At 72.4% G+C, this 56,356-nt stretch carries 51 protein-coding genes (1 of these 51 cut by a window edge); 18 read left to right on the top strand and 33 right to left on the bottom strand.

Annotation, left to right across the window (positions count from 1 at the left end):
- Positions 1–541, top strand: partial view of an NADP-dependent oxidoreductase gene (locus RBH18_RS13410; RefSeq protein ID WP_306207448.1) — the 3' portion only. Its footprint begins 347 nt before the window's first position; only the last 541 of its 888 coding nucleotides appear in the window; the start codon falls outside the window, past its left edge; it ends in the stop codon at positions 539–541.
- 15 nt (positions 542–556) lie between these two features.
- Here RBH18_RS13410 and RBH18_RS13405 read toward each other — a convergent pair whose 3' ends face one another.
- Complete coding sequence (locus RBH18_RS13405) at positions 557–2,332, bottom strand: sensor histidine kinase (RefSeq protein ID WP_306207446.1); 1,776 nt, start codon at positions 2,330–2,332, stop codon at positions 557–559.
- Positions 2,319–3,011 (bottom strand): response regulator transcription factor, encoded by a 693-nt coding sequence (locus tag RBH18_RS13400; protein WP_306207444.1) that lies wholly within the window; start codon positions 3,009–3,011, stop codon positions 2,319–2,321. The genes RBH18_RS13405 and RBH18_RS13400 overlap by 14 nt, the downstream gene beginning before the upstream one ends.
- A gap of 110 nt (positions 3,012–3,121) precedes the next feature.
- Between RBH18_RS13400 and RBH18_RS13395 the strand changes: the two genes are divergently transcribed.
- Positions 3,122–3,691 (top strand): hypothetical protein, encoded by a 570-nt coding sequence (locus RBH18_RS13395; RefSeq protein ID WP_306207442.1) that lies wholly within the window; start codon positions 3,122–3,124, stop codon positions 3,689–3,691.
- On the opposite strand, the gene RBH18_RS13390 is transcribed toward RBH18_RS13395, so the two are convergent.
- Positions 3,663–5,279 (bottom strand): sulfatase-like hydrolase/transferase, encoded by a 1,617-nt coding sequence (locus RBH18_RS13390; RefSeq protein WP_306207440.1) that lies wholly within the window; start codon positions 5,277–5,279, stop codon positions 3,663–3,665. The two genes, RBH18_RS13395 and RBH18_RS13390, sit on opposite strands and share 29 nt — an antisense overlap.
- A 347-nt stretch (positions 5,280–5,626) precedes the next feature.
- Here RBH18_RS13390 and RBH18_RS13385 point away from each other — a divergent pair, with 347 nt between their 5' ends.
- Positions 5,627–8,488 (top strand): GH92 family glycosyl hydrolase, encoded by a 2,862-nt coding sequence (locus RBH18_RS13385; protein ID WP_306207438.1) that lies wholly within the window; start codon positions 5,627–5,629, stop codon positions 8,486–8,488.
- A 144-nt stretch (positions 8,489–8,632) separates the two neighbouring features.
- Positions 8,633–9,301, top strand: a complete 669-nt coding sequence (locus RBH18_RS13380) for a DedA family protein (RefSeq protein ID WP_306207436.1) — start codon at positions 8,633–8,635, stop codon at positions 9,299–9,301.
- Between the two features lie 96 nt (positions 9,302–9,397).
- Here RBH18_RS13380 and RBH18_RS13375 read toward each other — a convergent pair whose 3' ends face one another.
- Together RBH18_RS13375 and RBH18_RS13370 are read right to left on the bottom strand one after the other, a co-directional pair.
- A complete protein-coding gene (locus RBH18_RS13375) occupies positions 9,398–10,129 on the bottom strand; it encodes a hypothetical protein (protein ID WP_306207434.1) in 732 nt (243 codons plus the stop codon).
- Between the two features lie 74 nt (positions 10,130–10,203).
- A complete protein-coding gene (locus RBH18_RS13370; RefSeq protein WP_306207432.1) occupies positions 10,204–11,166 on the bottom strand; it encodes a Dyp-type peroxidase in 963 nt (320 codons plus the stop codon).
- 67 nt (positions 11,167–11,233) lie between these two features.
- Here RBH18_RS13370 and RBH18_RS13365 point away from each other — a divergent pair, with 67 nt between their 5' ends.
- Positions 11,234–12,190: an ATP-binding cassette domain-containing protein gene (locus RBH18_RS13365; protein WP_306207431.1), complete on the top strand. Its 957-nt coding sequence runs from the start codon at positions 11,234–11,236 to the stop codon at positions 12,188–12,190.
- A gap of 104 nt (positions 12,191–12,294) precedes the next feature.
- Complete coding sequence (locus RBH18_RS13360) at positions 12,295–13,020, top strand: ABC transporter permease (protein ID WP_306207428.1); 726 nt, start codon at positions 12,295–12,297, stop codon at positions 13,018–13,020.
- On the opposite strand, the gene RBH18_RS13355 is transcribed toward RBH18_RS13360, so the two are convergent.
- Genes RBH18_RS13355 through RBH18_RS13345 form a run of 3 tightly spaced genes read right to left on the bottom strand, consistent with a single transcriptional unit; the run spans position 12,971 to position 19,461 of the window.
- A complete protein-coding gene (locus RBH18_RS13355; protein ID WP_306207426.1) occupies positions 12,971–16,135 on the bottom strand; it encodes an AAA family ATPase in 3,165 nt (1,054 codons plus the stop codon). The two genes, RBH18_RS13360 and RBH18_RS13355, sit on opposite strands and share 50 nt — an antisense overlap.
- Positions 16,136–16,178: 43 nt before the next feature.
- Positions 16,179–17,306 (bottom strand): PQQ-binding-like beta-propeller repeat protein, encoded by a 1,128-nt coding sequence (locus RBH18_RS13350; RefSeq protein WP_306207424.1) that lies wholly within the window; start codon positions 17,304–17,306, stop codon positions 16,179–16,181.
- 16 nt (positions 17,307–17,322) lie between these two features.
- Entirely contained in the window at positions 17,323–19,461 is a 2,139-nt protein-coding gene (locus RBH18_RS13345) for an alkaline phosphatase family protein (RefSeq protein WP_306207422.1), read from the bottom strand.
- A gap of 147 nt (positions 19,462–19,608) precedes the next feature.
- On the opposite strand from RBH18_RS13345, the gene RBH18_RS13340 reads away from it, so the two are divergent.
- Entirely contained in the window at positions 19,609–20,805 is a 1,197-nt protein-coding gene (locus tag RBH18_RS13340; RefSeq protein ID WP_306207420.1) for a glycoside hydrolase family 18 protein, read from the top strand.
- Positions 20,806–20,809: 4 nt separating this feature from the next.
- Here the strand turns inward: RBH18_RS13340 and RBH18_RS13335 are convergent, their stop codons facing one another.
- The 3 genes from RBH18_RS13335 to RBH18_RS13325 all read right to left on the bottom strand — a co-directional run bounded on the left by RBH18_RS13335 (position 20,810) and on the right by RBH18_RS13325 (position 24,777).
- Entirely contained in the window at positions 20,810–21,682 is an 873-nt protein-coding gene (locus tag RBH18_RS13335) for a LamG-like jellyroll fold domain-containing protein (RefSeq protein ID WP_306207418.1), read from the bottom strand.
- 56 nt (positions 21,683–21,738) lie between these two features.
- The gene (locus RBH18_RS13330) at positions 21,739–23,241 is read right to left on the bottom strand and encodes an MFS transporter (protein ID WP_306207416.1); all 1,503 of its coding nucleotides are present in this window, start codon (positions 23,239–23,241) and stop codon (positions 21,739–21,741) included.
- A gap of 207 nt (positions 23,242–23,448) precedes the next feature.
- Positions 23,449–24,777 carry an NAD(P)/FAD-dependent oxidoreductase gene (locus RBH18_RS13325; RefSeq protein WP_306207414.1) on the bottom strand — a complete coding sequence of 443 codons (1,329 nt, stop codon included), beginning with the start codon at positions 24,775–24,777 and terminating at the stop codon, positions 23,449–23,451.
- 172 nt (positions 24,778–24,949) lie between these two features.
- Here RBH18_RS13325 and RBH18_RS13320 point away from each other — a divergent pair, with 172 nt between their 5' ends.
- Positions 24,950–25,840, top strand: a complete 891-nt coding sequence (locus RBH18_RS13320) for a CPBP family intramembrane glutamic endopeptidase (RefSeq protein WP_306207412.1) — start codon at positions 24,950–24,952, stop codon at positions 25,838–25,840.
- Between the two features lie 403 nt (positions 25,841–26,243).
- On the opposite strand, the gene RBH18_RS13315 is transcribed toward RBH18_RS13320, so the two are convergent.
- The 3 genes from RBH18_RS13315 to RBH18_RS13305 are packed head-to-tail and all read right to left on the bottom strand — an operon-like array spanning position 26,244 to position 29,403.
- Complete coding sequence (locus RBH18_RS13315; RefSeq protein WP_306207409.1) at positions 26,244–27,362, bottom strand: sporulation protein; 1,119 nt, start codon at positions 27,360–27,362, stop codon at positions 26,244–26,246.
- A 10-nt stretch (positions 27,363–27,372) separates the two neighbouring features.
- On the bottom strand, positions 27,373–28,686 hold the full coding sequence (locus RBH18_RS13310) for a hemolysin family protein (protein ID WP_306207407.1): 1,314 nt from the start codon (positions 28,684–28,686) through the stop codon (positions 27,373–27,375).
- Between the two features lie 9 nt (positions 28,687–28,695).
- Positions 28,696–29,403, bottom strand: coding sequence for a TetR/AcrR family transcriptional regulator (locus RBH18_RS13305; RefSeq protein WP_306207406.1), 708 nt, complete (start codon positions 29,401–29,403; stop codon positions 28,696–28,698).
- Positions 29,404–29,535: 132 nt separating this feature from the next.
- On the opposite strand from RBH18_RS13305, the gene RBH18_RS13300 reads away from it, so the two are divergent.
- The 3 genes from RBH18_RS13300 to RBH18_RS13290 are packed head-to-tail and all read left to right on the top strand — an operon-like array spanning position 29,536 to position 31,382.
- Positions 29,536–30,261 carry an SDR family oxidoreductase gene (locus tag RBH18_RS13300; protein WP_306207405.1) on the top strand — a complete coding sequence of 242 codons (726 nt, stop codon included), beginning with the start codon at positions 29,536–29,538 and terminating at the stop codon, positions 30,259–30,261.
- On the top strand, positions 30,261–31,157 hold the full coding sequence (locus RBH18_RS13295; protein WP_306207404.1) for an SDR family oxidoreductase: 897 nt from the start codon (positions 30,261–30,263) through the stop codon (positions 31,155–31,157). The genes RBH18_RS13300 and RBH18_RS13295 overlap by 1 nt, the downstream gene beginning before the upstream one ends.
- 18 nt (positions 31,158–31,175) lie before the next feature.
- On the top strand, positions 31,176–31,382 hold the full coding sequence (locus tag RBH18_RS13290) for a tautomerase family protein (RefSeq protein WP_306207402.1): 207 nt from the start codon (positions 31,176–31,178) through the stop codon (positions 31,380–31,382).
- A 185-nt stretch (positions 31,383–31,567) separates the two neighbouring features.
- Here the strand turns inward: RBH18_RS13290 and RBH18_RS13285 are convergent, their stop codons facing one another.
- The 6 genes from RBH18_RS13285 to RBH18_RS13260 form a co-directional block, all read right to left on the bottom strand.
- Entirely contained in the window at positions 31,568–33,184 is a 1,617-nt protein-coding gene (locus tag RBH18_RS13285) for a putative PEP-binding protein (RefSeq protein ID WP_306207400.1), read from the bottom strand.
- Between the two features lie 225 nt (positions 33,185–33,409).
- Complete coding sequence (locus RBH18_RS13280; RefSeq protein WP_306207398.1) at positions 33,410–33,682, bottom strand: HPr family phosphocarrier protein; 273 nt, start codon at positions 33,680–33,682, stop codon at positions 33,410–33,412.
- On the bottom strand, positions 33,679–34,128 hold the full coding sequence (locus RBH18_RS13275) for a PTS sugar transporter subunit IIA (protein WP_306207396.1): 450 nt from the start codon (positions 34,126–34,128) through the stop codon (positions 33,679–33,681). The genes RBH18_RS13280 and RBH18_RS13275 overlap by 4 nt, the downstream gene beginning before the upstream one ends.
- Positions 34,125–34,871 carry a magnesium transporter MgtE N-terminal domain-containing protein gene (locus RBH18_RS13270; RefSeq protein WP_306207394.1) on the bottom strand — a complete coding sequence of 249 codons (747 nt, stop codon included), beginning with the start codon at positions 34,869–34,871 and terminating at the stop codon, positions 34,125–34,127. Before RBH18_RS13270 ends, RBH18_RS13275 begins: the two co-directional genes overlap by 4 nt.
- Before the next feature lie 2 nt (positions 34,872–34,873).
- Positions 34,874–35,209 (bottom strand): PTS lactose transporter subunit IIB, encoded by a 336-nt coding sequence (locus RBH18_RS13265; protein ID WP_306207392.1) that lies wholly within the window; start codon positions 35,207–35,209, stop codon positions 34,874–34,876.
- A gap of 1 nt (position 35,210) precedes the next feature.
- Positions 35,211–36,278: a PTS mannitol transporter subunit IICB gene (locus RBH18_RS13260; RefSeq protein ID WP_306207390.1), complete on the bottom strand. Its 1,068-nt coding sequence runs from the start codon at positions 36,276–36,278 to the stop codon at positions 35,211–35,213.
- 106 nt (positions 36,279–36,384) lie between these two features.
- Between RBH18_RS13260 and RBH18_RS13255 the strand changes: the two genes are divergently transcribed.
- Entirely contained in the window at positions 36,385–37,458 is a 1,074-nt protein-coding gene (locus RBH18_RS13255; protein ID WP_306207388.1) for a lysylphosphatidylglycerol synthase transmembrane domain-containing protein, read from the top strand.
- On the opposite strand, the gene RBH18_RS13250 is transcribed toward RBH18_RS13255, so the two are convergent.
- The 5 genes from RBH18_RS13250 to RBH18_RS13230 all read right to left on the bottom strand — a co-directional run bounded on the left by RBH18_RS13250 (position 37,355) and on the right by RBH18_RS13230 (position 42,847).
- Positions 37,355–38,068, bottom strand: coding sequence for a tetratricopeptide repeat protein (locus RBH18_RS13250; RefSeq protein ID WP_306207386.1), 714 nt, complete (start codon positions 38,066–38,068; stop codon positions 37,355–37,357). The genes RBH18_RS13255 and RBH18_RS13250 overlap by 104 nt on opposite strands.
- 86 nt (positions 38,069–38,154) lie before the next feature.
- Positions 38,155–39,120: a cyclase family protein gene (locus RBH18_RS13245; protein WP_306207384.1), complete on the bottom strand. Its 966-nt coding sequence runs from the start codon at positions 39,118–39,120 to the stop codon at positions 38,155–38,157.
- A 20-nt stretch (positions 39,121–39,140) separates the two neighbouring features.
- Positions 39,141–39,728: a TMEM165/GDT1 family protein gene (locus tag RBH18_RS13240; RefSeq protein ID WP_306207382.1), complete on the bottom strand. Its 588-nt coding sequence runs from the start codon at positions 39,726–39,728 to the stop codon at positions 39,141–39,143.
- Positions 39,729–39,985: 257 nt separating this feature from the next.
- Positions 39,986–41,545: an alpha/beta hydrolase gene (locus RBH18_RS13235; protein ID WP_306207380.1), complete on the bottom strand. Its 1,560-nt coding sequence runs from the start codon at positions 41,543–41,545 to the stop codon at positions 39,986–39,988.
- A 99-nt stretch (positions 41,546–41,644) separates the two neighbouring features.
- Positions 41,645–42,847, bottom strand: coding sequence for an MFS transporter (locus tag RBH18_RS13230; protein ID WP_306207378.1), 1,203 nt, complete (start codon positions 42,845–42,847; stop codon positions 41,645–41,647).
- An 81-nt stretch (positions 42,848–42,928) separates the two neighbouring features.
- Between RBH18_RS13230 and RBH18_RS13225 the strand changes: the two genes are divergently transcribed.
- Positions 42,929–43,501: a TetR/AcrR family transcriptional regulator gene (locus RBH18_RS13225; RefSeq protein WP_306207376.1), complete on the top strand. Its 573-nt coding sequence runs from the start codon at positions 42,929–42,931 to the stop codon at positions 43,499–43,501.
- A gap of 71 nt (positions 43,502–43,572) precedes the next feature.
- Complete coding sequence (locus tag RBH18_RS13220; RefSeq protein ID WP_306207374.1) at positions 43,573–44,070, top strand: hypothetical protein; 498 nt, start codon at positions 43,573–43,575, stop codon at positions 44,068–44,070.
- Here the strand turns inward: RBH18_RS13220 and RBH18_RS13215 are convergent.
- Positions 44,021–45,322, bottom strand: coding sequence for a hypothetical protein (locus RBH18_RS13215; RefSeq protein ID WP_306207373.1), 1,302 nt, complete (start codon positions 45,320–45,322; stop codon positions 44,021–44,023). The genes RBH18_RS13220 and RBH18_RS13215 overlap by 50 nt on opposite strands.
- Positions 45,323–45,385: 63 nt before the next feature.
- A complete protein-coding gene (locus tag RBH18_RS13210; RefSeq protein WP_306207371.1) occupies positions 45,386–46,213 on the bottom strand; it encodes an SDR family oxidoreductase in 828 nt (275 codons plus the stop codon).
- A 59-nt stretch (positions 46,214–46,272) separates the two neighbouring features.
- On the opposite strand from RBH18_RS13210, the gene RBH18_RS13205 reads away from it, so the two are divergent.
- The 3 genes from RBH18_RS13205 (at position 46,273) to RBH18_RS13195 (ending at position 47,677) form a co-directional block, all read left to right on the top strand.
- Positions 46,273–46,695 (top strand): MerR family transcriptional regulator, encoded by a 423-nt coding sequence (locus RBH18_RS13205; RefSeq protein WP_306207369.1) that lies wholly within the window; start codon positions 46,273–46,275, stop codon positions 46,693–46,695.
- 69 nt (positions 46,696–46,764) lie between these two features.
- Positions 46,765–47,388, top strand: coding sequence for a Panacea domain-containing protein (locus tag RBH18_RS13200; RefSeq protein WP_306207367.1), 624 nt, complete (start codon positions 46,765–46,767; stop codon positions 47,386–47,388).
- Positions 47,389–47,407: 19 nt separating this feature from the next.
- Entirely contained in the window at positions 47,408–47,677 is a 270-nt protein-coding gene (locus RBH18_RS13195; protein ID WP_306207365.1) for a hypothetical protein, read from the top strand.
- A 253-nt stretch (positions 47,678–47,930) separates the two neighbouring features.
- On the opposite strand, the gene RBH18_RS13190 is transcribed toward RBH18_RS13195, so the two are convergent.
- The 5 genes from RBH18_RS13190 to RBH18_RS13170 form a co-directional block, all read right to left on the bottom strand.
- Positions 47,931–48,908: a zinc-dependent alcohol dehydrogenase family protein gene (locus RBH18_RS13190; protein WP_306207363.1), complete on the bottom strand. Its 978-nt coding sequence runs from the start codon at positions 48,906–48,908 to the stop codon at positions 47,931–47,933.
- A gap of 8 nt (positions 48,909–48,916) precedes the next feature.
- The gene (locus tag RBH18_RS13185) at positions 48,917–49,759 is read right to left on the bottom strand and encodes a carbohydrate ABC transporter permease (RefSeq protein ID WP_306207361.1); all 843 of its coding nucleotides are present in this window, start codon (positions 49,757–49,759) and stop codon (positions 48,917–48,919) included.
- Complete coding sequence (locus RBH18_RS13180; protein ID WP_306207359.1) at positions 49,756–50,685, bottom strand: carbohydrate ABC transporter permease; 930 nt, start codon at positions 50,683–50,685, stop codon at positions 49,756–49,758. Before RBH18_RS13180 ends, RBH18_RS13185 begins: the two co-directional genes overlap by 4 nt.
- 54 nt (positions 50,686–50,739) lie before the next feature.
- A complete protein-coding gene (locus tag RBH18_RS13175; protein ID WP_306207357.1) occupies positions 50,740–52,077 on the bottom strand; it encodes an ABC transporter substrate-binding protein in 1,338 nt (445 codons plus the stop codon).
- 101 nt (positions 52,078–52,178) lie between these two features.
- The gene (locus RBH18_RS13170) at positions 52,179–52,940 is read right to left on the bottom strand and encodes a DeoR/GlpR family DNA-binding transcription regulator (RefSeq protein WP_306207355.1); all 762 of its coding nucleotides are present in this window, start codon (positions 52,938–52,940) and stop codon (positions 52,179–52,181) included.
- A gap of 349 nt (positions 52,941–53,289) precedes the next feature.
- Between RBH18_RS13170 and RBH18_RS13165 the strand changes: the two genes are divergently transcribed.
- A complete protein-coding gene (locus RBH18_RS13165) occupies positions 53,290–55,536 on the top strand; it encodes a putative bifunctional diguanylate cyclase/phosphodiesterase (RefSeq protein ID WP_306207353.1) in 2,247 nt (748 codons plus the stop codon).
- On the opposite strand, the gene RBH18_RS13160 is transcribed toward RBH18_RS13165, so the two are convergent.
- The coding region (locus RBH18_RS13160; protein WP_306207351.1) for a hypothetical protein at positions 55,520–56,356 on the bottom strand (837 nt) is incomplete at its 5' end. The two genes, RBH18_RS13165 and RBH18_RS13160, sit on opposite strands and share 17 nt — an antisense overlap.

Raw genomic sequence — 56,356 nt, 5'->3', positions numbered from 1 at the left:
GCAGGCGGGCGGCGCGGCGGGCAACCTGGAGACCGCGACCCGGGTGCTGGACCGGCTCGCCGTGGGCGCCGGGACCACCCTGCTCGTCGAGGGGGCCGCCGGCGGGGTGGGCACCCTGGCCGTCCAGCTCGCGGTCGCCCGCGGCGCCCGGGTCATCGGTACGGCCTCCGAGCGCAACCACGCCTTCCTGGCCACCCTCGGAGCAGTCCCCACCACGTACGGCCCCGGCCTCGCCGACCGGGTCACCGGGGTGGACGCGGCGCTCGACTGTGCCGGCTCAGGGTCCCTTCCCGACCTGCTGGCGATCGCCGGCCGGGTGGTGACCGTGGCGGACGTCGGCGCGGGCGCCCACCTGTCCACCTCGGCCGGCCCGAACGCGGATCCGCCCGCCTGGCACGGGCTGCACACGGCCGCCGCGCTCGCGGACCGGGGGCGGCTGACCGTACCCCTGGCCGGGGTCTTCGCCCTGGAGGACGCGGCCGCCGCGCACCGGTTGAGCGAGAGCGGCCACGCCCGCGGGAAGATCGTGCTGGTGCCCTGACCAGGGGCGGGAGGCTCACTCGGCGGGGTGGATCGGGAGCCGCACCGTGAAGGTGGTGCCGGCGCCGGGACGGCTGGCGACTGTCACCGTGCCTCCGTGCGCCTCGACGAGACGCCGCACGATGGACAGGCCCAGGCCGCTGCCGCCGGTCTCCCGGCTGCGGGACGAGTCGGCCCGCCAGAACCGGTCGAAGACGCGGGGAAGGTCGTCCGGGGCGATGCCCTCGCCCGTGTCCGCCACGGTGATCTCCAGGCGCTCGTGGTCCGCGGCGGAGCGGAGCGTGACCGTGCCCGCCGGCGGCGTGTGCCGGATGGCGTTGGTGAGCAGGTTGCCGAGCAGCTGACGCAGCCGCTGCGGGTCGACCACGACCTGCGGGTCGCCTCGGGGCGCGTGCTCCAGGCGTACCTCGGCGGTCTTGGCCGCCTCCCGGTGGGCGTCGACCGCCTGCGCCAGCACGTCGTTGACGTAGGCCGGCTCGGGGTGCAGGCGCAGGCTTCCGGCGTCGGCGGCGGCCAGATCGCGCAGGTCGTCGATGATGTGCTGGAGCAGCACCGCTTCGGCGAGCAGCAGATCGAGCAGCTCCGGCTCGAGCGGCACCAGGCCGTCCTGGGCGCCCTCCAGCCAGCTGCGGATGTTGGTGAGCGGGGAGCGCAGTTCGTGGGCCACGTCGCTGACCATCGCCTGGCGCTGGCCCTCCAGCTGTTCGCGCCGATCGGCGAGGGCGTTGAAGGCGATGGCCAGCCGGCCGATCTCGTCCCGGGTCGAGACCGGGACCCGGTGCGGCCGGGCGTCCGGGTGGTAGGCGGCCTCGGCGAGAGCGCGCAACGGGCGCACCAGGCGGCTGCCGACGAGCACGGTGACCACGATGGCGGCTGCCAGCACGAGCCCGGTGACGCCGAAGATGCGCACCAGGTTCGACCGGGACAGGTTCACGGCCGGGCCCGGGCCCCCGGTGTCGAGCGAGGTGAGGTAGAGGCGGGCGGCCGGGGCCACGTACGGCTCCAGCTGGTCGCGGCGACTCTGCAGCAGGCAGCTGTCGACCGCGGTCCGGGCCGGCTTCTTCTCGCCTTCGACCAGGGCCGTGAAGGTCGTGGGCTCGATGGTCTGCACCACGCCGGGCACGCCGAGGCAGGCGCTGGTCGCCGTGGCGAGCGCTGTCAGCAACGGCTCCTCCGTCGGGGTGGGCAGGATCAGCTCCGTCCGCGTGCAGAGGACCGCCCCGCCTTTCGGGTCCGCGTTGTCGACCTGGACGCGGGGCCGGCCGCTCGGGGCGACGACGACCCGCGCCGTGAGATCCAGACCGGTGAGGCAGTCGCGGACCTGGCCGGCGAGGGCACGCAGGCGGTCGGCCTCGACGGCGGGCAGCCGATACGGGCCGGCGGCGCGCGGGTCGATGCCGGTGCCGTCCCGGCCGGTGAGCGACCCGTCGACGTGCAGCGGATCGACCGTGGCGGTGGGGGCGACGGCGAGCGGGGCGCCGGGCGCCGAGTCCGCGAGCGGCGTGCCGTCCGCCCCGGTCAGCGTGACCCGCTGCCGGAGGTCGCGACCCAGCCGGGTGACCAGCGGGCCGGCACCCGACCAGTCGGGATGGGTGGCCGCGTAGCCGAGGAGCTCGTCGTAGGTGCGGGTGGAGGCGGACAGCGCCTGGCCCTGCTCCCGCCGGATGGCCCGGTCGGTGCTGCGGAAGGTGAGCCACGCGGTGGCGGCGATCGCGCTCACCGCGATCGCCAGGGAGGTGGCGAGCAGGCGGAGCACCAGGCTCCGGCGCAGCGGGACCCTAGCGACCGGCATCGCTGAGCTTGTAGCCGATGCCGTACACGGTGACCAGGTACGCCGGGCGCCGCGGATTCGGCTCGATCTTGCGGCGCAGGTTCATGACGTGGGTGTCGATGGCCCGGGCGGTCACGTCGCGGTCGATGCCGTTGGTGTGTTCGAGCAGCTGCGTGCGGGTGAAGACCCGGCCGGGCTGGGCGGCCAGCGCGGCCAGGATGGCGAACTCGGCGGGCGTGCACTCGACCACCACGCCGTCCAGCTCGACACGGTGCCGGGCCTGGTCCACCGCCAGCGGACCGGCCCGCAGGACGGCTCCCGGCGTACGACCGGAAGGGCCGGCGCGACGCAACAGCGTGCGCACCCGTGCCGTCAGCTCGCGCGGGCTGTAGGGCTTGGTCAGATAGTCGTCGGCGCCGATGTCCAGACCCAGCAGCAGGTCGTCCTCGGTGCTGCGCGCGGTCAGCATGAGGATGAGCATCGGCGACTCGGCGCGCAGCACCCGGCAGACCGTGTGGCCGTCCAGGCGCGGCATCATCACATCGAGCACGAGCAGGTCCGGTCGCTGCGCGCGGGCCAGATCGAGCGCGGCCTGGCCGTCGTGCGCCACGCTGACCCGATGACCGCCGGCCACCAGGTAGCGGCGGAGGAGCTCGGCCTGGTTGCGGTCGTCCTCCGCGATCACGATCGAGGCGGGCACGCGACGACTATAGGTCGCCCGGAACACCGCGGCGGGAAGCCTGACAAGAACCCCACAATCCCGGCCGCGACCCGACAGGATCCCGACATTCGGTGCCTACGGTCGCTGCCGTGATGCGACGTCTTGTGCGGCTTCCCGCCCTCACCGTGCTCGTGACCGGCACCCTCCTGGGCTGCGGCTCCTCCCCGGAGGCCACCACACCGCAGGTGGCAACCCTCCAGAGCAGTCCCGTCCGGGCCAGTGCCTCCACCGATCCCGAGGACCTGCGCCCGCTGATCCGGCCGGACACCTCCCAGGCCGAGCAGGATCGGCTGGTCGCCATCTGGACCACCTGCCTGACCACCGAGGACGGGACGACGGCGAGATACACCAAGCGCTGGGCCGTGGGCCGGGAGAAGGCGAACGATGCCCGGTGGCAGGCCGCCAAGGCGGCCTGCCGGAGCAAGGAGCCGGAGGACTTCACCGACCGGGAGATGCGCAAGGACCTGCCGGCCTTCAAGGACAAGCAGCGGATCTTCCACGACTGCGCCGAGCAGAAGGGGTACGACCTCACCCCCCTGGACCCGGCCACCGGCTTGTTCGGCCTCGAACGGGTCGGGCCGAACGGCGACTGGGATTCCGCCGGCATCAAGGAGTGTCAGCGGCAGGCCTTCAGCGAGGCGGCGCGATCGCGTGACTGAGGCCGGCGTCCGGACCGTACGCCGCCAGGAACTTGTCCCGGAACTCGTTCATCGGCCAGACCGGGGCGGCCGGGGCGGGACGCGTGCCGTCGGTCCAGTTCCAGTCGGCGATCTTGTCGAGCACCGTCTTGTCCTTGGCCAGGATGGTGATCGGCACGTCGTGGCTGGCGCCGTCGCCGACGACCAGCGGGCTGGGCTGGTGGTCGCCGAGCAGGACCATCACGGTGTTGTCGTCGCCGTACTTCTCCAGCCACGAGAAGACCGTGGTCAGCGTGTACTGGATCGAGCGGGCGTACTCGTGCCGCACCTTGGCCGGGTCCGCCCACACCGACTTGGGCGACTTGCCGTCGCGCTGCAGCCGCTCGTAGATCGAGCCGTCGCCGACCTGGTCCCAGTCGATGAAGGAGGGCAGCGGGGCCCACGGCGTGTGGCTGGAGACCAGCGGCATCTCGACGAAGTACGGCTGGTGCGCCGGCGAGTGCACGTTCTTCTCGAACCACGAGAGCGTGTACTGGTCGGGCTGCGGCTGCCAGCTGAAGTTCGGGCCGGCGTACCCGGTGTTCCGCGAGTCGAAGACCCGGTTGTAGCCGTAGAAGTTGCCCTCCGGCCAGGCCCGCGTGGCGCCCGGCATGACGCTCATCGTGTCCCAGTTCGCCTTGCGGAACAGGCTGGTCAGCGTCAGCCGGTCGCTGGAGGTCAGGTTGCGGTAGCGCTGCTGGTTGTTGATCCACAGCCCCGACAGCAGCGTCGAGTGGGCCAGCCAGCTGCCGCCGCCGAAGGTGGGCGAGGTCAGCCAGCCGCTCTTCGCGGAGTATCCGGCCGCGGCGAGCTCCGCCGTGCCCTTGTCGAGCACCGGCACGACGCCGGTGTTCAGGGTCGGATCCTGCACCGCCGACCGCCCGTAGCTCTCCACGAACGTCACCATCACGTCCTTGCCCTTGAGCGACGTGAGCAGCTGGTCGGCGGGCGTGTTCGCGTACGCGTCGACCTGCACCTCACGGGCGAACGAGCGCTCGTCGGCGAGGCCCTTCTTGACCATGTGCGCCCGGTCCCACGCGTACGTGTAGCCGCTGCGCGCCGCGATCGGGAAGTTGTTGAGCCCCTGCACGCCGAGCAGCAGCAGGACCACCCACACCGCCGTGCCGCTGACGGCCGTGAGCGCCGTGGTGCGCCGGTGGCGTACGCCGACCTTGGCGACGCGCATCGCGGCGAGCGTCATCAGGGCGAGAATCGCGACGATCAGCAGCACGAGGGCGACCGCGGCAGCGATCGCGCCGGCCTGGCCGATCGAGTCCTTGAGGAACGACTCCGCGTCGTCGAGCAGCACCCAGTCGAGCACCGGGTCGAAGGGGCGCGCGAGCGTCTTGTAGAAGCCCATGTCGGTGATCTTCATGACGGTCAGTACGCCGAGGCCGGCGCCGAGGACGCCCGCGACGATGCGCTTGGCGCGGCCGCCGGGGACCAGCAGGAGCAGCCCGATCGCGACGAAGCCCTCGACCGGGAGGCGGAGGTAGGTGCCCGGGCGCTCGAGCCGGCTGACCACGTTGGGCAGGATCAGGGCGGCGAAGATCAGGACGAAGGCGCTCACGGTGAGGACGTGGCCGGCGATTTTCCGGGTACGGCTGGGAGCCGCCGGCGCGTCGGCCACATCCGACCTGTCCGATTTATCCGCCGCCTCCACCTGCGGAGTGTCCGATTTGTCGGCTGCGCCAGCTGGTTCCGACGGGCGAGACCGCCGAAAGCGGTCGAGAAGCGATGTGACAGACAAGACCGAGCCCTCCTCCAGGACACTCCAGGAGGCGTTACGGATCTCGCGCGCCCAGAGTTCAACGCCCATCGAGTCAGCGATCTTGCACGCGGGTTGACTTATCGGGAGGAGTCGATGGAAGCTGACCTTGGACATTGTGTGACATCGATGTCAGCTGAGGGGATCGCATGCTCGGACGCCGTACCGTCGCCGCCCTCGCGGGCGTTGCGCTGACCATCCCGATCGGCGCGGCCGCCCAGGCCGCCGCGCCCCTGCCGCCGCTCGTCGCCGAGCCCGCGGCCTACGTCGACCCGCTCATCGGCTCGACCAACCTGGGCAACACCTATCCCGGCGCGGTGACGCCCTTCGGCATGCTGGCGTGGAGCCCGCAGACGTCGCGCGGCAACCAGCTCTCGACGCCGGCGCCGGGCGGCTACCAGTACACCGCCACCAGGATCCGCGGGCTGAGCCTTACGCACCTCAGCGGCGTCGGCTGCTCGGGGGCGAACGGCGACATCCCGATCATGCCGCACGTCGGAGCCGTCGCGAGCTCGCCGACCGCCGACGCGACGGACGCCGTCTACGCCAGCACCTTCTCGCACGCCAACGAGGTCGCCAAGCCCGGCTACTACAAGGTCGGGCTCGACAGCGGCGCCGGGGCCGAGGTCACGGCCACGCCGCGGACCGGCTTCGGCAAGTTCACCTTCCCGGCCGGGCAGGACGCGAGCCTGCTGTTCCGGACGTCCCTGTCGGAGACCGGCAGCGAGGACGCCACCGTCCACATCGACCCGGCCACCCGTACGGTGACGGGGTCGGTCAGCGCCGGCAACTTCTGCGGGCCGCAGAGCACCGACAACTCCCACGCGTACTACACGCTGCACTTCGTCGCGCAGCTCGACCAGCCGTTCGCGGCCACGGGCACATGGCACGACACGACCCTCACGCCGGGCAGCACCGACGCGACGGGCGGCAGCGGCTACAGCAGCACCGGTCGCCCCAACGCCAACAAGGGCTCCGGCGGGTACGTGACCTTCGCCCCCGGGACGACCAGCGTGACCATGCGCGTCGCCATCTCGTACGTGAGCCTGGACGGCGCCCGGAAGAACCTGGCCACGGAGTCGCCCGACCGGCTGGGGTTCGCCGCGATCCAGGCCGGCGCCCGGTCGGCGTGGTCGGCCCGGCTCAAGAAGATCGGCATCGGCGGCGGCACCGAGGCGCAGAAGACGACCTTCTACACCGCGCTCTACCACTCGATGCTGGAGCCGACGCTGACCAGCGACGTGGACGGCCGCTACTACGGCGCCGACGACGCTGTCCACACGTTGTCCACAGGACAAAAGGCGCAGTACGGGACTTTCTCCGGCTGGGACGTCTACCGCGCCCAGGTGCAGCTGCTCGCGATGCTCGACCCGCGGGTGGGCTCGGATTATGCGCAGAGCCTGTTCAACTACGCCACGCAGCGCGACGGCGAATGGGACCGCTGGCTGCTGCAGCACGGCAAGACCGCGGTCATGTCCGGCGACCCGGCTGCCGCGGCCGTCGCCGGCATGTACGCCTTCGGCGCGCGCGACTTCGACGTCAAGGGCGCGTTCGACTCGCTGGTGCACGCGGCGACCGTCCCGACGGCCAACGACTCCAGCGACGCCGGCTGCAACGTCGAGTGCGTCGGCCAGCGCCCGTCCCTCGACAGGTACCTCGAGCTGGGCTACGTCCCCGCCGACAACTGCCACTGCTGGGGCGGCGCGGCCGAGACGCTCGAGGACGCCGCGGCCGACTACGGCATCGCCCAGCTGGCCCAGGTGCTCGGCGAGGACGACACGTACGCGGACTTCCTGGACCGCTCGCACAACTGGCGCAACGTCTTCGACACCGAGGCGCAGATCGACCCGGGGCTGGCGCACAACATCCGCGAGCGGATCACCGAGATCCAGGCGAGCGCGGAGAACGCCCCGTACGAGGGCAAGGCGCAGGCCTTCGACGGCGACAAGGGCACCAAGTGGCTCACCTTCGCGACCACCGGCTGGATCCAGGCCCGGACCGACGCGCCACTGACCGTCACCCGGTACGCCCTGACCTCCGGCAACGACGTCCCCGAGCGCGACCCGCGGGACTGGCGGCTGCAGGGCTCGGCCGACGGCACGACGTGGACCACGATCGACACCCGGTCCGGCGAGACGTTCGAGCAGCGCGGCCAGACCAAGGTGTACGAGATCAGCACTCCCCAGCCGTACGCCTACTACCGCCTCGACGTGACCGCCAACAGCGGCGCGGACATCGTGCAGCTCGGCGAGCTCGAACTGGCCGACCCGGCCGTGCCCACCCCGGTCCCCGACGGTGACCTGCACAAGGGCTGGATGCGGGACCGGTACAGCGACGGCACCTGGGCGGGCGGCTTCAGCCCCGCCACGGGCACCGGCTTCGTCGAGGGCAGCAGCGCCCAGTACACCTGGATGGTCTACTCCGACGTGGTGACGCTCGCCCGGAAGATGGGCGGCAACGACGTCGCGATCGAGCGGCTCGACTCGTTCTTCCGCAAGCCGGACGGCTCGTTCGACCTCAGCGCCACCACCGGCACCAAGTACGACGCCACCAACGAGCCGGACATCCAGACGCCTTACCTCTACAACTACTTCGGGGCTGCGTACAAGACGCAGGAGACCGTGCGGGCGGTGCTCGACCAGAAGTGGAACGCCGGCACCGGCGGCATCCCCGGCAACGACGACGCCGGCACGATGAGCGCCTGGTACGTCTTCTCGGCCCTGGGCCTCTACCCGACCGTGCCGACGCGCGCCGAGCTGGCCCTGACCAGCCCGCTCTTCCCCCGCGCGGTCGTGCACCTGGGCAGCGGCAAGGACCTGACGATCGAGGCCCCGCGTACGGCCGACAACGAGATCTACGTCCAGAAACTGACCGTGGACGGCAAGTCGACCACCAAGGGCTGGCTGACCGCCGACAAGGTCACCCAGGGCGGCAAGCTCGTCTACACACTGTCCGCAACGCCCAGCCGCACGTGGGGTAGCGGGACAGGTGACGTGCCTCCGCAAAACTAAGTTGCTTTCCGTCTGTTAGTGGGACAAGGGGTGCCCCGGCGAGGGATCGTCGGGGCACTCCCGTGTTTGCGCACAGGCACGGTGGATACGGTGTGAGGCCGGGGACGCGTTCCCCGGTCCCGACGACAGGAGCCTCCCGAGCCCATGCCGCCCACCGACGACCTGCCGAGTTTCCTGCACGGCGTCGCACCGATCCTCGACCGCTGGGGCTACCTGGCCGTGGCCGCCGTGATCGGCGTGGAGAGCTTCGGGGTGCCCGCGCCCGGCCAGACGATCATGGTCGCCGCGGCGATCTACGCCAGCTGGGGCCGGCTCGACATCTGGGCCGTCGCCGCGATCGCCTTCGTCGCGGCGGTGCTCGGCGACAACGTCGGCTACTGGATCGGGGTGCGGGGCGGCCGCAAGGCGGTGCACCGGTTCGGCAAGTACATCTTCATCACGCCCGAGCGGCTCGAGCGCGCCGAGCGGTTCTTCGCGCGGCGCGGCAACCGGATCGTCGTCGTGGCCCGGTTCATCGACGGCCTGCGCCAGCTCAACGGGGTGATCGCCGGCATCACCGCGATGCCGTGGAAGGCGTTCCTGCTCTACAACGCGATCGGGGCGGCGCTGTGGGTCGGCTGGTGGACGACCATCGCCTACCTGCTCGGTCCACGCCTCGGCGAGCTGATCGAGGAGGCGCACCACTACAAGTGGTTCGTGATCCCGCTGGTGGTGCTGGCCGTGGTGGCGTACGTGGTGCTGCACATGCGCCACATCCGCCGGCGCCGCGCCCGCGAGGCCGCCGCGGCGCTCCCAGGCGACCCACAGGCCTGATCCGCGCGGAGCAGGCGCTGCCCGGCCCGGCGCACCGCGTCGCGCAGCTGATCAGTCCGGTCGTGGGGGCGGCGCCGGCCGTCCCCACGATCTCGCTCACGCGGTGGTGCCGTCCTGCGTGCCGCTCTGCTGCGTGCCGTCCTGGGTGGTGCCGTCCTGGGTGGTGCCGTTCTGGCTGCCGTCCTGGGTGGTGCCGCCGGGGAACTGGCCGCCCTGCATCGGGCCGCCGCCGCCCGGCACGCCGCCCTGCTGCCCGAATCCGCCCTGCTGGCCGGTCCCGCCCTGCTGGCTCGTCCCGCCCTGCTGAGTGGTGCCGCCCTGCTGCGTCGTGGCGTCGGAGCTCTTGACGATCCCGGCGGTGATCGCGGCCGTGGCGACGATGGCGGCGACGAAGGCACCGGCCACGGCGATCTTCGCGCGGTGCTTGCCGATGGCCGGACGGATACCTCCGGCCGCCGGCGGCCTCCACTCCGGCGGCGCACCGGCGCCACCGCCCGACGGCGGCGCCCACTCCGCGGGCGCTGCGGCGCCATTGGTGGACCGCGGCGCCCACTCCGCGGGCGGGGGCGTTGTCGAGGGCGCCCACTCCGCCGGCACGCCGGCGGGCGGGGTCGTGGCCGGGGGGCCGGCCCACGGGACCGCGGGCGGCTGAGGCATCCCCGACCAGCCGGTTCCCGACACCAGCGGCGGCGGGACGAACGTGCCGTCCGGGGCCACGGCCGGCCGGTTGACCGCGGTGCCGAAGCGCTCGGTGGGGCGCGGGTCGATCGGGTAGGCGTCGATCACCGTACGGTCGTCGACGGGACCGGAGCGTTCGTTGACGGTCATGCGCGGGCTCTCCTCGGTTCGGCTGGCCTGCTCCGAACAGTGGACGGCCCGGCTGTGCGGGACCTGTGCTGCCGTTAGGCCATGGATGTGGGGGCGGGCGGCAGGTCGTCGAGGAAGTCGCCGGTCGGGGCGAAGAACAGCGACCCGGTGCGCGGCGTCGAGAAGTCGAGGATCCGGTCGTACGTGCCGTAGGGCTCGCCCAGGAACATCCGGCGCAGCATCAGCTCGGGGACGTCGGGCGTGGCGGCGTACGCGATGTAGTAGGTCCCGAACTCCCCCTGCGCGACCGAGCCGAACGGCATGTTGTCGCGCAGGATCTTCAGCTCGTTGCCCTCGTGGTCCTCGACGACGTTGAGCGCCAGGTGCGAATCGGGCGCCTTGTCCTCGAGCTCCATGTTGTCGGCCTTGGTGCGGCCGATGACCGCCTCCTGCTGCTCGGTGGTGAGCTTGTGCCACGCGGCCATGTCGTGCACGTACTTCTGCACCATGACGTAGCTGCCGCCGGCGAACTCCGGGTCCTCGTCGCCGACCAGCACGGCCCGCTCGGCCGCCGCGCCGGTCGGGTTCTCCGTGCCGTCGACGAAGCCGAGCAGGTCGCGCTCGTCGAAGTATTTGAAGCCGTGGGTCTCGTCGACGATGTCGGCGGCGCCGGCGAGCCGTTGGCCGATCTTGGTGGCCAGCTCGAAGCAGACGTCCTGCTGCCCGGCGCGCAGGTGGAACAGCAGGTCACCGGGGGTGGCAATCGCCGTGTGCACCGGGCCCTTCCACTGCCGGAAGCGGTGCAGCTGCGCCGGGCGGGGGCCGGCGAAGAGCCTGTCCCACAGCTCCGAGCCGATGCCGGTCACGCACGAGAGCTGCGCGGCGGGGATGCGGAAGCCGACCGAGCGCTGCAGCCCGCTGAGGTCCTCCAGCAGCCCGCGGACGACCTCCTCACCGCCCTCCCGGACCGTGGCGACCAGGAAGATCGCGGCGTCGGTGAGCGGCGCGAGCACCGCCTGCGAGGTGACGGTCGGGGCAACTGATCGAGGCGCTGTCACACGCAGACATTAGCCGTGTCGGCCGGATGTCGGCGCCGTGTCAGCGGTCACGCGCACGCTGGTCCGCATGACAGCAGATCCGATCATCGAGGCCGAGGGCCTCGTCAAGCGCTTCGGGAGCACCCAGGCGCTGCGCGGCGTCGATCTCGCCGTGCCTCGCGGCACCGTGCTCGGCGTGCTCGGGCCCAACGGCGCCGGGAAGACCACCACCGTCAACATCCTCTCCACGCTGCTCGCCCCGGACGGGGGCAGGGCCCGGATCGGCGGCTTCGACGTGGTCAAGGACGCGGCCAAGGTGCGCCGCACGATCGGCCTCACCGGCCAGTACGCGTCGGTCGACGAGGACCTCACCGGCCGGCAGAACCTCGAGCTCTTCGGCACCCTGCTCGACCTGGGCCGGCAGGGTGCCCGGAGGCGGGCGGCCGAGCTGCTCGAGTGGTTCGACCTCACGGACGCCGCGGACCGGATGGCCAAGACCTACTCCGGCGGCATGCGGCGCCGCCTCGACCTGGCCGCGAGCCTGGTCGGGTCGCCCGAGGTGATCTTCCTCGACGAGCCGACGACGGGCCTGGACCCGGCCAAGCGCGAGGAGATGTGGGACGTCGTGCGCATGCTCGTCGCGGGCGGTTCCACCGTGCTGCTCACCACGCAGTATCTCGAGGAGGCGGACGCGCTGGCCGACGCGATCACCGTGATCGACCACGGCCGCGTGATCGCGCACGACACCCCGGACGGGCTCAAGCGGGTGGTCGGCGGTCAGACCCTGGAGGTACGCCCGGCAGTCCCGGGCGATCTCCCCCGCGCCGCCGCGATCCTCGCCGAGGTCTCCGCGGGTGCCACCGCCGAGGAGATCCGCAAGGGCGTGCTGGCCGTGCCCGTGACCGGCGACTCGGCGCTGACCACGGCGGTCGCCCGGCTCGCCGCCGCGGACGTGACCGTCACCGAGCTCTCCCTGCACCTCCCCAGCCTCGACGAGGTCTTCTTCACGCTGACCGGCAAGCCCCAGGAAGAGGTAGCAGCATGACCACTCTCATCTCCCCGCAGCGCGCCGGCGGCAGGCCCGTCCCCGTGGCGGCGGCACAACCGAACCCGCGCCCGCTCCGGCTCATACGGCATTCCCTCGCGCTCATGAAACGCAGCTTGATCAAGACCTGGCGTACGCCGGAGGCGCTGATCGACGTCACGCTGCAGCCGGCGCTGTTCCTGGTGATCTTCGTCTACATCTTCGGCGGGGCGATCTCCGGCAGCACCCACGACTACCTGCAGTACCTGCTGCCGGGCATCCTCGGCCAGACCATCGCCACGGGGTGCATCGCCATCGGCGTCAACCTCAACACCGACCTGGCCAAGGGCATCTTCGACCGCTTCCGGTCGCTGCCCATCCCCCGGTCCGCCCCGCTGATCGGCGCGGTGCTCGGCGACGTCGTGCGCTACGTGATCGTCACGGTGGTCACGCTCGCCATCGGCTACCTGATGGGCTTCCGGATCACCACCGATCCGCTCAGCGCCATCGCGGGCGCGCTGCTCGCGGTGCTCTTCGCCCTGTGCCTGAGCTGGCTGTCCGTGCTCGTGGCGATGAAGGTGCGTACCCCGGGCGCCGTGCAGGGTCTGATGTTCGCGCTGATCATGCCGCTGAGCTTCGCGTCCAACGTCTTCGTGGGCACCAGCACGCTGCCGGGCTGGATGCAGGGCTTCGTCGACGTCAACCCGCTGACCCATCTCGTGGCGTCGATGCGCGGGCTGTTCCTCGGCACCCCGCTCGGCAATCACGTGTGGTGGACGCTCGCATGGTGCGCCGGCTTCGTCATCGTCTTCCTGCCGCTGGCGCTCCGGGCGTACCGGAAGAAGGTCTGAGCACCTCGTCCATGAGCTCGTAGATCCGCGGTCCGAGCTGCTCGAACCGCACACCGGCACGGCGGTCCTCCCCGAGGGCCGCCGTCAGCCGTTGCACCTCGCCGGGCGGGAAGAGCCCGGTGACATTCGTGCCCACGCTCATGCCGAGCTGCCACAGCTCCCGGGCGGTGACCAGGTCGCCGCGGTGCAGGGCCAGGGTGGCGCCGCCGATCGCCCACGCCCCGACCAGCGGGACGTCCCGGGTGGACAGCACCTCCTCCCGGCTTCCCAGGAGCAGTCGCCGGGCCGTCTCGTCGGCCGCCGGCGCCTCCCGGACCGCCGCCAGGGCCAGCTGGGTCACCGCCACGGCCACCCGGAAGAGCACCCGCGGCTGGGGGGAGCGGACCGGGAAGGCCTCGGTGGCGCGCAGCACCGCGTCGGCGTACCGGGTGGCCTGCTCCCACTCGCCGCGTTGCCAGGCCACATGGGCCAGTCCCAGGTTGGCCTGGGCGAGGTTCCAGTCCTCGCCGGGGTTGCCCGTCGCGGCGGTGTGCAGGCGGGTCTCGGCCTCCTCGTCGCCGATGAGCGCCAGCTGGGCGTCCAGGTTGATCCGCAGGGCGCGCGCGTCCTGAGCGGCACCGACCAGCTCCATGTGCCGGACGCCGAGGGCCAGCCAGTCGACCGCCCCGCCGGTGCCGCGCACGGCGATCGAGTTGCCGACCGTCTGGGCCGCCATGGCCATGCCCCAGTGGTCGCCGGCCGCCTCGAACTCGGCGTACGCCCGCTCGGCGTCCTCGATCGCCTCCGCCGGCATCCCGGCGTTCTCCCGGAAGGCCGCCCGGGAGAAGAAGCCCATCCCCCGCACGTACGCGTCCTCGTGGCCCAGCATCCGCTCGGCCGCCATCATCGCCCGGTCGAACTCGACCGTCCCGAACCACGGCAGCAGCTCCGCGAGGACCGCACCCCGCGCCGAGACCGCCTCGGGCCGCTCGCGCACCACCGTGCGGACCGTCCGGTTGCCGAGCGCGACGAGCCGGGACGGCCCGGTGATGCCGCCGTTGATGACGATCATCAGGCCCATCCACACCTGCCGGTCGGCGTCGGGCAACGGGCGGCCGCTCGCCTTGCCGCGCAGGATCGCGGAGCGCACGCGCGCGGCCGGATCCTCCGCGTGCGTCACCTGTCCGGCCCATTGCGACACCTCGAGGTGCAGGCCACGCACCATCCAGAACTGGAACAGCGTCGCCGCCACGTCCACCACGGCCGGCTCGTCCCCGATCGCCAGCGCCCACCGCAACGCGGCCTGCAGGTTCTCCGAGTCGCGCTCGACAGCGGCGAGGACGGCCAGCTGCCGCGGCCCGATCACGTCGGCCAGCAGCGACACCGCCACGGTACGGCCCCAGCCGAGCAGCCCGTCCATGGCGGCCCTGCGATCGCCCAGCCGGGCCTCGCCGTACTCCCGGACGGTCTCCAGCATCCGCCAGCGGGGCTCGCCGTCCTCCTGATCGAGCACCAGCAACGACTGCTCGACCAGCACCGCCAGGCCGCGCCGCACGTCGGACAGCCCGGCCACCGCGGCAGCCGTCTCCGCGGTGAACCGCGCCGGGATGACCGCCAGCCGTTGCAGCAGCTCCCGCTCGGCATCGGGCAGCAGCTCGCGGCTCCAGTCCACCATGGCCCACAGGCTCGCGTGCCGCTCGGGCAGCCCGCGCAGGGCGTCGTCGAGCAGCGCGAACCGGTCGTCGAGGCCGGTCAGCACGTCGTCGATGGGCATGTGCCGCAGCCGGGCGGCCGCCAGCTCCAGCGCGAGCGGCAGGTTGTCGAGGCGGTGGCACAGCAGCAGCGCGCGGTCGGTGTCCCAGGTCGGCACGGCCCCGCCCGCCCGGGCGCGCGCGTCGAGCAGGCCGAGCGCCTCGGCGTCCGGCAACGTGCCGAGCCGGTGCACGACCTCCTCGGCCAGGCCCAGCGGCGCCCGGCTCGTGGCCAGCACGGCCACCTCGGCGGCGACGTCGAGCAGGTCGGCGACCACGTCCGCGGCGGCGGCCAGGACGTGCTCGCAGTTGTCCAGGACCAGCAGCCCGTCCAGCTCCGGAGCCACGGCGCGCAGCCGCTCGCGGGGCGTGAGGACCCGGCGCTCCAGGTTCACCGTGGACGTCGTCTCGGCGCCGCCGAGGGCCCCGAGGATCGTGGGCAGCACCTCCGCGGGCGTCCGGACACCGGCGAGCTCGACGACGACCACGGCGCCGGCCGCGCGCCGCGCCACCTCGGCGGCGAGCCGGGTCTTGCCCGCCCCGCCCGTCGCCACGATCGTGACCAGCGGGGCCTCGGCGAGGGCGGCCGTCACCTGGGCCAGGTCGTCGTCCCGGCCCACCAGCGCGGTGCCGGGGCGCCGCCACGACCCGGGCAGGGTGGCCCGGCGGCCGGGGCGGGCCTCCTGCCTGCGGGCGAGATCGCCCCGGAGCAGGGCGACGTGGACCTCGGCGACGACGGGTGACGGGTCGGTGCCGTAGCGGTCGGCCAGCTCGGCGCGCAGCCGCTCGATCACCTCGAGCGCCTCGGCGTCGCGGCCCTGGGCGGCCAGGAGCCGGACCAGCAGCGCGATCGCGGGCTCGTCGGGCGGCGTCCGCGCGGCGAGCAGGCGCAGGTCGGCGTCGTCCAGGGCGCCGGCCCCGGCCAGGGCGGCCTCGGCGCGCAGGGCGGCGATCTCGCCGAAGAGCCGGGGCTCGGCCGCCGGCTCCGGCAGCTCGGGGAAGCAGGCCCGGGCCTGGTCGGCGGCCCGGCGGGCGGCCACCGCGTCGCCCGTGCTCAGCGCCGCACGCGCCTGCCCGGCGAGCGTGCGGGCCGTGGCGGCGTCGGTCTCGATCTGCTCGACCGGCGTCCGGTAGCCGCCGGGCACCGCCACGACCGGCACGCCGAGCCGCCGCACCCGGGACACCAGCGCCTGCACGGCCCCGGAGGCGTCGTCCGGCGGAGCCCCGTGCCAGACGGCCTCGGCCAGGGCGGTGACGGAGACGGCCCGGCCCCGGGCCGCCACGAGCTCACGGACCACCGCGGCCAGGCGGTCGCCACGCACCGGCCGGCCGTCGACGGCCAAGGGGCCGAGCAGGGTGATCCGCACCCGGCCATTGTCCGCCACCGCGCCACCCCGTTTCACCCGCCCGGCGGCGGGTGGCACAGGCTCAGCGGAACGTGGCGAAACGCTTGCGGATCTGGCCGCCGATCGCGGTGAAGTCGCCGCCCGCGCTCATCGCGCCGCCGTGCGCCACCAGCGTGCGGACGCCGATCACGCCGTTGGCCTGCGGCGCCCACGAGGTGAGGGCGCCGGCGCCGGTGAGCGAGGCCAGCTTCACCCGCGAGTACGAGCCGTCGAGGCAGGCGCCCTGCGAGCCGTTACGGGCGGAGCGGCAGATCTTGTCGAAGTGCCCGCCGACGTAGACGCTGCCGCCCAGCGTGGCGATGGCGACCGCGTCCCCGTCGAAGACGCGCTGCCACTTCAGCCTGCCGGCCGTGGTGTAGGCGAGCGCGCGTCCGCCCTGGCCGCCTGTCGCCGCGTACACGGTGCCGCCGTCGACGGCGATGGAGTTGACCTGCGAGTCCGGCTTGGGCGTGAACCCGCGGTCGACGGCGCCCGAGGAGGCCGAGATCGCCGCGAGGCGCAGCGTGCCGGGGACGCCGCCGACCTTGTGGAAGCCGCCGCCGGCGTAGACCCGGGCGCCGGCCAGGGCCAGGGCGTGCACGGAGTCGTCCGCGGCCGGGCGCCACCGGGAGTCCAGGGCGCCGGACGACAGGGAGAAGGCGGCCAGGTTGCCACGGGCGGAGCCGTCGATCTCCTCGAAGCTGCCGCCGACGTACAGGCGGCCGTTGCCCACCACCATGGAGTACGGCGCACCCGTCACCTGATGCGAGAAGGAGCCCACGGCACCGGAGGACGCGTCGAGGCGCACCAGGTTGTCGCGGATCCAGCCGGAGACCCGGCGGAACGAGCCGCCGGCGTAGACGGACGAGCCGCTGACGGCGAGGGCTCGTACCGTGCTGTCCGCCGCCGGGGCCCAGTCGAGCAGGGCGCCGGACGACGCGTCGAAGGCCGCGAGCCGGGACCGCGAGTAGCTGCGGCCGCCCGACTCGGCGCTGGTGAAGGCGCCGCCGACGTAGACGGTGTCCCCTCGGTACGCGATCGCGTACACGGGACCGTTGAACTGGGGCGCCCGGGCCGGGCCGGTCGTGATCGCACGGGCCGGGGCCGCGCCGGCGGCAACGGTGAGCGTGGCGGCGACGGCCGTCAGCAGCAGCCGACGCGCGAGAGGCATGAAACGCACATATCAGTCAACCATCGCGGGACGGCGAAAGTCGCGCCGCCGCACTGTCCGTTTCCTGTGCTTTATCCCTCACTGACGTTTTCTCCGCCGCCGGGACCGGCTCGGCCGGGGGCCGCAGGCGGGTGCCCGCCGTCACCTGGCCGGCGAGGTCCCGGTCGCGCAGGCCGAGCATCACCAGCCAGTCGACCAGCTGCCGGTGGACGGCGTCCGGGCCGATCAGCTCGCCCTGGCTGATCTGCCACTCCGCCGGGTGCACCAGCATCGCGTCGGTCTGCCAGCCGCCGAGCCCGCCGTGCGAGCCGACCAGCTCCTCGAACGCGGCGACCTCGCTGGTCACCGGGTCCACGCTGCTGATCAGCACCAGGTCGGGGATGTGCTCCGACTGCTGGTGGCGCAGCAGGTCGGCGCGGGCGTGCGGCCCGTACGGCAGCAGCGGGTCGATGCCCTCGACGGTGCCGTCCGTGAGCCGGTGGCTGCCCGCCGGCCCGTACGCCACGGGACCGTCCGCCTCGTCCACCACGACGATGCCGATGCCCGGGTGCCCGGCGAGCCCCGAGATCAGCTGCGGGTAGACGCGGTCGATGCGGTCCTTGGTGAGCCGCTCCGGATAGCGGGTCAGATAGACGAGCGCGAGGTTGCCCGACGAGACGACCAGCAGCGGCGCCACCGGGGAGGGCGGGAAGTCGGGCTCGCGCTTCGCCTCGTCCTCGGCCGGGGCGGTGGGCGCGTCGGCCGGGTCGGGCGCCGAGAAGCGCTCGACCGCCTCGTCGAGGGTCTCGCCGTGCCGCTGCCGGAAGGTCGCACCCTGGCTCTGCCCGTGGTCCGACACGATCACGATCTGGTACGACCGGGCGGCCTCGCGGCGCAGCTTCTCCAGCACGCCGAGCATCCGGTCGAGGCTTTCCAGCTGCCGCATCGACTCCGGGCGCGCGGGGCCCGCGTGATGCGCCACCTCGTCGTAGTCGACCAGGTCGCAGTAGATCGCCGGGGCGCCCCGGGCCATCTGCTCGGCGATCAGCGACACGTTGACGTCGCGCAGCAGCATCGAGGCCGGGCGCAGGGCGAGGAAGGCGCCGGAGCGGCTGACCCGCGGCTGCAGGTTGCGGCGCCGCTGGAGCCGGGCCTGATAGAGCTCGACGGCCACCTCGCCCACGCCCAGCACCAGGGCGCGGGTGAAGCCGAACGGGCTGGCCATGAACGCCGCCCAGCCCCGGGCGGACCGGCCCGGCAAGGCGGCATGACTGACCGTGAGCAGGCAGGTCGTGGCGTCGCCGGAGAAGGCGTTGCCGATGCTCACGCCGTCGTCGCGCAGCAGGCCCCGGCCGTCGGAGAGGCGGGGCTGGATCACAGCGGCGTCGCGGGGGCGGTTGGAGACCATCAGCTTGCCGGTGTCCTTCTCGAACCACCGGAAGCCCGGGATCTGCCGGGAGGCGCCGTGCAGGATGCCCGCCTGCGATGCGGGGGTCGTGGACGGGAGGCCGGTGTGCCAGCCGCGCATGGTGTGCGTACCGGAGCGGAGCCAACGGCCGAGAGTCGGCAGGTTGCCGGCGCGGACCGCCCAGCGCAGCACCGGCTCGCTGACCCCGTCGAGCTGGACCATGAGCAGACCCGGCTCGGTGCCCATCGCGGGCCGGTGCAGGGCCAGGAACCGGCCGCCGGCCTGCCGGGCCTGGCGCCGGCGGATGGCGCGCATGAGCCGGCGGGCCTCCTTGAGGAACGTGTCCTCGGTGCCGCTGTCGACCATCCAGTCCAGGATCGCGGCGCCGACCACGGCGACCAGGGCGGCGACCCCGACGGTCGGCCAGCCGCTGAGCCGCTTGGAGGGGTCCAGCTCGAGGGCGACCGCCATGACCGCGATCTGGGCGACGACGCCGAGCAGCATCGCGCCCCAGCCGCCGAGCGCGGTCACGCCGAAGAGCAGCAGCGGCCGCAGCACCGCGCCCACGACGGCGACCAGGACCACGAGCCCCATCGTGTCGATGACGTCGGTGCTGCGGACCCCCGGCATCAGCCACAGGGTGATGCTCAGGACGACGAAGGTGATGATGCCGTTGCGCAGCACGGCCTTGAGCCGGTCGAGCACGCGCGGCCAGGCGAGCAGCGCGCGCAGATCGTCCCTGCGACTGCTCTCCGGTTGTACGGCCACCGGAAAACGATCGCACAGCTGCGGGCGTCCCCGCTTCCCACGTCACCAACGACACGTTCCGGCGGCCCACCCGATCGGATGACAGAGGAGTTTTCCGGCACCGCGCCGCGATACGGTCGGGGCTCTGCGAGGGATGGGGAGGCCCGCATGCGGGTCGTACCCGTTGTCGTCACACTGCTGCTCGTCCTGGCCGGCTGCTCATCGCCGCCGTCACCGTCGCCGTCGCCGTCGCTTGAGCCGGCGCCGGCCGCTGCGCCCAAGGTCGTGGGCTACTTCACCGACTGGGGCGTCTACGGCCGCAACTTCCAGGTCGGGGACGTCCCCGCCGGCAAGCTGACCCACCTGCTGTACGCCTTCGGCAAAGTCACCGACGGCAAGTGCACCACCAGCGACGCGTGGGCCGACTACCAGCGCCCCGTGGCGGCCGGCGACAGCGTGGACGGCGTCGCCGACCGGCCGAAAGAGGGCCTGCGCGGCAACTTCGGACAGCTCCGCAAGCTCAAGGCCCGTCATCCGGCCCTGAAGGTGCTGTGGTCGTTCGGCGGCTGGACCGGCTCCGGCGGCTTCACCGAGGCGGCGAAGAACCCGGCCGCGTTCGCCGAGTCGTGCGCCAAGCTGATCCGGGACCCGCGCTGGGCCGGCGTCTTCGACGGCGTCGACATCGACTGGGAGTACCCGAACGCCTGCGGCCTGAGCTGCGACACCAGCGGACCCGACGCCCTCACCGGCCTGGTCACCGACCTGCGCCGCGAGCTGGGCCCGGACGCCCTGGTCACCGCCGCCGTCCCCGCCGACACGGGCAAGCTGGGCGCCAGCGACTACGCCGACGTCGCGGCACAGACCGACTGGCTCAACGCGATGACGTACGACTTCTTCGGCACCGGCGACACGCCCGGCCCGACGGCGCCGCACTCGCCGCTGACCGCGTACCCGGGCATCCCCCGCGAGACGGCGACCACCGAGGCGGCCGTCCAGAAGCTCCTCGACCTCGGCATCCCCGCCGGCAAGATCCTGCTGGGCATCGGCTTCTACGGCCGCGGCTGGACCGGCGTCGGCACGCCGGACCCGGGCGGCAAGGGGACGGGCCCGGCGCCGGGCAGCTATGAGCGGGGCATGGAGGACTACGGCGTCCTGGCGCGCACCTGCCCGCCGACCGGCACCGTCGGCGGGACCGCCTACGCCTACTGCCGCGGCCAGTGGTGGAGCTACGACACCCCGGACACGATCAAGACCAAGATGGCGTACGTCCGGAGCAAGGCCCTGGGCGGCGCGTTCGCCTGGGAGCTCTCCGGCGACACCGACGACTCCCGGCTCCTCGGCGCCATGGCCGACGGGCTCGGTTAGCGGCTCAGCCGATCCGGACCCAGACGTCGTCGACCGTGCCGTGGAACTGGTCGTTGTCGGCGTAGGAGCCCTTGCCGCCCACGCTCAGCGGCCGGTTGTTGGTGATGGACAGGGTCGCCGCGATCGGGCGGTTGCCGCGCACCGCGCCGTCGACCAGGACGGTGAGGGCGGTGCCCCGGCGGCGGCACTCGATGTCGTGCCAGTGGCCGTCGGCGACCGAGACCGTGCTGCGGACGATCTTTATCCCCGGCCGGGCTCCGACGAGGACGCAGCTCGGCCGGCCGGCGGCGCCGTCGACCTGCAGCTTCCACTGGCTGGTGCTGGTGGAGTAGCCCTTTTGCACGACGTTCTGGCCCTTGGTGGTCTGGTCGCGGGGCAGCAGGACCGAGGCGCCGTACGCGATGTCGCGCGTGCCGGGGTTGAGCGCGGCCGTGCTCGGGCTCTGCAGTGCGGCGTGGGCGCAGGTGCGCGGCTTGCCCGTGCACTTCGGGGGGAAGCGCAGCGCCTGGCCACGGTTGTGCGGCACCGCGCGGACCACGCCGCCGTTGCCGGCCACCAGCCGCAGCGTGTGCCCGCGCCCGGACTCGTCGGCGATGCCGGTCGCGCGGCCGCCGTCGAAGCGGAACTGCGCGACCAGCAGGCCGGCGGTCGCCCGGGAGACCGCGGCGTGGGCCAGCTCAGCTGCCGCGACGGCTTGAGCGGTCAGCGCCTGCACCCGGGCGCCGGTGTCCCGGGCAGCCTGCCACTGTGCCCGGACGCTGACGGCCGGGGCGGCCTGCCACTGTGCCCGGGTGCTGGTGGCCGCCGCGGCGGGGGCGGTCGGCGCACACAGCAGCCCGGTCAGAGCGGCGGACGCGAGAACACGGCGAGTGGTCATGTCCGAATTATTGACCACTGGGGTGCTTTTTACGCATTCCCGTGGGGGGACGCCGGTCAGCCGATGTGGGCGGGGCCGTCGGCGGGGCTCAGCTCCTCCTTGCGTACGCGGATCATGACGGCCGCGATGACCGCCGCGACCAGGATGATGACGGCGGCCCAGGTGAAGGCGTCGGAGTAGCCTTCGATCTGGCCGAGCAGGCCGGCCCGCTGACCGTCCTGCGGGCTCGCGGGCGGGTGCGCCGCGAGGTACGCCGTGATGGCGCTGGTCGCGATCGTGTTGAGCAGCGCGGTGCCCAGCGAGCCGCCGACCTGCTGCGTCGCGTTGAGCGCCGCGCTCGCCGCGCCCGCGTCGTGGCCGGGGACGCCGACCAGGGCGAGGCTCGACAGCGGGACGAACGTGAAGCCCAGGCCGAGGCCGAGCAGAATCTGCGCGGGGAAGAGGTGGGTCCAGAACGACGTGTCGAGGTCGATGAAGCGCAGCCAGAACATGCCCGCCGCGGCCAGCACCGGCCCGATGATCATGAGCGGCTTGGGGCCGATCCGGGGCAGCAGGTTCGACGCGGCGGTGGCCGAGACGAGCACGCCGAGCGTCACCGGCAGCGACGCGAAGCCGGTGTGCAGCGGGGTGTAGCCGAGCACACCCTGCAGATAGAGCGCCAGGAACAGGAAGGCGCCGAACAGCCCCGCGCCGACCAGCATGGACGTCAGGTACGCGCCCCCGCGGTTGCGGTCCAGCACGATCCGCAACGGCAGCAGCGGGTTCCGGGTGCGCCGCTCGACCAGCACGAAGATGACCAGCAGCACGATGCCCGCCGCGATGAAGCCCCACGTGGTGCCCGAATCCCAGCCCTTGCCCTCCTTGGCGGCCTCGGTGAAGCCGTAGACCAGGGACGCGAGGCCGAGCGTCACGACCACGGCACCGGGCACGTCGTAGGAGGTGTCGCCGTCCGCCCGGCTCTCCGGCACCACCGGGACGGCGAGGGCCAGGGCGACCAGCGCGATCGGGATGTTGACCAGCAGGCACCAGCGCCAGTTCGCGTACTCCGTGAGCACCCCGCCGAGCAGCAGGCCGACCGCCGAGCCGCCGCCGGCGATCGCGCCGTACACCGCGAAGGCCTTGGCCCGCTCCCGCGCCTCGGTGAACAGCACCGTGAGCAGGGCCAGCGACGCGGGGGCGAGCAGCGCCCCGAAGGCACCCTGCAACGCACGCGCCCCGAAGAGCATCGGCCCGGTGGTCGCCAGGCCGCCCAGCGCCGACGCCGCGGCGAAGCCCACCGCACCGACCAGGAAGGTCCGCTTACGGCCCCAGTAGTCGGCGATCCGGCCGCCGAGCAGCAGCAACCCGCCGAAGGCCAGCGTGTACGCCGTGACCACCCACTGCTGGTCGGCCTCGGTGATGCCCAGGTCCTCGCGGGCGCTGGGCAGGGCGATGTTCACGATGGTCGCGTCGAGCACCACCATGAGCTGGGAGATCGCGATCACGCCGAGCGCGGCCCAGCGGCGTGGATGAGGGCTGCCGGGCGCGGAGTGCTCGGCGGCTGCGGGAGCAGCGGACATGACGGTCCTTCCGACGGGTCCGGAGGCGTCGGACCCCCGGACCGCGATCGTAGGTTCCGATCATGGCCAATTGCGCCTTGACGAGGCGAAATGAGACGGTGCTCGCAGTGTCGGAATTCCGGTTTACCGTCGGCCGCTCTCCTCGGGGCCGGGTCAGCCGGCGCCACCCGCTGTGCCCGGCACGTCGCTGCCTTCTCGGGGGCGCGGTCAGTCGGCGCCACCCGCTGTGCCCGGCATGTCGCTGTCCAGCGGCTTGCCGGGGACGGCGCTGTCCAGCGGCACGGCCGTCGGCGGCACGAGCCCGAGCTGCACCCCCTGCCGGGGCAGCACGGCGTCGAGCAGCCAGTCGGCCGCCACCCGGACCCGGTTGCCCGGCATGGACAGCAGGTGGTAGCCGCGGGTCACCACCTTGGCCGGCAGGCCCTTCAGCGGGACGCCCACCGGGTTCGCCGCCGAGTCGAGCCCGCCCAGGTCCACGACGAAGCCCAGGTCATGATGCTTGTACGGCCGCCGGCGCCCCTGCCCGTACGAGGCGGCGATGTTGTGCGCCACGGTCTTGCCCTGCCGCGTGGCGTGCTGCGCGGTCATGCCCGTGATCTCGCCGGGCCGGGTCAGGTCGGGCACGGCCGCCGCGTCGCCGGCCGCGTAGACGTCGGGCAGCCCGGGCACGTTGAGGAACTCGTCGACGACCAGCCGGCCCTGCTTCACCTCGAGGCCGATGTCGGCGACCAGCGGGTCCGGGCGTACGCCGACGCACCAGATCAATGATCGGGTCGGCACGAACTCGCCGTTGCTCAGCCGCACTCCCTCGCTGCCGGCCTCCTTGACCGACGTACGCAGCAGCACCTCGATGCCCCGCCGGCGCAGCACGTCGTCCGCCGCCGAAGCGAGCCGCTGGTCGAGCGACGGCAGCACCCGCTCGGCGGTGTCGATCAGCAGCCATCGGGGCAGCCCGCGCAGCTGCGGCCGGTGCCGGGTCAGCTGCTCGGTGAACAACACGCCCTGCGCCGCCACCTCGGTGCCGGTGTAACCCGCGCCCACCACGACGAAGGTGGTCCGGGCCGCCTGCTCCGCGGGACTGGTCGCCGTGTCGGCCATCTCGATCTGCCGGGTGATGTGATCCCGCAGGTAGAGCGCCTCGGGGATGCCCCGGAACCCGTGCGCGTTCTCGGTGACGCCGGGCACGGGCAGCAGCTTGTTGACACTGCCCGCCGCGATCACCAGCCGGTGGTAGCCGAGGCTGCGCTTCTCGCCGTCCGGGTCGACGTAGGACACCCGGCGCTCGGAGAAGTCGAAGCCGTCCGCCTCGCCGAGGATCACCTGCACGTCGGGCAGCGCGCCGGCCAGTGACACCGACACCCGCCTCGGCTCCAGGATCCCGGCGGCGACCTCCGGCAGCAGCGGCAGGTAGAGGAAGTAGTCGGTGGGGTTGAGCAGCACGATGTCGGCGCCGCCGCGGGCGAGCCGGCTGAGCGTACGTGCTGTCTCGAAGCCGGCGAAACCCGCGCCGACGATGACGATCCGAGGGCGAGCCATCCGTGGTCCTTCCGTCGACGCGACTGAGACCATGCCCGCTCGACGCTAACCGAACCACGCGGCCGTTGTCTCCCGCGTCACGACTCGCTCCTGGTGTCCCCCGTGCGAGCTACCGGCAAGTGTCCTCCGCAGCGGGATGGGGCGAGCGTCCGATTTCCATAGCGTTCTGTCCATGGAAAACACCACGCAGCACACCGCCTCCCCGGCCACCCTCTCCCTCACGCAGCAGCGGCTCCGGCGCTTCCGGGTCCCGGTGCTGATCGCGGGCATGGCCGTGGTCCTCGTCGCCGCCCGGGCCCTGGACGGCCTGACCGGCCTCAACGCCTTCACCGGCCTGCTGATCGGCCCGGCCCTCGCGGTCGCCGCGGTCTTCGCGTACAAGTGGCTGGTCCGCAAGGTCGAGGGTCGCGAGGACGTCGCCGAAATCACGACGACCGACCGCTGGAAGAACCTCCGCCGCGGCGCCACGGTCGGCGGGCTCGCCTTCACGGCCACGATGCTGCTCATCGGGATGTTCGGCGGCTGGGAGCACGTCGGCGGCGGCAGCATCGGCGGCCTGCTGATCACCCTCGGCATCATGACCAGCGTCGCGGTCAACGAGGAGATCCTCTTCCGGGGCATCATCTTCCGCATCCTCGAGGAGCGGGCCGGCAGCGTCGTCGCCCTGGTGGTCTCCTCGATCCTCTTCGGCCTGACCCACCTGTTCAACCCGGGCGCCACGGTGTGGGGCACCCTGGCGATCGCCATCGAGGGCGGCACGATGGTGGCCGCCGCCTATGTCCTGACCCGCTCGCTCTGGCTGCCGATCGGCATCCACTTCGGCTGGAACTTCGTGCAGGCCGGCTTCTTCGGTACGGCCACCTCGGGCACCGAGCAGACCGACAGCCTCTTCCACTTCCAGCTCTCCGGCCCGTCGGTGCTGTCCGGCGGCGGCTTCGGCCCCGAGGCCAGCCTGGTCGCCCTCCTGGTCTGCGCCGTCCCCACGGTGATCATGCTCCGCATGGCCGCCCGCAAGGGGAACTTCCGCTCCGGCACCCTCCGCCTGCGCCGCAAGTCCGCCTGACCGCCAAGCCGCCGACCGGTCGCCGCCCCGCACCCGCCCGAATTCCCGCTCGCGCCCCGCCGCTCCCGCCCCTAAGGCCACGACGAGCTCAAAGGCGAAAACGAAGGCAAAGCAAAGACGCGAGGGCGAAAACGAAGGCGAACCGAAGGCGCGAAGGCGAAGCGAAGGCGCGAAGGCGAAGGCGCGAGAGCACGAGAGTACGAGAGTAAGGGCCGCACCGAGCAAGACCCCGAAAGCGAAAGGCCCCGGCACTTGCCGGGGCCTCGCTGCATCTCGAGGACGCACAGTCGTCAACATCGCGCCGGCACCCCAGACGCGCGGCCGCCGAAGACGCACGGCGTTGGCGAACGCATGGCCATCGAAGAAGCGCGACCGCCGAAGGGCCCTGGTCAGAGCGCGGAGGTCACTCCTCGCCGCCCTCGTCGTCCCCCTCGAAGACCTCTTCCATCATCTCGCCCGCGAGGTAGCCGGCGGCCATGCCGCCCGCGACACCCGCCACGACCCCGCCGACGCCCATGCCACCGCCGTGCCCGTGGCCGCCGTGCCGGTAGTGGCCGTGGTAGCCCCCGCCGTGCCCGCCGCCGTAGGCCGCGTGCCCGTAGCCGGGTGCGCCATAGCCGGGCTGCGCACCGTAGCCGGGCTGCGCGCCATAGCCGGGAGCGCCGTAACCCGGCTGGGCGCCGTAGCCCGGAGCGCCGTAACCGGGCTGGGCGCCGAACCCGGGGGCACCGAAGCCGGGCATGCTCTGCCGGTGGCTCACGGCCTGCTGCACCCAGCCGTCGACGACCTGCGCCCAGTCCGCCGTGTCGGCGTCGGTGTGCGGGACGGTGTAGCGGCCGTAGGAGTCGTGGCCGCCGCTGAACATGCCGCCGCGCTTGTCGAATTCGAGGACGACCTCGACGGCGTGCGGGCTGGTGACGAAGGTCAGCTCGACCTCGTTGATGCCGTGCGCGTACTGCGCCGGCGGGAAGTATTCGATCTCCTGGTAGAACGGCAGCGTCTGCTGCACGCCGTAGATCTGGCCGTGCTCGAGGTCGGCGCTCTTGAACTGGAAGCCGAGCCGGGCGAAGGCCTCCAGGATGCGCTCCTGGATCGGCAGCGGGTGCACGGCGATCGGGTCGAGGTCGCCCTTGTCGACGGCCTTGGCGATCGCCACCTCGGTGCGCACGCCCATGGTCATGCCGCGCAGGTGCTGACCGTAGACCGCGGTGATCGGCGTCTCCCACGGCACGCTGATCTGGAACGGCAGCGACAGGTGCTGCCCCTCGGCCAGGCGCAGCGGCCCGCTGACCGCCACGCGGTGGAACTCGCCGTTGGCGGCGAACTCGCCGCTGCCGCCCTCGACCTCGATGCGGGTGACGAGGCCGAGCGTGATGTGCTCGATCTCGACGTCGTGGTTGCCACCGGTCAGGTTGACCTGGCCCGCGAGCACGCCACCGGGTCGCGTGTTCGGATCGGCCAGGACGGTGTCGACACTCGGGCCGCCCACCCCGAAGGCGCCCAGCATCTTCTTGAAACCCACGGACATCCCCCTACACAGGACTTTCAGGTCCGGCAGAAGCTAGCAATTCAGGCTGAGCGTCCGCTGAAAGCAACCGGAGCCGCACGCCGGTGATCGCCCGTCCGGTGACCTCCGTGACCTCGGCGGTGTGGTGCTCCAGCGCGACGACCTCGCCGGGCTCCGAGGGAATGTGTCCGAGACGCGACAACAGGAGACCCGCCACAGTCGTGTAGTCGCCGACCGGCGTGTCGACCTCGACGCCGAGGTCGGGCAGGTTGTGCAGCGGGAAGGTGCCGGGCAGCAGCATCGCCCCGTCCGGCTCGCGCACCACCGACTCGACGTCCCGGTCGCTCTCGTCGTAGATCTCGCCGACAACCTCCTCGACGAGATCCTCCATCGTGACCATGCCGCCGACCGCGCCGTGCTCGTCGACGACCAGCGCCACCTGCCTGCGCTGCTGGCGCAGCTGGCGCATGGCGTCCGCGATCTTGAGGCTCTGCGGGAGGAAGAGCGCTTCCGACGCCGCGGTCAGCACCGGGCCCTCGACACCGACCAGGTCGCGCAGGTGCACCATGCCGACCACGTCGTCCAGGCCGAGCGGGCCGGTGACGGGTGCCCGCGAGTGCCCGGCCGCGATCAACTTGCGCAGCGCGTCGTCGGCGCGCAGCACGGCGGAGAGCACGAAGACGTCGCGGCGAGGAACGAAGATCTCCCGGAGCGTACGGTCGGCGATCTCGAACGCCCCGCTGATGATCGTGCGCTGCTCGGCGGTGAAGTCCTCCTGCCCCGCCACGATGTCGCGGATCTCCTCGCTCGTCACCTCCTCGCGCGCCGCGTCGGGATCCGCGCCCGACATTCGGACGATCAGGTCGCTGGCCTTGCCGAGCAGCCAGACGGCCGGCCGGGTCAGCGTGGCGAGCAGGTCGAGCGGGCGGGCCACGGCCAGCGCCCAGCCCTCGGCGCGCTGCATGGCGATCCGCTTCGGCGCCAGCTCGCCGACGACCAGCGTCAGGAACGTCAGCACGAGGGTGACCAGCACGATCGCGGCGGGAGCGGCGGCCGCGCCGAGGAAGCCGAGCGGCCCGATGAGCGGCTGGGCGAGCGACACCGCCGCGGCGGCCGAGGCGAGGAAGCCGGCAAGCGTGATGCCGATCTGGATGGTGGCGAGGAAGCGGTTGGGGTCGCGGGCCAGCCGGGCCAGCACGGCGCCGGCCCTGCTCTGCTGCTCGAGCCGCTGCAGCTGGCTGTCGCGCAGCGAGACGAGCGCCATCTCGCTGCCGGCGAAGACGGCGTTCAGCAGCACCAGCACGATGACGAGGGCGACCTGGCCGCCATATCCACCCATCCCGCCCCATTACCCATCGGAGGAAGCCGGGACACCCAGCCGCTCGAGCCACCGGTCGAGCAGGGCGGCCTCCACCGGCTCGAGCGCCTGCGTGCCCGACACGGCGAGCTGGGAGCGCAGCCGCTGCGCCGCCTCCGGTACGCCCCCGGCGCTCACCGGGGCGGCCGCCGGCGAGGTCAGCACGGCGGAGAACACGGCGTCGCGCATCCGATGGGACAGCGCCGGATGCTCGAAGAGCGCCGGCTGCGCGATGAGGGTCAGTGCCAGGCCGACATTGGCGGGCAGGATCAGCTGGGCCGCCGCCACCGGTGAGACCTTCAGGGCGCCGGCCGCCGACACCCGGACGAGGGTCGCCACGAGCAGCTCGAAGATCTGCCGCCGGGCCACCGAGTGCGACTGCGGCCGGGGCGCGAACATCAGCTGGTAGAGCGCCGGATTGGCCAGCGCGAAGTCCATGTGGTCGTCCCAGCCGACCCGCAGGTCCTCGATCACGTCGCCGGACTCAGGCAGGGCCGCCTTCTGCTCGGCGTAGCGGCGCAGCCCGTCGTCGGCGAGCGCGTCCAGCAGCCCGTTCTTGTCGCCGAAGAGCCGGTAGAGCACGGGTTGCGTCACCCCGACCGCCTCGCAGACGGCCCGGGTGGCGATGTCGTTGTCCGGCGAGAGGACCAGCAGCTCCTCGGCTGCCGCGATCATCTCCGCCCGAATGTCCCTCGTCACAAAATCAATGTTACGCCATCCCGATAGCCGTGCTACGGTCGTCGTATCGCCGCTAATTTCAGCGATACGATGAGGGCGTCATGAAGGCAAGAGGGCGCCCTGAAGGAGGAGAACGTCATGAAGGAGGACGTCATGAGGGTCGCCATCGTCACCGGAGCCTCCCGCGGCATCGGCCGGGCCGTCGCCGTCAAGCTCGCCGCCGACGGGCACGCCGTGGTCGTGAACTACGCGGGCAACGAGAAGGCCGCCAACGAGGTGGTCGACGAGATCACCGGCGCCGGCGGCCAGGCCGTCGCCTTCCAGGCCGACGTCGCCGACGAGCAGCAGATCGCGGCACTGTTCGACACGGCCGAGCAGACGTACGGCGGGATTGATGTCGTGGTCAACTCGGCCGGCATCATGAAGCTGTCCCCGATCGCCGACATCGACCTCGACGACCTCGACCGGATGCACCGCACCAACATCCGCGGCACGTTCGTCGTCGCCCGCGAGGCCGCCCGCCGGGTCCGCGACGGCGGCACGATCATCGGCCTCTCCACCTCGATCGTCGGCCTCCAGCTGCCGACCTACGGCGGCTATGCGGCCAGCAAGGGCGCCGTGGAGGCGATGGTCCTGGTGCTCGCCCGGGAGCTGCGCGGCCGGGACATCACCGTCAACGCCGTGGCCCCCGGCCCGACGGCCACCGAGTTCTTCCTCGACGGCAAGGACCAGGCGACGATCGACCGGATGGCGAAGCAGCCGCCGCTCGAGCGCCTCGGCGAGCCCGTCGACATGGCCCGCGTCGTCGCCTTCCTCGCCGGCCCCGAGGGGCACTGGGTCAACGGCCAGACCGTCCGCGCCAACGGAGGGATCATCTGATGCCCGCCACCGTCCTGGTCACCGGGGCGTCCAGCGGCTTCGGCCGGCTCACCGCGATCTCGCTGGCCCGCGCCGGGCACACCGTCGTCGCCGGCATGCGCGCGATCGACGGCCGCAACGCCGAGGCGGCCGCCGCCCTCCGCGCCCTGGCGACCGACGAGGGGATCAGTCTCGACGCCGCCGAGCTCGACGTGCAGTCGCAGGAGTCCGCCCACGCCGCCGTGCACGGCCTGCTCAACACGCACGGGCAGCTCGACGTCGTCGTGCACAACGCCGGGCACATGGTGCTCGGCCCGGCCGAGGCCTTCACGCCCGAGCAGCTCGCCGCCGTCTACGACGTCAATGTCCTGGGCGCCCAGCGAGTCAACCGGGCCGCCCTGCCGCACCTGCGCGAGCAGCGGTCCGGCCTGCTGGTCTGGGTCGGCAGCTCGTCGACGCGGGGTGGTCACCCGCCGTTCCTGGCGCCCTACTTCGCCGCGAAGGCCGGCATGGACGCGCTGGCCGAGAGCTACGCCGCCGAGCTGATCCGCTTCGGCATCGACACCTCGATCGTCGTCCCCGGCGCCTTCACCTCCGGCACGAACCACTTCGCCCACGCGGGCACGCCGGAGGACAGCGCGGTCGAGGCCGCCTACGACGAGCTCTACGGCGAGCTGCGCGCGGGCATCGGCGACCGGCTGGCCGCGCTCGTCCCGCCGGGCAGCGAGGCCCAGAGCGTCGCCGACGAGATCGTGCGCGTGGTCGGGCTGCCCGCGGGCGAGCGCCCCTTCCGCAGCCACGTCGACCCCAGCAAGGACGGCAGCGAGGTCGTCTCGGTGGTCGCCGACCGCATCCGCCACGAGTTCTACCACCGGGCCGGCATCGCCGACCTGCTGCCCCAGCACGACGCACTCTGAGAATCGAGGAGAGACACCATGCCTTTCGCCAACCTCAAGGTCCCGGCCGACACGCTGACGCCGGAGTCGAAGAAGAAGCTGATCGACGCGGTCACCGATGCCTACGTCGGTGTGTACGGCGAACGCGCCCGCGCCACCACCCTGGTCCTCGTCGAGGAGGTCACCGAGGGCGGCTGGGGGCTCGGTGGCACCGTGCTCACCGCCGAGATGCTCGGCAAGTCCTGACCGCTCGCATCCGAGCGACGGCGGCCATGATGGTCACTGGATCGGCAAGGTTGAAGGCGTCGCTGGGCAGCCCGACCCGCCCGTCGGTCACGAACGGCCGCGTCTCCCCGGCGGTCGGCTGCGACATCGCGCACACCCGGGCGACGGCGGGCCGGGCGGTCGCCGGGGCGGCAGGTATCGAGCGCTCAGACTCGGGTGACGGCGGCCCGGGCGGTCGCCGGGTCGGCCGCGGCCAGCGCCTGCTGTGCCGCGGCACGGCACTCGTCCAGCGTGTATGCGCGCAGTGCCGCGCGTACTTCGGGGATCGCCGCCGGCGTCATGGACAGGCTCGTGATGCCCAGCCCGGCGAGCACCACCGCGAAGGCGGGGTCGGCCGCCGCCTCGCCGCAGACGCCGACCGGCCGGCCCAGGGCGGTCCCGGCTGCCGCGCACAACGCGACCAGGGACAGCAGGGCGGGCTGCCAGGGGTTGAGCAGGTCCGCCAGTTCGCCGCTGCGGCGGTCGGCGGCGAAGGTGTACTGGCTGAGGTCGTTGGTGCCGACGCTGAGGAAGTCGACGGCCCCCAGGAGCTCGGCCGAGCGCACCGCCGCGGCGGGCACCTCGACCATGACGCCGACCGTGGGCAGACCGGCGTCGCGGCACAGCGCGGCGAACTCGGCGGCCTCCGCCACCGTGGTCACCATGGGCGCCATCACTTCGACGCGGGCGGCCGAGTCGCGGGCCGCCGCCGCGATCGCCGCGATCTGGGTACGCAGGATCTCGCCCCGGCGCCGCGCCACGCGCAGGCCGCGGATGCCCAGCGCGGGGTTGGGCTCGTCGCCGTCGTGCAGGAAGGGCAGCGGCTTGTCGGAGCCCGCGTCGAGCGTGCGCACCACGACCCGGCGGCCCGGCAACGCCGCGAAGACCTCGCCGTAGGCCGCCACCTGCTCGGCCATCCCGGGCGGGTCCACGTGGTGCTGGAAGAGCAGCTCGGTCCGGAAGAGCCCGACGCCCTCGACCGCGACGCCGGCCAGCTCCGCGGCGCCGCCGATGTTGGCCAGCAGCGCCACGGGATGCCCGTCGGCCGTGCTGCCCCGCGCCGAGGAGAAGTCGGCCGGGCGCGGAACGTCGGCAGGAGCCTCGGCAAGACCGCTGGTGACCCGTCCGGCAGTGCCGTCCACGGTGATCACCGTGCCGTCGGCGATGTCCAGGGCTCCCCCGCACGCCACCACCGTCGGGAGGCCCCGGGCGCGGGCGAGGATCGCGGTGTGGCTGAGGAAGCTGCCCGCCGAGGTGACCACCGCGAGCACCCGCGCCGGGTCAAGCAGCGCCGCGTCGGCCGGCGCCAGGTCGACCGCGACCAGGATGTAGGGGCAGCCGGGCTCGGGCAGCGCGGGCATCCGCAGGCCGAGGCAGTGGGCGATCACCCTGTCCCGCAGGTCGTCGAGGTCGGCGGTGCGGGCCGCCAGCAACCCGCCCGCGGCGATCAGGGCCGCCCGATGCTCGGCCAGGACGGCGGCGACGGCATGCGGCGCCTCGTGACCCGCGCGCACCGCCAGGGCCACCCCGTCGCGCAGGGTCCGGTCGGCGGCCAGGGCGGCCTGGGCGCGCAGGATCTCCGCGGTGGTCGGATCGGCGGCCGCGGCGGCCCGGCGCGCGATGTCGAGATGGGCGGCGTCGATCGCGGCGAAGGCCCGGTCCACCTCGGCGTCCGGATCGGTGACCGGGCGCGGCGCGGGCAACCGGGGCGGATCGGCGAGGCGATAGGCGGGCCCGGTGGCGGTGCCCCCGCTGGCCCCGAGCCCCCGAAGCAGCTCAGGCATCAGCAGCGCCCCGTCCGCGAAGCCGGCCACGCATCAGCAGCGCCCCGCCCGCCAAGCAGGCCGAGCATCGACGGCGTCCCGCCCACGAACAGCCCACGCATCGACGACACCCCGCCCGCGAACAGCCCACGCATCGACGGCGCCCTGCCCGCGAACAGCTCACGCATCGACGGCATCCCACGCGGGAGCAGCCCACGCATCGGCGGCGCCCCGCCCGGGAACAGCTCAGGCATCGGCGGCGTCCAGGTCGGTGGCGAAGAGGTCGGCGAGCTCGGTCAGCGCCCCCGGGGCGAATGGCCCGTACGCCTCCAGGATCAGCTCGCTCCCGCAGAGCGCACCCAGGCTGACCAGCGCCAGCGTGCTGTCGGCCGGCACGGCGGCCCGGTCCTGCGTCCGCACGGTGACCGGCGTGGGCAGCCGGGCCGCGGCCTCGGCGATGCGGGCGGCGACCCGCAGGTGCAGCCCGGCCCGCCCGGCGAGCAGCACTGTCCGGATCATGGCTCGTCGTCCAGGTGCAGCATCGCCACGATTTCCTCCGGGTCGGCGGACTCGCGCAGGGCCCGGGCCCGGCCCGGGTCGAGCAGGATCCGGCCGAGCGCCGCCAGCAGGGCCACGTGGCCGTCGCCGCGGGCGGCGATCGCGACGCACACCCGGACGGTCTCGCCGTCCCAGGACACGCCTTCCGGGAAGCGCAGCACCGCCAGCGAGTCGCGCCGCACCAGCGCCCGGGACATGTCGAGGCCGTGTGGGATCGCGACGCCCTCACCGACATAGGTGGACATCGCCCACTCGCGGTCGAGCATCGCGTCGCGATAGGACGGATGGACCGCGCCGATCTCCTCCAGGACGTCGGCGCAGCGGTGGACGGCGGCTTCCCGGCTTGCCGCGGTCTCGTGCACGCGGACACCGCACGGCTCGAGGACCGGCCGGACGTTCGTGGTCATCCGGCCAGCCTCACGAGCGAGCGTCCCAGCACGCCGTCATTGTCGCCGGGATTCCAGGTCACCACCAGAGCCGGTGCCCCACCGGCCGCCACGGTGTGCCCACCGGCCCCCGCGTTCGTGACCACGAGCAGGCCGCGCACCCCGTGCCCGGCGAACGCTTGGCGGGCGGCGTCCAGCGCCATGACCGGCAGCACCGGCACCTCCACGTGACAGATCGAGACGCCGAAGAGCCGGTGCAGGGCCCGGGTGAGCAGGTGGCTGCCCGCCTCGCCGGGCACCCATTGCAGGCCGGCGCCGGTGCGGCGCAGGGTCTCGATCACCCGTTTTTCGTACGCCACCCGGCGCAGCTCGGGCCCGCGCTGCGGATCGAGCGCCGCCTCCAGCCGCTCCCGGGCGGCGGCGGGCATGGCCTCGAGCACCTCGCCGAGCTGATCGGCGCCGAGCCGGCCGAGCAGCGGGACCGCCCGCTGATCCGGGAGCACGGCCAGCACCGCCGCCGCCTCGGCCGGGGGCAGCAACGCGAGCTCCCCGCCCAGCCGGGCGTCGCCGAGGTGCCCGGCCAGCGCGGCCCGGCGGGCGGGGTCGGCGGCGGTCAGCAGCCGGGCGATGAGCCGGCCGTCCATCGCGCCGAGCAGCCGTTCGATCCGGTCGCGGGGCATGGCGAGCAGCGCGTTCACGGCCCGGTGCGGCGGGGCGGCGCGGAGCATGGTGACGACGTGGTCCGTCGGCATGGAGCCGAGCACGGTCAGCTCCCCGGCGTACCGAGGACGACGCCGCCCGACTTGACGGCCGCGACGACCCGGGCCACCGCGGGGTCGCCGAGGAAGAGCCGGAAGCCGACGACGACCTTGCCGGGCGCGACGGCGCGGGCCCGGGCGGCGAGGCCGAGCTGGCAGAGGATCACGTCGGCGTCGGCCGGGATGGCGGCGACCGGGTGGTGCTCGACGGTCACCGGCAGGTTGCGCAGCTCGCGCCGGAGCTGCCCGGCGAGCAGGACGCTGCTGCCCATGCCGGCGTCGCAGGCCACGACGACCTTGCGGATGCTGCCGCCGGGGATGCCGTCGCGCGGGATGCCGTCCATCTCAGAGGTCCTCGTCGCCGCGGGTCAGCCGGCCGAAGCCGAGCAGCAGGGAGCCGACCACGAACGAGACGCCGGCGGCCACGACGACCCCGGCGAGCACCCCGAAGTAGTCGCCGCGCGGGGTCTCGGCGAGGTAGGCGAAGATGCTGCCCGGCGAGGGGGTGGCGATCAGGCCCACCCCGGTCACCATGAACGTCACGATGCCCGCGGCGCCCCCGGCGATGGCGGCGAGGATCATCGTGGGCTTCATCAGCACGTACGGGAAGTAGATCTCGTGGATGCCGCCGAGGAACTGGATGGCGGTGGCGGCGGGCACGCTCGGGCGCAGCGCCGGCGGGCCGAAGAGCAGGTAGGCGAGCAGGATGCCCAGCCCGGGGCCGGGGTTGGTCTCCAGCATGAACAGGATCGACTTGCCGCTGTCCGACGCCTCGGCGATGCCCAGCGGCCCGAGCACGCCGTGGTTCACCGCGTTGTTGAGGAAGAGCACCTTGGCGGGCTCGATCAGCAGCGCCGCCGCGGGCAGCAGGCTGTGCTCGACGAGGAACCGGACGCCGGCGCCCGCCGCGTCGGTGAAGATCCGCACGACCGGGCCGATCGCGACCACCCCGGCCAGGGCGACCGCCGCACCGGTGATGCCGGCGGTGAAGTTGTCGACCAGCATCTCGAAGCCGGGCCGGATCCGGTCGGCCAGCAGGGCGTCGACCTGCTTGACCAGGTACGCGGCCAGCGGCCCGACCAGCATGGCGCCGAAGAACATGGGGGTGTCCGCGCCGACGACCAGGCCCATCGTGGCGACCGCCCCCGCCACGGCGCCGCGCTGCCCGTGCACCATGCGGCCACCGGTGTATCCGATCAGGACCGGCAGCAGCACGTGCGACATGGGGTCGATGAGGGCGGCGAACCGCTCGTCGGGCAGCCAGCCGTGCTCGAAGAACAGGGCGGTGATCAGGCCCCACGCGATGAACGCCGCGATGTTGGGCATGACCATGCCGGAGAGGTGTCCGCCGAAGCGCTGGACTCGCGCCTTGATCCCGGCGCCCTGGTCAGGGGGCGCATACAGCTCCGCCACGGCGCGGCTCCTTTCGGTGGATGTGTTTGTACCGACGCCGATCACGTGCTGTCAAGGTTGTCTATCTGTCTGCATCGCACCGTGACCTGGTGCGACGATCGGTCAGGTGGCCTCCTCGTGGCGGCGCGGCCCGATGCTGGTCGTGGCCGTCGTTGCGATCCTGGTCGTGGAGCTCGTCCTGGGCTGGGACTCGCTGACCGGGGCGCTGCACGAGCTGCGCACGCCGCACTGGAACTGGGTCGCCGGCGGCCTGGTCGCCGAGGTCGCGTCCATGGGCACGTACGCCCGGATGCAGCGCGCCCTGCTCCGCGGCGCCGGCACCGACACGGGCATCAAGAAGCACGTGGCCCTCGCGTGGGCGGCGCACTCCCTGAGCGTGACCCTGCCCGGCGGCCCGGTGTTCTCGACCGCCTACAGCTTCAAGCACCTGCGCGGCTTCGGCGCCTCGGCGGCGGTCGCGTCGTGGTGCATCGCCCTGAGCGGGGTGCTGTCGGCAGGCGCCTTGGTCGTCATCGGCGCGGTCTTCGGCATCCTGACGCGCAGCACCGGCAGCTGGCACACGCTGCTGGGCTACGCGGCCGGGGCGCTGGTCGTGGCGATCGCGGTGCGGCTCGTGGCCCAGCACCCGCAGTGGCTGGTGACCCCGTCCCGCGCCCTGCTCCGCGGCGTCAACCGGCTGCGGCGCCGGCCCGCCGACACCGGTCACGCCACCCTCACCGGCATGATCGACCAGTTGCGCTCGGTGCGGATCCGGCCCGCTTCTTTCGCATACGCCGGCCTGCTCGCCGTCGCGAACTGGCTGCTCGACGCCCTGTGCCTCTGGATGTGCTGCATCGCCCTGGACGCGACCGGGATCCATCCGGTGCAGCTCGTGATCGCCTACTGCGCGGGCATGGCGGCGGCGAGCGTGCCGATCGTGCCCGGCGGGCTGGGCGTGGTCGACGGCGCGCTCATCCTCGGCCTGGTCGCCGGCGGCCTGGGCATGAGTTCCGCGGTCGCGGTCGTGGTGCTCTACCGGCTGATCAGCCTGGCCTTCGTCATCGGGCTGGGCTGGCTGGTCTGGCTGGCCCTGCGGTTCAGGGCAGGAACTCCTCCGGACGCGCGGGATCCCCGGACTTCTTCCCGAACAGCTTCCAGCCCCGCTTCTTCTTCTCCGGGGCCGGGGCTGCCTCGCCGTTGAGCAGCGCGAGCCGGTGCTGGGCGACGGGGTTCTCCGGCTCCAGCTGCAGCGACACAAGCAGTGCCTGGCGCGCCTGGTCGGTGTGGCCGAGCGCGTTGAGCGTCACGCCGTGCGTGAAGTAGTAGTGCGCCTCGTTGGGCTCCAGCCCCACAGCGGTCCGGGCGGCCTGCTCGGCGTCCGCGTACTGGCGGTCGGCGGCGAGCAGCGCCCAGGCCACGCGGTCGTGCCACAGCGGGTTCCTCGGCTCGACGATGACCGCGCGGTACGCCATGGTGACGGCGTCCTCGTGCCGGCCCTGCAGCGTGAACGCGCGGCTCGCGATCGCGAGCGGGCGGGGGTCCTCGGGCGCCAGCTCGATCGCGCGGTTGGCGGCGTCGAGCGCCTTGTCGACCTCGTCCAGCGCCAGCCGGATGCGGGCCAGCAGGATCCAGCCGGTGGCGCTCCGCGGGTCGGCGGCGAGGATCGGCTCCAGGTGCTGCGCGGCGGCGGCCGGATCGACCCGCTCGAACAGCGCGGCGGCCCGGGCGATGCCGATCTCGGTGGGCGTGCTCAGCCCCGGCGACCCGATCCGCGGGCCACCGGGCGCCATGGCTGCGTGAACGTCGGTCATCGGCGCTCCCCGGCCTCGCGGAAGATGAAGGTCACCAGGTCATCTTCGGCGGGCCGGGCCGAAATCCGAGGAGTTCACGCTGATGATCACTCGGCCGGGGCGGGTTGCCGGCCGCCGGACCGGGTGTGGTCGTGCGGCTCCGGGTCGGGCACCGAGGCGTAGGCCCGGACGGGGAACGTGCCGAACGCCGCGACCCGGGGCGGCGCCGCCGTGAACCGGGCACCGGTCGGCGGCAGGTCCGCCAGGCCGGTCAGGTGCTCGACGATCGGGATGCCGGCGGCCAGCAGCAGCGTGTGGGCCGGCCGTGCGCCGCCCGAGGCCGGCGAGGTGTCGTCGATGTTGACCGAGTCGATGCCGACGAGCGCGGCGCCCCGGTCCACCAGCAGGCGCGCGCCGGCCTCCGTGAGGAAGGGGGCGTCCTCCGCGTACGCCGGGGTGGCCCAGTGCCTGTCCCCGCCGGTGTGCAGCAGCACCGCATGCCCCGCGACCTGCAGATTCTCCAGGTCGGGCGCATCCACGGCCCGTCGGCCGCCGCCCACGTGGCGCACGACGACCGCCGGCAGGTCCGCCAGCCGCTCGAGCGGGATCCCGGCCAGGTCGGTGCCGTCCGCGTACCGGTGGAAGGGGCTGTCGAGGTAGGTGCCGGTGTTGCCGATCATCGTGATGACGTCCATCCCGAACTCGGTGCCCTCGGCATAGCTCGCCCGGGAGTCCTCCCGGGTCAGGTGCGGGGTGACGACCGGGGCGGGCAGCCCCGGATACGTCGTCATCCCCGCGCTGATCACGTGGCTCAGCTCGACCCAGCGCCGCCGGTCCCGCACATCCCACGGCCCGCCCGGGGTGCCCAGGTGCGGCTCGGCGAAGACCCGCACGTTCGACAGCTCGACGCCGCCCACCATGAGGAGCCGGCAGGCCGTCACGAAGATCGTCGCAATCTCGTGCTCGGTCACGTCGGCGTGCGGCACGTCGACCCGGAAGCCCTGGGTCTGGAGGCTGCCGCCGTTGCTGAAGGTCACGACGGCGTCGAACACGGCGCGGTACTGCAGGGTCATGGGAGCACCTTAGGGCCTGATCACGTGAGCTCGATGAGGGCTTCGACGAGGAGCCAGACGCCGAAGATCACGAAGAGCGCCGCGGCGCCGTACCGGATGGCCTTCTCGGGCAGGTGGCGCCCGAGCAGCCGGCCCACGAGGATGGCGAGCGCGTCGGCGGCCACCATGCCGATCGTGGAGCCCAGCCAGGTGCCGAACCAGCCGTACTGGGTGGCCAGCGTGATCGTGGCAAGCATGGTCTTGTCGCCCAGTTCGGCCAGGAAGAAGGCGCCGCCCACGGCCAGGATCGCCGAGCCGGTGCTGCGCTCGGCCTTGGTCTTCTCCTCGTCGGTCAGCTTGTCGCCGCGCAGGGTCCAGGCGCCGAAGGCGAGGAAGGCGACGGCCGCGATCAGCGAGATCCAGCCGGTGGGCAGGGCGACGCCGAGGCCGTAACCCACGCCCACGGACACCAGGTGTACGACGGCCGTGGCGACCGTGATGCCGATCAGCACCGGCACGGTCTTGAAGCGGGTGGCGAAGGTCAGCGCCATGAGCTGTGACTTGTCGCCGAGCTCGGCGACGAAGATCACGGCGAAGCTGACGCCGAGGGCGACGAGAAAGCCGTCCATGAAACAGAAACTCCCGGTGCTCGGGGGCGACCGGGATCGTGAGACGCGGGGCGACCTCGACCCGGCCACGTGAACGAAGACGTGTGCCAAGCCGAAGGTCTCGCTCGCCCCGGCGGACCGAGGCCGTGCGGCCGGACGCCCGGACAGGCGCGTCAGTATGTCGACCGCGACGTTGGGAGCTACTCCCCTTCGCGCTGCGAATCCTACAGGCTCCCAGGCCGGCGCGGACCGGCCTGGGCCTGTGAGCATGCCGACAATCAGCGGATGTGGCTCCGGAGCAGGTCGCGCAGGTCGGCCGACTCCCGCTTCGGGACGCCGGCCTTGACCGGCGCGGGCTGCGGGACGGGCGCGCACTTCCGGTCGGACATGTCCGCCTTCACGCGGCGCGGGAGCTCGCCGGTGGCCAGATAGGCGGCGACCGTGCCGTCGACGCACGCCCCGCCGAAGAGCGAGCCGGAGTGGGTCGTGCCGCCGACGCCCTCGACGAGGGCCGAGCGCGGGAAGAGGCGCCGGACCGCCAGCGCCCCCGAGTACGGAGTCGCCGCGTCAAAAGTCTCGCTGACCAGCAGGATCGGCGGCGCCTTGCGCCCGTCGACCGCCACGGGCCGGCCCGCCTTCGCGCCCCACGTCAGGCACGGCGCGTTGAACCAGGCGTTGCCCCACGTCTCGAAGGGCGCCCGGGCGTGCACGCGCCAGTTGTCGGCCCGCCACTTGGACCACGACAGCGGCCACTGGACGTCGGTGCACTGGGTGGCGAGGTAGACGGCGTACCCGTTGTCGGATCCCGCCGTGCCCGGGTTGGCCTCCTCGAACAGCTTGCGCAGCCCGGCGGGGTCCCGGTCGCGCACGAACGCCGAGAACGCCGTCGCCACGGTGTCCCAGCCGAACACGTAGTAGCCGGCCTGGAGGAAGACGTCGGTCAGCTCGTTGCCGCCGAAGGCGCCGGCGGCGGGCTTGCGGGTCAGCTGCGCCTGCTGGGCGTAGAAGAGCTTCTCGACCGCGGCACCCGTACGGCCGAGGTGGTAGACCGCGTCGTGCTTGGCGATCCACGCGAAGTAGCGCTTCATGTTGCGGTCGAAGGCGAGGTCCTGATCGAGGTTGGCGTCGTACCAGACGCGCCCCGGGTTCACGACGCCGTCGAGCACCATGCGGCGGACCCGCTGCGGGAAGAGCGTGGCGTAGACCTGGCCGAGATAGGTGCCGTACGAGTAGCCGTAGAAGTTGATCTTCTCGGCCCCGAGCGCGGCGCGGAGCAGATCCATGTCCCGGACCGTGTCGGTGGTCTTGAGGTGATCGAGCAGCGCTCCCCCGGCGCGGTCGCAGGCGGCGGCGTACTTCGCGGCCCGCTTGCGCCAGTCCTTCTCGATCGCGGCGCTCGCCGGCACGTACTGCGGCCGGCCGTAGCGCTGATAGGACGGGTCGCAGCTGAGGGCGGGCCGGCTGGCGCCGACGCCGCGGGGGTCGAAGCCGATCCAGTCGTACGCCGCCCCGGCCGCCCGCGGCACCTGGCCGCCGAGCGGCGACATGGCGAGCCCGGAGCCGCCGGGGCCGCCGGGGTTGACCAGCATGACGCCCTGGTACTGCGCCTCGGGCACGGTGTGCTTGACGCGCGACACGGCGAGCTGGATCTTCGGACCCTTCGGGCGGGCGTGGTCGAGCGGGACGCTGAGGAAGCCGCACTCCGCCCTGGCCTTGAGCGCGGGCTGGCTGCAGGCACCCCACTTGATCGCCGGTTTCGCAGCCGGGGCGGCGACCGCCACGCTCCCGCCCGACATGACCAGCCCGAGCAGCACGCCCGTCGCGAGGATTCTTCTCATCAGCAGCCCTTCGTCAGGTTTTCGCCCCATATGGTGCGGCGTGGGCGGCCTGGGTGCTGCCGTCCACGCCGGGGCGCTCCCGCGAAAGAGCCGATCCGCCTACGCCTTGCGGGCCTTCTGGAGGATCACGGCGATGCCGCCCAGGGCGACCACCACCAGGCCGTAGACCAGGCCCGTGGCGCGCAGATCGAAGGTGTTGGCGGCCAGGCCGGCGATCACGGCCGGGATGCTGAAGGCCACGTACGAGATGGTCAGCGCCACCGCGAAGAGCTCGCCGCGCTCGTCCGGGGCGGCCAGCAGCGCCAGCGTGCCGAAGGAGGCGAGCGACGAGGCACCGAAGCCGATGCCCGCGAGCACCGTGCCCACGGCCGCCACGACGACCGACTCGAGCTCCATGCCGACCAGGGTGACCGCGGTGCCGACGGTCAGCATGACGCCGGCGATCATCAGGTTGCGCGGGGTCGGGAAGGTCCGCAGGCTGAAGGCGGTCACCGCGCCGGTGCCGCAGAGCAGCGCCACGACGAGCCCGCCGATCAGGTGGCTGTGCAGGCCGAAGACGCCGACGGCGATGGACGGCCCGAGCGACATGTAGAGCCCGGCGAGCGCCCAGCTGGCCAGGATGATCGGGACGATCGCGAAGAAGTCCACCCGCAGCCGCTGCGGCACGCCGAGCTTGGGCAGCAGCGACGCGACGCCACCGGGGCGCCGGGCCGAGGTCTCCGGCATGAGCAGCACGATGGCCGCGGCGACGACCATGGCCGCGAGCAGGATGGCCCAGACCAGGTGGGTCGGGCCGGGGGCGTACTGCACGAGCGCGCCGGCGCCGAGCGAGCCGATGGACAGGCCGATCGGGGGCACCAGGCTGTTGAGCAGCCCGGCCCGGCCGGGGGCGTGCGGCGGGTTGAGGTCGACCAGCGCGGCGCCGAGCGTGGTGAAGGCCATGCCGGTCGCGACGCCCTGCACGAACCGGGCGACCAGCAGCATGGTCACGTTGCCCGCCGTCACGAAGACGATCAGGGCGGCGACCTCGAGCACGACGGCCGCGGCCAGGACCGGGCGCCGGCCGACGTGGTCGGAGAGGGCGCCCAGCACGAGCAGCGAGGCGATCAGGCCGACCACGTAGACGGCGAAGATCACGGTGAGCGTGACCGCGGAGAAGCCCCAGAGCTCCTGGTAGACGACGTAGAGCGGGGACGGCGCACTGCTGGCCGCGGTGAACGTCAGGAAGATGACGGCGATGGCCACGAACGCCACCGGATGCGACAGCCGCGATCTCTGGCGTACGGCGAGGGTGGTGGTCATCTTTGCTCCCCGATCTCACGAACAGACAGATCTGTCTAGCGGACCCGACAGTAGACAGGTCTGTCTGGTACCGTCAACCACATGTCCGCTGCATCACCCGTCACCGGGCGCAAGCCGACCGCCCGGGACCGCCTGCTCGCCTCCGCCGGCGAGCTCTTCTACGCCGAGGGCGTGCACACGGTCGGCATCGATCGCGTCATCGAGCACGCCGGAGTGGCCAAGGCGTCGCTCTACAGCTGCTTCGGCAACAAGGAAGGCCTGATCAAGGCCTACATAGAGGACTACGACGCCAAGCGCCGCCGCCGCATCACCACCGGCCTGGAACGCTTCGCCACCCCCCGCGACAAGGTGCTGGGCGTCTTCGACCTGCTGGCCGAGCAGGCCGCCGGGCCCGAGTTCCGCGGCTGTGCGTTCTACAACGCGGTGGCCGAGGGCGCCCGCGACGGCGAGCCGGCCGAGGCCGTGGCGGTCGGCCGGCGCTGGACCCGCGAGCTCTTCACCCGGCTGGCCCGCGACGCCGGCGCCGCCGATCCCGAGACGCTGGCCGCCCAGCTGGTCGTGCTCTACAACGGCGCGCTCTACGGCACCCGCATGGAGCAGGGGCCGGGCCCGGTGCTGACCGCCCGGGCGATCGCCGCGACGCTCCTGCCGTAACCCTCGCGACCACCCGATCGCGCCCGCCGTGGCAAAACTGCCGCGAATGCCCGGGATGTCACCATGCGGTGATGGATCTGCTCGGCCGACAATCCCGCTGGCTGCAGCCCCACCTCGGGACGACGGCGGTCGAGGGCCGCCCCCCGCACGCGTACATGGTGGCGTTGCAGCACGTGGCGGTGACCCTGGACGACGACCCCGGATGGCAGCGCTGGTGGCGGGCTTCCGGCGTGCCCCGCTGCGAGCTGGGGATCGTCGCGGAGGGCCACCCGGACCTGCTGCGGCCCAGTGCCGACATCCGTACGGTCCCCGGCGCCATCCGCGCCAACTTCACCTGCGCGGCCCCCGAGTCCGCCGATCTGCTCCCCCTCGCGGCCCGTGAGGTGACCGGCATGTTCGAGGTGATCCGGCAGGTGCTCGGCCTGGGCCCGCTGCCGCCCGTGCCGCCGCTGTCCGAGCCGCCGGAGCCGGCAGCCGAGCTCGAGGTGACCTGCCGCCCGCTGCCGGACGAGGGTGCGCTCAGCCAGATCCAGGAGTTCTTCGGCGAACCACCGTCGCCCGCTCGCTGAAGCGGGCCGGCGTTCCCCGCTCACGGCGCCGGACCCGTTCCGGCCGGTGCGCGCCCGGCCCGATCGCCGCCCTCGGCCGCGCCGCCTCCAGCGGGGCCGGGTCGGGCGCCACCACGATCACGCGGCCGCCCAGCCCCACGCCGGCGTAGACGACGGGCTGCGTGAGCCGCAGCGCGAGGGCGTGCGCGAGCCCGACGAGGATCGGGGCCGAGGCGGCCGCGAGCAGGTAGCCGTGGTGCACGGCCGCGAGCCACACCAGCGTCCCGAGCCCGACGACCGCGACGACGGGCGCGACCAGCCGGTGCCACAGCCCGTCGCCGGCCGGGCGGCGGTTGAGGAGGAACAGGGCGGCGAGGGCCGTTCCCAGCAGCAGGAGCAGCACTCCGAGGGCGCCGGCGAGCCCGAGGCGCGCCGCCCAGCCGCCCGCCGGGTCGATCCGGAGGGCGACGAACGCGCCGAGGATCAGGCCCGCCGCCACGCTCTGCGTCAGCGCGGCGACCCGGGGACGCGTCAGGCCGGCCGGGAAGACGTGCTCGCGGCCCAGCGCCGCCAGGTAACGGACGACGGTCAGCTGCAGGGCGAGCGCGCCGGCGGCCAGCCCGGCCACGGTCACCCAGGCGGCCGGGGTCGCCGCCCACGCGGGCAGCGGCCCGGTGCCCAGGCTCAAGGCGCCGAAGATCACGGTCAGGAGCAGGATCCCGCCCGTCCCCGTCCTTCCGAACGCCGCCGCCGTCTCGAAGCCCACGAAGGCGAGGACCCCGGCGAGCAGCAGCGCCCCGAGCGCCGACCGGTTCACCGTCCAGTCGACGCCGCCGACGTCCATCGTGGCCCGGAGCGCCGTGACGACGATCTGGCCCAGGACCGCCAGGACGATCAAGCCCACGGCGACGCGTACGGGCAGCTGACCGCAGATCGTGACCAGCAGCCAGCAGGCGCCCGCCACCGCCCACCACGGCGCGTCGAGCAGCGGGGCCGCCGCGGCGCCCGTCATGCCGTACAGGCCGGCCTGGACGGAGTGGTAGGCGGCGAGCGCGAGCCACGCCGCCCCCAGTCCCGCCGGACGGCCCAGCCCCTGCGCGATGGGCGCGTAGAGGCCGGCGGCATCGGGCATCCGGCGCGCCGCACCGGCGTACGCGGAGGCGAAGACCAGCAGGAACAGCCCGGCCCCGGCGACGATGACGGTCTCTCCCGCCGTCGCCCGGGAGCTCGCGACGGCAACGGCGACTGCGGTCACTTTGATCGACGCGGACATCGCTCCATTGAGACCCGCGCCGCCGCCCTAGGCAACCGCTCGTGATCGATTGACCACCTATGGTTAAAACTTTGGCACGGACAGCGCCGCGTCGCGGTGGGCGTCGTGGTTCTCCAGCCGGGCGACCAGCGCGGCCCGGACATCCCGGTACGTGTCCGCACCCAGCGGCAGCCGCAGCGGCGCCTCGGCCCCGTCCGCCGACGCGATCATCGCGGCCGCGATCTTCTCCGGATCGTTGACCAGCGGGAACGAGCCGTCGGCCAGCGCCCGCCGGGTGTCACCGGCGGGCGTGGCGTCGTACTCCGGCATGATCGGCGCCCGGACCAGCCCCGGCCCGAACCCGGTCGCCGTCGCCCCGGGCTCGACAATGGTCAGCCCGATCCCGAACGGCGCGATCTCTTGCGCGACGGTCTCGCAGAAGCCCTCGATGCCCCACTTCGACGCGTGGTAGTAGCCGAAGTTCGGATAGGTCGCCTGTCCGCCGGCCGTCGACACCTGCAGGATGCGGCCGCCCCGCTGGGCCCGCAGATGCGGCAGAGCCGCCCGGATCACCCAGATCGACCCGAGCAGATTGGTCTCGACCACCTGCCGGATCTGCTCGTCCGAGGCCTCCTCGACCGAGGCGAACACCCCGTAGCCGGCATTGTTGACCACCACGTCGATCGTGCCGAGTGCCGCGAACGCCTCACCCACGACCCGGTGCACCGCCGGCGCCTCCGTCACGTCCAGCTGCGCGATCCACAGCCGGTCGCCGTACTTGTCCCGCAGGTCGTCGAGCGCCTCGGGCCGCCGCAGCGTCGCCGCGACCCGGTCACCCCGCTCCAGCAGCCGCTCGGTCATGATGCGCCCGAACCCGGACGACGTTCCCGTGATGAACCAGCTCTTCGTCATGTCGCCCGACGCTAAGAGCTCGAGCCGACTCGAAGTCAAGGCTCGTACGCTTGGTTCCCATGACCACGACCACGCCGCGGCTCAGCATCGGAGAAGTCAGCGACCGCACCGGGCTGACCACCCACACGCTGCGCTTCTACGAACAGGAGCAACTCCTGGTCGACCCGGTCGAGCGCGACTCCGCGGGCCGGCGTCTCTTCACCGAGCAGGACGTCGAGTGGCTCCGCGTCTGCACGAAACTCCGCTCCTCCGGCATGCCGCTGCCCGACATCCGGCACTACGCCGCGCTGTTCCGGGAGGGCCCGCACACCGTCCAGGAGCGCTACGATCTGCTGCGCGGGCACCAGGAGCGGGTGCGCGAGCAGGTCGCCGAGTTGCAATCGGCCCTCGACGTCATCGACCACAAGGTCGACTTCTACGCCCGGCGCATGGCCGCCGGCACCGCCGACACCCTCTGGCGCAACGGCCCCGAATGCGACTGACTCTCGGCAGCCCGGCCGAGCCGCCTCGCTGATGTGCATCTTGTCGCCCGACAACCTATTATCGAACGCATGTTCGATCTCAGATCGGGGCAGCCGAGGACTCTGCATGCCTATGAGCAGCCGTATCATGACCGGATGACCGCGTCAGCACGAGATGTCGCCGCCGTCCTTCGCGACCGGCTGCCTGGCCTGCCGGTCAAGAAGCTGCACAAGCTGCTCTACTACTGCCAGGGGCATCACCTCGCCACCTTCGACGAGCCTCTTTTCACCGAGACGATCTCGGCCTGGGACATGGGTCCCGTCGTCGGAGCACTGTGGAAGCAGGAGAAGGAGGCCGGGATTTCCCCCGGCACCGCCACCCTCGGAGAAGCAGAGCTGAACACCATCGGCTACGTGCTCAGCAGGTACGGCGCCCTGACCGGCCAGGACCTCGAGAACCTGACCCATAGCGAGGCGCCGTGGAAGCTGGCCGATCGCGATCGGCGCCCCCGGGAGAGCGCCCGCATCGAGCCCGACTGGATCAAGTTCTATTTCCTGACGAGCGGCGCCCCGGGCGAGGACGACGGAGACGATGCGCAGTTGGACACGGCCGAGGTCCGTCGATGGCTGCAAGAAGTGACGGCCGGAGAGCACCCTGAGCAGTCCGTCGATTCGCTTGACGACATCCGGGCGAGGCTCCTGCCTGATGCCTGAACGACCGTCAGCGTGGACCTTGAAGAATTTCCTGTACCACCTCGACATCTGGGTCGCCGCCGAGAAGCCGCCAGATGATCTTCGCCTTCTCGTCACCACCTGGATCATGTCGCGGTCAGAAGACCCCTACCTGAATGCCCGCCGCGAGCCAGGCTTTCCCAATTTGTGGTACCTGCCCATCCCCGACTCGTACCACGACGGTGCCGTCGTCGGGTGCTCGTTCGAAATCTACGAGCAGAGTCACGAGGTGATCTGCCGGGGCTTCGGCACCCTGAGCTGGCCGGCGTGAAGGGGTAATGCGGCTCGTGAACACCCAGCGCTTCACCCATCCGACGCCGCGCGATCCGGTCCGGCCCGCGGCCTCATAACCCCCTGAGTCGCCACATCGAGACGCCCACCGCGAGCCGAGCAAGCCAACATTATGGGCACGGTTCCAGCCACCACCCGTGCCGGTATCCGGATGCACGAAGGCCCCGCGCGCGGCGGGGCCCAAGGCTGGTTCGGGAGCCTGAGCTCCCTGCGCGCCACTCTACCGCGACCGGTCAGGGCTCGATGACGGTCTTGCGGCCGACGCCGGCGCGGAAGTCGGCCAGGGCGGCGGCGTAGTCGTCGAGGGGGCGGCGGTGGCTGATGAAGACGGCCGGGTCGAGGAGGCCGGCGGCCAGCAGGGCGCCGGCTCGGTCGAAGCTGTGGAGGACGGCCATCGAGCCGGTGATGGTGATTTCGCGGCGGTAGACCTCGTACGGTTCGATCTCGACGCGGGCGTCGTAGGCGGCCACGCCGAACTGGAGGAACGTGCCGCCGCGGGCGACGCGGGACAGGCCGTCGCGGATGGCGGCCGGGACGCCGGTGCAGTCGATGACCACGTCGAAGCCGCGCGGGGCGTCCAGCTCGTCGGCGTTCGTGACCGCGGCCGTGCAGCTGAGGTGCCGCGCTGTTTCCAACCGTGCTTCGTTGAGGTCGACGACGGCGACCGCGGCGGCGCCGGCGCTTTTGGCCAGTTCCAGCATCATCAGGCCCATCGTGCCGGAGCCGTAGATGAGGTAGGTGTCGGCCACGCGGCGCGGGAGGACGTCGAAGCCGCGGACCGCGCAGGACAGCGGCTCGATGAGGGCGGCGTCGCGGGGGTCCAGGTGCGGCGGGAGGGCGAAGAGGTTGGCCATCGGGGCGGCGACGAAGGAGGCTGCGGCACCCGGGCGAGTGACGCCGATCGCTCCCCAATTCTCGCACTGGTTGCCGCGGGCTCGCTTGCACTGGTAGCAGTAGCCGCAGTAGAGCGACGGGTCGACCGCCACCCGGTCGCCGACGCGGTAGCCGGTGACGGCCGAGCCGATCTCGACGATCTCGCCGGCGAACTCGTGGCCCGGGACGATCGGGAAGGCGGGGGCGAACTCGCCGTCCATGATGTGCAGGTCGGTGCCGCAGATGCCGACCGCGGCCGGCTTGACGACGACGTCCGTGGGGCCGGGTGCCGGGTCCGGCACGCTCTCGATCGAGAGCGTGCCGGGGGTGACGACCACGGCGGCTTTCACTTCACCGCGCCCATGGAGAGGCCTCGGACGAGCTTGTTCTGGGCGAGCCAGCCGGCGATGAGCACCGGCAGCGAGACCAGCGTGGCAGCCGCGCAGAGCCGGGCGAGGAAGAGGCCCTCGGAGGAGATGAAGCCGACCAGGAAGATCGGGGCGGTGCCCGCGTTCGTGGCGGTCAGGTTCACGGCCAGGAAGAACTCGTTCCAGGCGAAGATGAAGCAGATCAGCGCCGTGGCGGCGAGGCCGGGCGACACGATCGGCAGGATGATCTTGCGGATCGAGGTGAGCAGGCCGGCGCCGTCGACCTCGCCCGCCTCCAGCACCTCGCGCGGGACCTCCAGCAGGAACGAGCGCATCATCCAGACCGCGAGCGGCAGGTTCATCGACGTGTAGAGGATGACCATCGTCCAGATGTTGTCCAGCATGCCCAGGTTCTTGGTGAGCAGGTAGACCGGGAGCAGCGCGGCGACCGCGGGCATCATCTTGGTGCTGATGAAGAAGAAGAGGACGTCGGTCCACTTCTCGACCGGGCGCAGCGACAGCGCGTACGCCGCCGGGGTGGCCAGCAGCACGACCAGCAGCGTGGAGAAGACGCTGGCCATCAGCGAGTTCAGCAGGAACGGCGTGATGTTCCGGTCGAAGACGGTCATGTACTGGTCGAGGGTGGGCGTGAAGACCCACGACGGCGGGTTGCTGGCGGCGTCCTGCTCCTGCTTGAAGCTGGTGAGCACCATCCAGATGACCGGGAAGACGAAGACGATCCCGGCGATCCAGGCGACGATGCCCCAGACCGAGTCGGTGATCTTGCGCTTACGACGGGCCGGCGCGGCAAGCGTCGTCATCGGCTCTCCTCCATGCGGAACAGGCTCGAGATGACGCGCAGCGCGAACGTCGCCACGATGATCGTCAGGATCACCACGATGACGCCGGCGGCCGAGGCCTCGCCGTACTCGAACTTGCGGAACGTGGTCAGGTAGATCTCGTACGGCAGGTTGGTGGTCGCCTGGCCCGGGCCGCCCTGGGTGATGCTGAAGATGGCGTCGAACGTGTTGACCAGGTAGATCGAGCCGAGCAGCGCGCCCAGCTCCAGATACTGCCGCAGGTGCGGGATGGTCATCCGGGTGAAGATCTGCCAGGCGTTGGCGCCGTCGACCCGGGCCGCCTCCAGCACCTCCTCGCTCTGCGACTGCAGGCCCGCGAGCAGGATCAGCATCATGAACGGCGTCCACTGCCAGACCAGGGTGGCGATGACCGCGGCCTTCGGGTAGGACGACACCCAGTCGGTGGAGCCGCCGAAGATGCCGTTGATCAGGCCGTAGGCCGGGTTGTAGAGCGCGTGCTTCCACACCAGGGCGGCCGCGATCGGCATCACCAGGAAGGGCGTGATCAGCAGGGTACGGACGACCGACCGGCCGAAGAACTTGCGGTCCAGCAGGATCGCGAGCAGCAGGCCCAGGATCATCGAGAAGATGACCGCGCCCGCGGTGAGCAGCACCGTGTTGACCAGCGCGGAGCGCAGCCGCGAGTCGCTCAGCACGGTGATGTAGTTGTCGATGCCCACGAAGGAGCGGTCGCCCGGGCGCAGCGCGTTCCAGTCCAGCGTGGACAGCACCAGCGTGAACAGGAACGGCACCTGGGTGACGATCAGGGCGAAGATGAGACCCGGCAGCAGCGGGGCCCGGCGGATCCACCGCTCCTTGGAGCTGCCCCTCTTCGGCGCCACGGGCAGATCCGGCTTCGGATCGGCGCGGGTGATGACATCGGTCATGGTCGGCCTTCCCATTGGGACGGGGGCGCCGCGCGTGCGGCGCCCCCGGGAGCGCTACTTGTAGTTCTTCGCCACGTCTTCGGCGAGCTTCTGACCGTCGTCGAGCGCCTTGTCGACCGTGCCGCTGCCGGCGATGGCCGCGCTGACCTCCTGCGACACCTTGGTGCCGAGGTCGGCGAACTCGGGGATGGTCACGAACTGCACGCCCAGCGCCGGCCGGGGCTGCAGGCCGGGGTTCTGCGGGTTGGCGTTCTCGATCGAGCCCAGGGTCACGTCGGCGAAGGCCTTCGCGGACTCCTTGTACTCGGGGATCGAGTAGGTGGAGGTGCGCTTGCCGGACGGGATGCGCGACCAGCCGAGGTTCTTGCCGACGATCTGCTCGTACTCCTTGCTGGTGGCCCAGGAGATGAACTTCCAGGCGGCGTCGGCCTTCTTGGTCGTCTTGGGCATGGCCCACGCCCAGGTCCACAGCCAGCCGGAGTACTCGGTCTTGTTCACCGGCGCGTACGCGTAGCCGACCTTGCCCGCGACCTTGGACGCCTTCGGGTCCTCCAGCGTGCCCGCGGCGGACGTGGCGTCGTACCACATGGCCGCCTTGCCCTGGCCGAACGTGTTGGCGCACTCGGTGAAGCCGGCCTGCGGGGCGCCCGACTCGCCGTACTGCTTGACGAGGTTGACGTAGAAGTTGGTGGCTTCCTTGAACTCCGGCGCGTTGACCTTCGGGGTCCAGTCCTTCTCGAACCAGGTGCCGCCGTACGTGTTGACGACCGTGGTCAGCGGCGCGAACAGCTCGCCCCAGCCGGGCAGGCCGCGCAGGCAGATGCCGGCGACGCCCTTCTGCTTGTCGTCGAGCTTCTTGGCGAACTCGGCCACCTGCGCCCAGGTCGGCTTCTCGGGCATGGTCAGGCCCGCCGCCTGGAACATCTCCTTGTTGTACATGAGGAACGACGACTCGCCGTAGAACGGCGCCGCGTACATCTTGCCGTCGTCGCCGGTCAGCGACTGCACCATCGGCTTGAGCAGGTCGGCCTGGTCGTAGGCGGTGTCCGCGGCCGCCTGCGTCGACAGCTCGTGCAGCCAGCCGTTCTTCGCCCAGATGCCCGTCTCGTACGCGCCGACGGTCGCCACGTCGTACTGGCCGCCCTGGTTGGCGACGTCCTGCGTGACCTTGTCGCGCAGCTCATTCTCCGGGAGGATCGTGAACTTGACCGTGATGCCGGTCTGCTTGGTGAAGTTGTCGGCGGTCAGCTTCTGGATGTCCTCCATCTGCGGGTTGCCGACCATCAGCGCGGTGATCGTGTTGTCGTCGCCCGAGCCGCCGCCGGCCGTGGAGCCCGCGCCGGAACAGCCCGAGAGCACCAGCGCGCCCGCGGTCGCCCCCGCGAGGAGCATCGAGAGCTTTCGTCGTGATTTGTGCACTGCAGATCCTCCGTTTGAAGACATGCGGGACCGCGCCGGTCGTCCCCACGGGGCCGGCTCAGCGTTATGGGGGGTCAGACTCGGATCACCTGGGGGCCGAGCCGGGAATAGCGGTGCGCCTCGGACGCCGGCAGCCCGGTGTCCGTGACCAGGGACTCGAAATCGGAGATCTCGGCGAACCGGCAGAAGGTCCGGACGCCGAACTTGGTGTGCATGCCGACGAAGATCCGCCGGCGGGCCGCGCGTACGGCCTGCGACTTGACGTCCGCGACGGCCGGGTCGGGGGTGGTCAGACCCACTTCCCGGGAGATGCCGTTGGCGCCGACGAAGGCGAGGTCGAGCACGAAGCCGGACAGCATGCCGCTGGCCCAGTGGTCGACCGTGGCGAGCGTGCGGCCCCGGACCCGGCCGCCGAGCAGCAGCACGGTCGCCGGGGTGTTGGTGGACAGCCAGGCCGCGGTGTTCAGCGACGCGGTCACCACGGTCAGCGGGCGGTCGGTGGGCAGCGCCTCGGCGATCAGCTGCGGCGTGAAGCCCTCGTCGACGAAGATCGTCTCCGCGTCGCCGATCAGGCCGACGGCCGCGGCGGCGATGCGCCTCTTCTCCGGGACCCCGCGCATGGTGCGCATCGCGAGGTCGGTCTCGAACTTGGCGGTCTCGACCGGGTAGGCCCCGCCGTGCGTACGCCGGAGCAGGCCGTGCTTCTCCAGCAGCCGCAGGTCCCGCCGGATGGTCTCGGCGGAGACGGAGAGCTCGGCGGCGAGCTTGGCCACGTCCACCTCACCCTGCCGGCGGGCCAGGCCGACTATCTGATGTTGCCGCTCGTCCGCATTCATCTCGCACCTCCCCACGCGCTCCTGGTCCGCTATTTGTAACACCGGGGAAACGTGTGGCCCCCATCACAATCTAAGCCGATTGAGCCTGTCTCTGACCGTTTCCCGGGCGTCGTGACACGGTCGATACTGCCGGTAACCGCCTTGAAACGGGAGGTATCTCTTGCCCGTTTGCCCGTTCGTACCGCCCGAAGCGTGCCCGAGGGTGTGGGGTCGGGCCCGGCGGCGCCCGATCCGGCGCTCGGATCCCCGCTCAGCGGCATCGTTACGGGACCTTGACCCAGGCCCCTTGACCAAAACGGTCACGGCCCTTCGCCTCAAGTCGGCGGGCGAGGAGCCGACAAGCGTGGTCATGGCCATGCTCGCAACCCAGCAGCTCACGGAGTTCCTCTCCGCGGTGGCCGACCGGCCCGACGGACCGGCGGCCCAGTACGCGGCGGTGGAATGCGCCGCCCGCGCCCTCGCCGCGGATGTCGCCGTCCTGGTGATCGACGGCGGCGTGGTCGCCTCCGTCGGGCTGCCCGCCGAGCAGGTCCCGCTCGGCGGCGTCAGCGACGTGGCCGCCGGTCGCCGCGACTCGCTCCTGCTGGGCGGGACGACGTACGCGGTCACGCACGCGCCGGTCAACGGCCCGGCGGCGGGCTTCCTGGTCCTCGGCCGGCTCGGCGTCGCGGCCTTCTCCGACGAGGAGGTCTGCCTGCTCCGGGGCATGGCCCGGGTGCTGGAGCTGAGCCTGCAGGCCCTGCACGTCATGGCCGCCGAGCGCCGCCAGGCCCAGGAGAACGACCGGCTCACCGGCTCGCTGCAGGAGCGCCAGCGCTTCTTCGACCACCTCACCCGGGTCCAGCGGCTCATCGCCCGCCGCGCCCCGCTGCAGCAGGTCCTCGACGCCATCACCGCCAGCGCCGCCGACCTGCTCGGCGTCGAGATGGCCGCCCTCAACATGATCGACGTCGAGGACCGTACGGTCGGCGCCCTGGTCTCCGGCACCGGCCTGTCCCCGGAACTCTCCAGCAAGGCGCGCCGCATCCCGCTGCTGTCGGGCGGCGTCTCCGGGCTCGCCGTCCTGGGCAACGAGCTGGTCTCGGTCGAGGACTACGCGAACTGGCCGCTCGCGCTCTCCGAGGTGGCTGCCGCCGGCATGCGCGCGGTCATGGCGGTCCCGGTGCACGAGAACGGCGACGTGGTCGGCTGCCTGGCCGTCGGCACCTACGCCGGCCCGCGCGAGTGGGACAAGCCGGCCCAGGACATCCTGCACGCCTTCGCCGAGCACGTGAGCCTGGCCCTCACCGACGCGCAGACGCTGGAGGCGATGAACCAGGCCTTCCACGACTCGCTCACCGGGCTCGCCAGCCGCTCGCTCTTCCTCACCCGGCTCGAGCGCGCCTTCGCCGCCGCGCCCGCCGGCGGTGTCGGCGTCCTCTTCGTCGACCTCGACCGCTTCAAGCTGGTCAACGACTCGCTCGGGCACGCCGCGGGCGACCTGCTGCTGCAGGGGGTGGCCGAGCGGATCGGGAGCTGCCTGCGTACGGGCGACACGGCGGCCCGCCTCGGCGGTGACGAATTCGCCGTCCTGCTCGCCCAGGCCGGCAGCGTCGACGAGGCCGTCCCCGTCGCCAAGCGCATCCTCGAGGCCCTGCGCGAGCCCTTCGACCTGGCCGGCAAGGAGGTCTTCGTCAGCGCCAGCGTCGGCATCGCGCACAGCGACGACAAGATCGGCCCGCAGGACCTGATGGTCCAGGCCGACCTCGCGATGTACCAGGCCAAGAAGGACGGCAAGGACCGCTGCACCGTCTTCGCCCCGGAGCTCCAGGAGGCCTTCGAGGCCGCCCTGCGCATGGAGTCCGACCTGCGCCGCGCCATCGTGCGCCACGAGTTCGAGCTGCGCTACCAGCCCATCGTGCACCTGCAGACCAACGAGATCACCGGCGTCGAGGCGCTCGTCCGCTGGCAGCACCCCGAGCGCGGCACGATCCCCCCGCTCGACTTCATCCCGCTCGCCGAGGAGACCGGGATGATCGTCCCGCTCGGCGAATGGGTCCTCCGCGAGGCCTGCCGCCAGGCCGCCGCCTGGAACGCCCGCCGCGAGACCCCGCTGACCCTCAGCGTCAACCTCTCCGCGGTCCAGCTCGAACAGCCCACCCTCCCGGCCGTGGTCGCCTCGGCCCTCAACAACAGCGGCCTGCCCGCCACCAGCCTGGTCCTCGAACTGACCGAGTCGGTCCTCATCGACCACCGCGAGCAGACGCTGCAGCGCCTCGAGCAGATCAAGGAGCTGGGCGTACGCCTGGCGATCGACGACTTCGGCACGGGCTACTCGTCGCTGGCGTACCTCCGCCGCTTCCCCATCGACATCATCAAGATCGACAAGAGCTTCGTCGACGACGTCGGCGACCACCCGAACGCCGCCGCGCTCACCCTCGGCATCATCCAGCTGGGCCAGGCCCTGCAGCTGTCGACGGTGGCGGAGGGCATCGAGGACAAGGTGCAGCTGGCCGAGCTGACCGGCGGCAACTGCGAGATGGGCCAGGGTTACCTCTTCGCCGAGCCCCTCACCGAGCAGGCGACGGCGGACCTGCTGTTCAACGCGGCCCCGTAGCGCCGCACCGCCAGACGACCGGCGCGTTGCCCGCGTTGCCGGCGACGACCTGTCCGTCGAGGCTGATCCCGGAGGCGCTGTCACGAAGCCCGCTCTTGCCGTCGAGCGGGCTCAACGTCAGCGGCTCCGGGCCGCCGAGCACCATCGCCCGCCTGCCGACCTGCCCGGTGATGCGGCCGTCGATGCTGCTCGAGGCGCCGGCAAGGTCGTGCTCCGGAAAAGCCGCCACCTCGCCCGTACGCAGGTTCCACCGCACCGGCACGCCACTGTCGTCGTCACGCGAGGTGGCCATCCCGGCGACCCAGTCCCCGGTGACCGATTGCGCGCTCGCCATCACCGCCGGCTCGCCGTCGATCGTCGGCAGGGGCAGCTCCCGCGGCGCCCCGGCGCCCGACCAGACGTAGGGCCTCATCAGCCCACCGGCACCCACCTGCCCCACGACCGTCGATCCGTCCGCCGAGATGCCCAGGGCCTTCCCCCCGGCGCCGGCCAGAGGGGCCGGCCCGGTCGCTGACGGCCGCCAGAGCACCGGACGGCCGTCGACCGCGCCGACCGCCGTGCCGTCGTCGCTGACCGCGAACGCCTCGGAGCTCTCCCCGCCGGGCAGGATCGCCACGGCGCCGTCCCGATAGATCCACGCCCGCAGCTGCTGCGGCCCGCCGAGCGACCCGAAGACGGTGGAACCGACCACCACACCGGTCGCGCTGACGGCGTTCGGCACCTGATTCTCGCCCGGCAGATCGACCACGCCCGGCCGGCCGTCGGCCCAGAGCACCAGATCAAGATCGGCCCCGCCGCTCCCGCCGGTCCGCCCGGCGAT

It is taken from the genome of Actinoplanes oryzae (assembly GCF_030757795.1).
GTDB lineage: Bacteria > Actinomycetota > Actinomycetes > Mycobacteriales > Micromonosporaceae > Actinoplanes.
The sequence above is the reverse complement of the archived record's forward strand: the minus strand, read 5'-3'. Positions and strand labels throughout refer to the sequence as shown.

What these genes read in the sequence shown, in the direction of transcription:
- RBH18_RS13235 (WP_306207380.1), bottom strand. Translation starts at nt 41,545, where the DNA reads ATGAGAAGAATCCTCGCGACGGGCGTGCTGCTCGGGCTGGTCATGTCG.
- RBH18_RS13350 (WP_306207424.1), bottom strand. Translation starts at nt 17,306, where the DNA reads ATGCCTCTCGCGCGTCGGCTGCTGCTGACGGCCGTCGCCGCCACGCTC.
- RBH18_RS13165 (WP_306207353.1), top strand. Translation starts at nt 53,290, where the DNA reads ATGGCCATGCTCGCAACCCAGCAGCTCACGGAGTTCCTCTCCGCGGTG.
- RBH18_RS13285 (WP_306207400.1), bottom strand. Translation starts at nt 33,184, where the DNA reads ATGCCTGAGCTGCTTCGGGGGCTCGGGGCCAGCGGGGGCACCGCCACC.
- RBH18_RS13360 (WP_306207428.1), top strand. Translation starts at nt 12,295, where the DNA reads ATGAAACGCAGCTTGATCAAGACCTGGCGTACGCCGGAGGCGCTGATC.
- RBH18_RS13375 (WP_306207434.1), bottom strand. Translation starts at nt 10,129, where the DNA reads ATGACCGTCAACGAACGCTCCGGTCCCGTCGACGACCGTACGGTGATC.
- RBH18_RS13275 (WP_306207396.1), bottom strand. Translation starts at nt 34,128, where the DNA reads ATGACCACGAACGTCCGGCCGGTCCTCGAGCCGTGCGGTGTCCGCGTG.
- RBH18_RS13290 (WP_306207402.1), top strand. Translation starts at nt 31,176, where the DNA reads ATGCCTTTCGCCAACCTCAAGGTCCCGGCCGACACGCTGACGCCGGAG.
- RBH18_RS13230 (WP_306207378.1), bottom strand. Translation starts at nt 42,847, where the DNA reads ATGACCACCACCCTCGCCGTACGCCAGAGATCGCGGCTGTCGCATCCG.
- RBH18_RS13310 (WP_306207407.1), bottom strand. Translation starts at nt 28,686, where the DNA reads ATGGGTGGATATGGCGGCCAGGTCGCCCTCGTCATCGTGCTGGTGCTG.
- RBH18_RS13340 (WP_306207420.1), top strand. Translation starts at nt 19,609, where the DNA reads ATGCGGGTCGTACCCGTTGTCGTCACACTGCTGCTCGTCCTGGCCGGC.
- RBH18_RS13250 (WP_306207386.1), bottom strand. Translation starts at nt 38,068, where the DNA reads ATGACCGACGTTCACGCAGCCATGGCGCCCGGTGGCCCGCGGATCGGG.
- RBH18_RS13265 (WP_306207392.1), bottom strand. Translation starts at nt 35,209, where the DNA reads ATGGACGGCATCCCGCGCGACGGCATCCCCGGCGGCAGCATCCGCAAG.
- RBH18_RS13300 (WP_306207405.1), top strand. Translation starts at nt 29,536, where the DNA reads ATGAGGGTCGCCATCGTCACCGGAGCCTCCCGCGGCATCGGCCGGGCC.
- RBH18_RS13220 (WP_306207374.1), top strand. Translation starts at nt 43,573, where the DNA reads ATGGATCTGCTCGGCCGACAATCCCGCTGGCTGCAGCCCCACCTCGGG.
- RBH18_RS13380 (WP_306207436.1), top strand. Translation starts at nt 8,633, where the DNA reads ATGCCGCCCACCGACGACCTGCCGAGTTTCCTGCACGGCGTCGCACCG.
- RBH18_RS13205 (WP_306207369.1), top strand. Translation starts at nt 46,273, where the DNA reads ATGACCACGACCACGCCGCGGCTCAGCATCGGAGAAGTCAGCGACCGC.
- RBH18_RS13225 (WP_306207376.1), top strand. Translation starts at nt 42,929, where the DNA reads ATGTCCGCTGCATCACCCGTCACCGGGCGCAAGCCGACCGCCCGGGAC.
- RBH18_RS13200 (WP_306207367.1), top strand. Translation starts at nt 46,765, where the DNA reads ATGTTCGATCTCAGATCGGGGCAGCCGAGGACTCTGCATGCCTATGAG.
- RBH18_RS13180 (WP_306207359.1), bottom strand. Translation starts at nt 50,685, where the DNA reads ATGACCGATGTCATCACCCGCGCCGATCCGAAGCCGGATCTGCCCGTG.
- RBH18_RS13280 (WP_306207398.1), bottom strand. Translation starts at nt 33,682, where the DNA reads ATGATCCGGACAGTGCTGCTCGCCGGGCGGGCCGGGCTGCACCTGCGG.
- RBH18_RS13245 (WP_306207384.1), bottom strand. Translation starts at nt 39,120, where the DNA reads ATGACCCTGCAGTACCGCGCCGTGTTCGACGCCGTCGTGACCTTCAGC.
- RBH18_RS13170 (WP_306207355.1), bottom strand. Translation starts at nt 52,940, where the DNA reads ATGAATGCGGACGAGCGGCAACATCAGATAGTCGGCCTGGCCCGCCGG.
- RBH18_RS13175 (WP_306207357.1), bottom strand. Translation starts at nt 52,077, where the DNA reads ATGCTCCTCGCGGGGGCGACCGCGGGCGCGCTGGTGCTCTCGGGCTGT.
- RBH18_RS13330 (WP_306207416.1), bottom strand. Translation starts at nt 23,241, where the DNA reads ATGTCCGCTGCTCCCGCAGCCGCCGAGCACTCCGCGCCCGGCAGCCCT.
- RBH18_RS13210 (WP_306207371.1), bottom strand. Translation starts at nt 46,213, where the DNA reads ATGACGAAGAGCTGGTTCATCACGGGAACGTCGTCCGGGTTCGGGCGC.
- RBH18_RS13240 (WP_306207382.1), bottom strand. Translation starts at nt 39,728, where the DNA reads ATGGACGGCTTTCTCGTCGCCCTCGGCGTCAGCTTCGCCGTGATCTTC.
- RBH18_RS13325 (WP_306207414.1), bottom strand. Translation starts at nt 24,777, where the DNA reads ATGGCTCGCCCTCGGATCGTCATCGTCGGCGCGGGTTTCGCCGGCTTC.
- RBH18_RS13335 (WP_306207418.1), bottom strand. Translation starts at nt 21,682, where the DNA reads ATGACCACTCGCCGTGTTCTCGCGTCCGCCGCTCTGACCGGGCTGCTG.
- RBH18_RS13385 (WP_306207438.1), top strand. Translation starts at nt 5,627, where the DNA reads ATGCTCGGACGCCGTACCGTCGCCGCCCTCGCGGGCGTTGCGCTGACC.
- RBH18_RS13215 (WP_306207373.1), bottom strand. Translation starts at nt 45,322, where the DNA reads ATGTCCGCGTCGATCAAAGTGACCGCAGTCGCCGTTGCCGTCGCGAGC.
- RBH18_RS13405 (WP_306207446.1), bottom strand. Translation starts at nt 2,332, where the DNA reads ATGCCGGTCGCTAGGGTCCCGCTGCGCCGGAGCCTGGTGCTCCGCCTG.
- RBH18_RS13365 (WP_306207431.1), top strand. Translation starts at nt 11,234, where the DNA reads ATGACAGCAGATCCGATCATCGAGGCCGAGGGCCTCGTCAAGCGCTTC.
- RBH18_RS13320 (WP_306207412.1), top strand. Translation starts at nt 24,950, where the DNA reads ATGGAAAACACCACGCAGCACACCGCCTCCCCGGCCACCCTCTCCCTC.
- RBH18_RS13185 (WP_306207361.1), bottom strand. Translation starts at nt 49,759, where the DNA reads ATGACGACGCTTGCCGCGCCGGCCCGTCGTAAGCGCAAGATCACCGAC.
- RBH18_RS13295 (WP_306207404.1), top strand. Translation starts at nt 30,261, where the DNA reads ATGCCCGCCACCGTCCTGGTCACCGGGGCGTCCAGCGGCTTCGGCCGG.